Source organism: Zhengella sp. (genome assembly GCF_041397485.1).
In the GTDB taxonomy this organism is placed as follows: domain Bacteria; phylum Pseudomonadota; class Alphaproteobacteria; order Rhizobiales; family Rhizobiaceae; genus Zhengella.
Genome location: NZ_JAWKWO010000001.1, coordinates 844,517 through 900,598, shown reverse-complemented (window position 1 = coordinate 900,598; position 56,082 = coordinate 844,517). Strand labels below are relative to the sequence as shown.

General features: G+C 65.4%; 52 protein-coding genes and 2 pseudogenes (2 of these 54 only partly in view). 19 read left to right on the top strand and 35 right to left on the bottom strand.

What is annotated here, in order from left to right; translation table 11 throughout:
- On the top strand, positions 1-746 hold the 3' portion of the coding sequence (locus R3D65_RS04265) for a dienelactone hydrolase family protein (RefSeq protein WP_371273995.1). It extends 7 nt beyond the left edge of the window; 746 of the gene's 753 nt are visible here — the last part of the coding sequence; its start codon lies off the left edge, out of view; its stop codon occupies positions 744-746.
- Between the two features lie 93 nt (positions 747-839).
- Positions 840-1,235 (top strand): DUF3775 domain-containing protein, encoded by a 396-nt coding sequence (locus tag R3D65_RS04260; RefSeq protein ID WP_371273994.1) that lies wholly within the window; start codon positions 840-842, stop codon positions 1,233-1,235.
- 30 nt (positions 1,236-1,265) lie between these two features.
- Here the strand turns inward: R3D65_RS04260 and R3D65_RS04255 are convergent, their stop codons facing one another.
- The 7 genes and pseudogenes from R3D65_RS04255 to R3D65_RS04225 all read right to left on the bottom strand — a co-directional run bounded on the left by R3D65_RS04255 (position 1,266) and on the right by R3D65_RS04225 (position 7,010).
- Positions 1,266-2,711: a 2-oxo acid dehydrogenase subunit E2 gene (locus R3D65_RS04255; RefSeq protein ID WP_371273993.1), complete on the bottom strand. Its 1,446-nt coding sequence runs from the start codon at positions 2,709-2,711 to the stop codon at positions 1,266-1,268.
- A gap of 3 nt (positions 2,712-2,714) precedes the next feature.
- A complete protein-coding gene (locus R3D65_RS04250) occupies positions 2,715-4,556 on the bottom strand; it encodes a pyruvate dehydrogenase complex E1 component subunit beta (protein ID WP_371273992.1) in 1,842 nt (613 codons plus the stop codon).
- Positions 4,557-4,863: 307 nt separating this feature from the next.
- Positions 4,864-5,007 (bottom strand): annotated as a pseudogene (locus tag R3D65_RS04245) (hypothetical protein); the annotation flags it as partial.
- Positions 5,008-5,421: 414 nt separating this feature from the next.
- On the bottom strand, positions 5,422-5,619 hold the full coding sequence (locus tag R3D65_RS04240) for a hypothetical protein (protein ID WP_371273991.1): 198 nt from the start codon (positions 5,617-5,619) through the stop codon (positions 5,422-5,424).
- Between the two features lie 80 nt (positions 5,620-5,699).
- A complete protein-coding gene (locus R3D65_RS04235; RefSeq protein ID WP_371273990.1) occupies positions 5,700-6,458 on the bottom strand; it encodes an AMP-binding protein in 759 nt (252 codons plus the stop codon).
- Between the two features lie 23 nt (positions 6,459-6,481).
- A complete protein-coding gene (locus R3D65_RS04230; protein WP_371273988.1) occupies positions 6,482-6,790 on the bottom strand; it encodes a hypothetical protein in 309 nt (102 codons plus the stop codon).
- Positions 6,791-6,803: 13 nt separating this feature from the next.
- On the bottom strand, positions 6,804-7,010 hold the full coding sequence (locus R3D65_RS04225; RefSeq protein WP_371273987.1) for a hypothetical protein: 207 nt from the start codon (positions 7,008-7,010) through the stop codon (positions 6,804-6,806).
- A 173-nt stretch (positions 7,011-7,183) separates the two neighbouring features.
- On the opposite strand from R3D65_RS04225, the gene R3D65_RS04220 reads away from it, so the two are divergent.
- From R3D65_RS04220 to R3D65_RS04205, 4 genes and pseudogenes are all read left to right on the top strand, one after another.
- Positions 7,184-8,440, top strand: a complete 1,257-nt coding sequence (locus tag R3D65_RS04220; RefSeq protein ID WP_371273986.1) for an ABC transporter substrate-binding protein — start codon at positions 7,184-7,186, stop codon at positions 8,438-8,440.
- 49 nt (positions 8,441-8,489) lie between these two features.
- Positions 8,490-9,389, top strand: coding sequence for a carbohydrate ABC transporter permease (locus tag R3D65_RS04215; RefSeq protein WP_371273985.1), 900 nt, complete (start codon positions 8,490-8,492; stop codon positions 9,387-9,389).
- Complete coding sequence (locus R3D65_RS04210) at positions 9,386-10,279, top strand: carbohydrate ABC transporter permease (protein WP_371273984.1); 894 nt, start codon at positions 9,386-9,388, stop codon at positions 10,277-10,279. Before R3D65_RS04215 ends, R3D65_RS04210 begins: the two co-directional genes overlap by 4 nt.
- A 3-nt stretch (positions 10,280-10,282) precedes the next feature.
- Positions 10,283-11,383, top strand: a pseudogene (locus R3D65_RS04205) (ABC transporter ATP-binding protein).
- A 33-nt stretch (positions 11,384-11,416) separates the two neighbouring features.
- Here the strand turns inward: R3D65_RS04205 and R3D65_RS04200 are convergent.
- On the bottom strand, positions 11,417-11,815 hold the full coding sequence (locus tag R3D65_RS04200) for a hypothetical protein (protein WP_371273983.1): 399 nt from the start codon (positions 11,813-11,815) through the stop codon (positions 11,417-11,419).
- Between the two features lie 155 nt (positions 11,816-11,970).
- Positions 11,971-13,149: an NnrS family protein gene (locus R3D65_RS04195; protein ID WP_371273982.1), complete on the bottom strand. Its 1,179-nt coding sequence runs from the start codon at positions 13,147-13,149 to the stop codon at positions 11,971-11,973.
- Between the two features lie 116 nt (positions 13,150-13,265).
- On the opposite strand from R3D65_RS04195, the gene R3D65_RS04190 reads away from it, so the two are divergent.
- On the top strand, positions 13,266-13,967 hold the full coding sequence (locus R3D65_RS04190; RefSeq protein ID WP_371273981.1) for a Crp/Fnr family transcriptional regulator: 702 nt from the start codon (positions 13,266-13,268) through the stop codon (positions 13,965-13,967).
- On the opposite strand, the gene R3D65_RS04185 is transcribed toward R3D65_RS04190, so the two are convergent.
- On the bottom strand, positions 13,964-14,188 hold the full coding sequence (locus tag R3D65_RS04185) for a DUF1858 domain-containing protein (protein WP_371273980.1): 225 nt from the start codon (positions 14,186-14,188) through the stop codon (positions 13,964-13,966). The genes R3D65_RS04190 and R3D65_RS04185 overlap by 4 nt on opposite strands.
- A 234-nt stretch (positions 14,189-14,422) precedes the next feature.
- On the opposite strand from R3D65_RS04185, the gene R3D65_RS04180 reads away from it, so the two are divergent.
- Positions 14,423-14,875: a pseudoazurin gene (locus tag R3D65_RS04180; RefSeq protein ID WP_371273979.1), complete on the top strand. Its 453-nt coding sequence runs from the start codon at positions 14,423-14,425 to the stop codon at positions 14,873-14,875.
- 75 nt (positions 14,876-14,950) lie between these two features.
- Here the strand turns inward: R3D65_RS04180 and R3D65_RS04175 are convergent, their stop codons facing one another.
- The 12 genes from R3D65_RS04175 to katG all read right to left on the bottom strand — a co-directional run bounded on the left by R3D65_RS04175 (position 14,951) and on the right by katG (position 29,199).
- The gene (locus R3D65_RS04175; protein WP_371273978.1) at positions 14,951-15,925 is read right to left on the bottom strand and encodes an FAD:protein FMN transferase; all 975 of its coding nucleotides are present in this window, start codon (positions 15,923-15,925) and stop codon (positions 14,951-14,953) included.
- A 10-nt stretch (positions 15,926-15,935) separates the two neighbouring features.
- On the bottom strand, positions 15,936-16,487 hold the full coding sequence (locus R3D65_RS04170; RefSeq protein WP_371273977.1) for a nitrous oxide reductase accessory protein NosL: 552 nt from the start codon (positions 16,485-16,487) through the stop codon (positions 15,936-15,938).
- Positions 16,484-17,317, bottom strand: a complete 834-nt coding sequence (locus R3D65_RS04165) for an ABC transporter permease (protein ID WP_371273976.1) — start codon at positions 17,315-17,317, stop codon at positions 16,484-16,486. Before R3D65_RS04165 ends, R3D65_RS04170 begins: the two co-directional genes overlap by 4 nt.
- Complete coding sequence (locus R3D65_RS04160; RefSeq protein WP_371273975.1) at positions 17,314-18,228, bottom strand: ABC transporter ATP-binding protein; 915 nt, start codon at positions 18,226-18,228, stop codon at positions 17,314-17,316. Before R3D65_RS04160 ends, R3D65_RS04165 begins: the two co-directional genes overlap by 4 nt.
- Positions 18,225-19,505 (bottom strand): nitrous oxide reductase family maturation protein NosD, encoded by a 1,281-nt coding sequence (locus tag R3D65_RS04155; RefSeq protein ID WP_371273974.1) that lies wholly within the window; start codon positions 19,503-19,505, stop codon positions 18,225-18,227. Before R3D65_RS04155 ends, R3D65_RS04160 begins: the two co-directional genes overlap by 4 nt.
- Positions 19,506-19,520: 15 nt before the next feature.
- A complete protein-coding gene (gene nosZ / locus R3D65_RS04150; RefSeq protein WP_371273973.1) occupies positions 19,521-21,425 on the bottom strand; it encodes a TAT-dependent nitrous-oxide reductase in 1,905 nt (634 codons plus the stop codon).
- On the bottom strand, positions 21,425-23,704 hold the full coding sequence (locus R3D65_RS04145; RefSeq protein WP_371273972.1) for a 4Fe-4S binding protein: 2,280 nt from the start codon (positions 23,702-23,704) through the stop codon (positions 21,425-21,427). Before R3D65_RS04145 ends, nosZ begins: the two co-directional genes overlap by 1 nt.
- Before the next feature lie 139 nt (positions 23,705-23,843).
- Positions 23,844-24,941, bottom strand: a complete 1,098-nt coding sequence (modC, locus tag R3D65_RS04140) for a molybdenum ABC transporter ATP-binding protein (protein ID WP_371274357.1) — start codon at positions 24,939-24,941, stop codon at positions 23,844-23,846.
- Complete coding sequence (gene modB / locus R3D65_RS04135; protein WP_371273971.1) at positions 24,938-25,636, bottom strand: molybdate ABC transporter permease subunit; 699 nt, start codon at positions 25,634-25,636, stop codon at positions 24,938-24,940. Before modB ends, modC begins: the two co-directional genes overlap by 4 nt.
- A 4-nt stretch (positions 25,637-25,640) precedes the next feature.
- The gene (gene modA / locus R3D65_RS04130; protein WP_371273970.1) at positions 25,641-26,405 is read right to left on the bottom strand and encodes a molybdate ABC transporter substrate-binding protein; all 765 of its coding nucleotides are present in this window, start codon (positions 26,403-26,405) and stop codon (positions 25,641-25,643) included.
- A gap of 99 nt (positions 26,406-26,504) precedes the next feature.
- A complete protein-coding gene (locus R3D65_RS04125) occupies positions 26,505-26,879 on the bottom strand; it encodes a winged helix-turn-helix domain-containing protein (protein WP_371273969.1) in 375 nt (124 codons plus the stop codon).
- A 142-nt stretch (positions 26,880-27,021) separates the two neighbouring features.
- Positions 27,022-29,199, bottom strand: coding sequence for a catalase/peroxidase HPI (gene katG / locus R3D65_RS04120; RefSeq protein ID WP_371273968.1), 2,178 nt, complete (start codon positions 29,197-29,199; stop codon positions 27,022-27,024).
- Between the two features lie 276 nt (positions 29,200-29,475).
- Here katG and R3D65_RS04115 point away from each other — a divergent pair, with 276 nt between their 5' ends.
- The gene (locus R3D65_RS04115; RefSeq protein WP_371273966.1) at positions 29,476-30,423 is read left to right on the top strand and encodes a LysR substrate-binding domain-containing protein; all 948 of its coding nucleotides are present in this window, start codon (positions 29,476-29,478) and stop codon (positions 30,421-30,423) included.
- Between the two features lie 52 nt (positions 30,424-30,475).
- Here the strand turns inward: R3D65_RS04115 and R3D65_RS04110 are convergent, their stop codons facing one another.
- The 6 genes from R3D65_RS04110 to eutB all read right to left on the bottom strand — a co-directional run bounded on the left by R3D65_RS04110 (position 30,476) and on the right by eutB (position 37,533).
- Positions 30,476-31,900 (bottom strand): thymidine phosphorylase family protein, encoded by a 1,425-nt coding sequence (locus tag R3D65_RS04110; RefSeq protein ID WP_371273965.1) that lies wholly within the window; start codon positions 31,898-31,900, stop codon positions 30,476-30,478.
- Positions 31,901-32,038: 138 nt separating this feature from the next.
- Positions 32,039-33,409: an aspartate aminotransferase family protein gene (locus tag R3D65_RS04105; RefSeq protein WP_371273964.1), complete on the bottom strand. Its 1,371-nt coding sequence runs from the start codon at positions 33,407-33,409 to the stop codon at positions 32,039-32,041.
- A gap of 22 nt (positions 33,410-33,431) precedes the next feature.
- Positions 33,432-34,910, bottom strand: coding sequence for an NAD-dependent succinate-semialdehyde dehydrogenase (locus R3D65_RS04100; protein WP_371273962.1), 1,479 nt, complete (start codon positions 34,908-34,910; stop codon positions 33,432-33,434).
- A gap of 117 nt (positions 34,911-35,027) precedes the next feature.
- Entirely contained in the window at positions 35,028-35,525 is a 498-nt protein-coding gene (locus R3D65_RS04095; protein ID WP_371273961.1) for an Lrp/AsnC family transcriptional regulator, read from the bottom strand.
- Between the two features lie 18 nt (positions 35,526-35,543).
- Entirely contained in the window at positions 35,544-36,536 is a 993-nt protein-coding gene (locus R3D65_RS04090) for a cyclodeaminase (RefSeq protein WP_371273959.1), read from the bottom strand.
- Complete coding sequence (eutB, locus tag R3D65_RS04085; RefSeq protein ID WP_371273958.1) at positions 36,526-37,533, bottom strand: hydroxyectoine utilization dehydratase EutB; 1,008 nt, start codon at positions 37,531-37,533, stop codon at positions 36,526-36,528. Before eutB ends, R3D65_RS04090 begins: the two co-directional genes overlap by 11 nt.
- A gap of 258 nt (positions 37,534-37,791) precedes the next feature.
- Here eutB and doeA point away from each other — a divergent pair, with 258 nt between their 5' ends.
- Positions 37,792-38,976: an ectoine hydrolase DoeA gene (doeA, locus tag R3D65_RS04080; protein WP_371273957.1), complete on the top strand. Its 1,185-nt coding sequence runs from the start codon at positions 37,792-37,794 to the stop codon at positions 38,974-38,976.
- Positions 38,977-38,980: 4 nt separating this feature from the next.
- Complete coding sequence (argE, locus tag R3D65_RS04075; protein WP_371273956.1) at positions 38,981-40,141, top strand: acetylornithine deacetylase; 1,161 nt, start codon at positions 38,981-38,983, stop codon at positions 40,139-40,141.
- Between the two features lie 16 nt (positions 40,142-40,157).
- Here the strand turns inward: argE and R3D65_RS04070 are convergent, their stop codons facing one another.
- Positions 40,158-41,372, bottom strand: coding sequence for a nitrate/nitrite transporter (locus R3D65_RS04070; RefSeq protein ID WP_371273955.1), 1,215 nt, complete (start codon positions 41,370-41,372; stop codon positions 40,158-40,160).
- A gap of 306 nt (positions 41,373-41,678) precedes the next feature.
- Here R3D65_RS04070 and R3D65_RS04065 point away from each other — a divergent pair, with 306 nt between their 5' ends.
- The 3 genes from R3D65_RS04065 to R3D65_RS04055 all read left to right on the top strand — a co-directional run bounded on the left by R3D65_RS04065 (position 41,679) and on the right by R3D65_RS04055 (position 44,852).
- Positions 41,679-42,545 (top strand): MBL fold metallo-hydrolase, encoded by an 867-nt coding sequence (locus R3D65_RS04065; protein WP_371274356.1) that lies wholly within the window; start codon positions 41,679-41,681, stop codon positions 42,543-42,545.
- A gap of 205 nt (positions 42,546-42,750) precedes the next feature.
- Positions 42,751-44,253 carry an IMP dehydrogenase gene (guaB, locus tag R3D65_RS04060; RefSeq protein ID WP_371273954.1) on the top strand — a complete coding sequence of 501 codons (1,503 nt, stop codon included), beginning with the start codon at positions 42,751-42,753 and terminating at the stop codon, positions 44,251-44,253.
- A 206-nt stretch (positions 44,254-44,459) separates the two neighbouring features.
- Complete coding sequence (locus tag R3D65_RS04055) at positions 44,460-44,852, top strand: MAPEG family protein (RefSeq protein WP_371274355.1); 393 nt, start codon at positions 44,460-44,462, stop codon at positions 44,850-44,852.
- Positions 44,853-44,861: 9 nt separating this feature from the next.
- Here R3D65_RS04055 and R3D65_RS04050 read toward each other — a convergent pair whose 3' ends face one another.
- Complete coding sequence (locus tag R3D65_RS04050) at positions 44,862-46,187, bottom strand: adenylate/guanylate cyclase domain-containing protein (protein WP_371273953.1); 1,326 nt, start codon at positions 46,185-46,187, stop codon at positions 44,862-44,864.
- Positions 46,188-46,449: 262 nt separating this feature from the next.
- Here R3D65_RS04050 and R3D65_RS04045 point away from each other — a divergent pair, with 262 nt between their 5' ends.
- The 4 genes from R3D65_RS04045 (at position 46,450) to R3D65_RS04030 (ending at position 49,510) form a co-directional block, all read left to right on the top strand.
- A complete protein-coding gene (locus R3D65_RS04045) occupies positions 46,450-47,739 on the top strand; it encodes an RsmB/NOP family class I SAM-dependent RNA methyltransferase (RefSeq protein WP_371273952.1) in 1,290 nt (429 codons plus the stop codon).
- Between the two features lie 97 nt (positions 47,740-47,836).
- Complete coding sequence (locus tag R3D65_RS04040; RefSeq protein ID WP_371273951.1) at positions 47,837-48,289, top strand: TspO/MBR family protein; 453 nt, start codon at positions 47,837-47,839, stop codon at positions 48,287-48,289.
- A gap of 90 nt (positions 48,290-48,379) precedes the next feature.
- Positions 48,380-48,838, top strand: coding sequence for a PaaI family thioesterase (locus tag R3D65_RS04035; protein ID WP_371274354.1), 459 nt, complete (start codon positions 48,380-48,382; stop codon positions 48,836-48,838).
- Positions 48,839-48,871: 33 nt separating this feature from the next.
- The gene (locus tag R3D65_RS04030) at positions 48,872-49,510 is read left to right on the top strand and encodes a 5'-methylthioadenosine/S-adenosylhomocysteine nucleosidase (protein WP_371273950.1); all 639 of its coding nucleotides are present in this window, start codon (positions 48,872-48,874) and stop codon (positions 49,508-49,510) included.
- A gap of 239 nt (positions 49,511-49,749) precedes the next feature.
- Here R3D65_RS04030 and R3D65_RS04025 read toward each other — a convergent pair whose 3' ends face one another.
- A complete protein-coding gene (locus R3D65_RS04025) occupies positions 49,750-50,481 on the bottom strand; it encodes a cytochrome b/b6 domain-containing protein (RefSeq protein WP_371273949.1) in 732 nt (243 codons plus the stop codon).
- On the bottom strand, positions 50,481-52,121 hold the full coding sequence (locus R3D65_RS04020) for a tetrathionate reductase family octaheme c-type cytochrome (protein WP_371273948.1): 1,641 nt from the start codon (positions 52,119-52,121) through the stop codon (positions 50,481-50,483). The genes R3D65_RS04025 and R3D65_RS04020 overlap by 1 nt, the downstream gene beginning before the upstream one ends.
- 214 nt (positions 52,122-52,335) lie before the next feature.
- On the opposite strand from R3D65_RS04020, the gene guaA reads away from it, so the two are divergent.
- Entirely contained in the window at positions 52,336-53,898 is a 1,563-nt protein-coding gene (gene guaA, locus R3D65_RS04015) for a glutamine-hydrolyzing GMP synthase (protein WP_371273947.1), read from the top strand.
- A 200-nt stretch (positions 53,899-54,098) separates the two neighbouring features.
- Here guaA and R3D65_RS04010 read toward each other — a convergent pair whose 3' ends face one another.
- The 3 genes in view from R3D65_RS04010 to R3D65_RS04000 are tightly spaced (at most 7 nt apart) and all read right to left on the bottom strand, a layout consistent with a single transcriptional unit that may run on beyond the window.
- On the bottom strand, positions 54,099-54,860 hold the full coding sequence (locus R3D65_RS04010) for an SDR family oxidoreductase (protein ID WP_371273946.1): 762 nt from the start codon (positions 54,858-54,860) through the stop codon (positions 54,099-54,101).
- Between the two features lie 7 nt (positions 54,861-54,867).
- Positions 54,868-55,761, bottom strand: a complete 894-nt coding sequence (locus tag R3D65_RS04005; protein WP_371273945.1) for a 2-oxo acid dehydrogenase subunit E2 — start codon at positions 55,759-55,761, stop codon at positions 54,868-54,870.
- 2 nt (positions 55,762-55,763) lie between these two features.
- Positions 55,764-56,082, bottom strand: partial view of an NAD-dependent succinate-semialdehyde dehydrogenase gene (locus R3D65_RS04000; RefSeq protein ID WP_371273944.1) — the 3' end only. It continues 1,112 nt past the right edge of the window; the window shows 319 of its 1,431 coding nt (coding positions 1,113-1,431); its start codon lies off the right edge, out of view; the stop codon is at positions 55,764-55,766.

Here is a 56,082-nt window from a genome sequence, read left to right as displayed (position 1 = left end):
CGTGCGGCGAACGGGCGATCATGGCCGGGCGGCTGAAGAAAGGGCAGGGGCAGGGAGGCCGGGCCGGGGAGGAAGAAGGGAACGCCATGCTGGAAACCGATGTCTTCGTCGATGCGCCGGACACCCCCGAAGGCAGCCTTCCCGGAATGCTGCTGCTGCCCGGGCGGGCCTGTGGCCTGGTCGTGTTTGCCCATGGCAGCGGCAGCAGCCGGATGAGTCCGCGCAATCGCCAGCTTGCCGGCTGGCTTGCGGAGCGGGGCCTTGCAACGCTTCTGTTTGACCTCCTGACCGCATCGGAGGCCGCCGGGCGCGCGAATGTCTTCGACATCCCCTTGCTGGCCCGCCGCCTTGTGCGTGCGGTTGAATGGGCGGCGCGGGTGCCGCCGCTCGACAGCTTGCCGGTCGGCCTGTTTGGCGCCAGCACCGGTGCCGCCGCCGCCTTGCTGGCCGCCGCACAGGCACCGCAACGGGTCGCCGCCGTGGTATCGCGCGGCGGACGGGCCGACATGGTGGTCGACGATCTGGCCCGCGTCACCGCGCCCACCCTGCTGATCGTGGGTTCGCACGACCCGCAGGTGCTGGCGCTGAACCGCCTCGCCCTGTCCCGGCTGACCTGCGATTGCCGCCTCGAAATCGTCCCCGGCGCCACCCATCTGTTCGAGGAACCGGGCGCATTGCGGCAGGTGGCCGGGCTTGCCGGCGGCTGGTTTGCCCGGCATCTTTGCGGGGCTGGTGAAAAGGCTTGAAAATCCGGCCTCCGGTGCCGTTTCATGACCTGTATCAAGGGCGGCCGGCCGGCGTTGCATCATGGTTGGGCGCAAGGATGACAGGAGGCTGACATGGCCGTATTGGCAATCGACAGCAATGAGTTGAGCGGTATCCTGCTGCGCCTGCGGGCGCTCATGGCCCGCGAGGAAAATGATGTCCCTGATCCCGGAGGCAATCCCGGCGATGACGAGGTGCCGGCCGCCTTGCAGGATCTGCCCGATGATCTGAGCCGCGAGGAAGTGATCGAGGAAATCGAGGCGCTCAACGACGATCAGCAGGACGCGCTGGTTGCCCTGTCCTGGCTGGGCCGGGGCGATTACGAGCCGCAGGAATGGGAGAGCGCCCTGGCCATGGCGCGCGAGCGCCATTCTGGCTCAACAGCGGAATATCTTCTTTCCCACCCGCTTGTCGCCGAACAGATCGACGACGGCTGGGAGATGCTGCGCGAGGCCGGTGAACTGGAGTGAGAGCGCCGTCGCCCGGCTTGCAGACGGGGATCACCGCGCCTGCGCGGCCCTGGTCTTTTCTTCCAGATAGGCGGCCAGCGCGTTGACCGAACCCATCCGGTCATAGTCGCTTTCGGGCATCGGCGCTCCGGTCAGTTCCGACAGCGCGGCGACGAGATTGAGGAAGTCCATCGAATCGATGTCGAATTCCTCGCGCAGGTCGCCATCGCGGTCGACATCGGCCATGTCGATATCGGGCGCGATGCGATGCAGTTCGCGGGCAAGAAGCGTCTCCAGCGTTTCATTCGTCATAGGTTTCGGCTCCTGCAACAATTGGCCGATCCGCGCCAGGAAAAGCGCGCCGCGATGGCCGTCGCTCACCCGGTGGTCGGCGGAAAGCGTGATCGAGGTGACAAGGCGGGCGGAGACGTCCGTCTCCTCTGCCCAGGGGCGCAGGCGCGGCGTTCCGAAGCCGACCAGTGCGACCTGCGGCGGATAGATGACGCCGAACAGGCGGTCGACGCCCCGGTCGCCAAGGCTGGAGATCGTGATGGTTGCATCGGCCAGTTCGCCCGACCTGTAGCGCCCGGCGCGCACCCGTGCCACAAGATCGGCAATGGCCGCCATCAGATCGTCGAGAGACCTGGACCCGGCATCGTGAATGGCGGGCGCCACCAGCCCGCCGCCGCGAATGTTGATCGCGACGCCCGCATGCACCGCCGGGGCAGGGGCAAAGCCGTCTGCGCCGCGATGGCCGTTGAATTCCGGGTATTTGGCGCAGGCCCGCGCCACGGCCTTGACGAAAAGGGCGATGAGCAGCATCCGCTCCGCCGCCGGCCTGCCGTCGTTGACATGTGCCAGGAAGCGCGCGGCGGCCGAAAGGTCCGTGTCATGGGCCAGGTAGTAATGCGGGATCTCACGCTTGGAGCGCGCCATGGCCGCGGCGATGGCCGCGCGCATGCCCTGCGCACCCGTTGCGGCTGGCTTGCTGTCACCGCGCGCCTCGACATCTGCAAGCAGCACAGCACCGCCGGGTCCGCTGCCGGTCAGTCCGGCAAGGTCGAGGCCCCGCGTCTGTGAGAGGCGGCGGGCAGCCGGACTGGCGCGCACGAAACCGCTGTCACCCGCCGGGCTCGAAGCGGCAGCAAGCGCCGTGCCGGCTGGTCGTTCCGGCGAGGCATCTTGGCTGGTGGCGGCAGGCGCCGGTGCAAGTGGTTCCGGCGCCACGGGTTCGGGAGCAGATCTGGGTGACGCGGCATCTGCGTGGCCCAGAATGCTCGCCAGCGGCGCGCCCACCGGCACGGTTTCGCCGATCCGCGCGACCAGTTCGCTGATCGTCCCGTCCTCGAAAACCTCGATTTCGATGGCGCCCTTCTGCGTTTCAACCACGGCGACGATGTCGCCGCGCTTCACCGTGTCGCCCGGTTTCACAAGCCATTCGGCCAGCGTGCCCGCTTCCATGTCGGCGCCAAGCGAGGGCATGCGGAATATGCCCATGGTTCAGTCCCGCCCCAGGGTCCGGCGCACGGCCGTGGCGATTGTCCCTGCCTGCGGAATGGCCGCCGCTTCCAGGTGCCGCGCATAGGGCACGGGAACTTCCGCCGAACAGACGCGCGCAAGCGGCGCATCGAGGTCGAAGAAAGCCTCCTCGGCGAGTTGCATGCCGATCTCGGCGGCAAGGCTGCCCGTTCGCCACCCTTCGTCCACGACCAGCGCGCGATGCGTCTTGCGCACCGAGGCGAGCACGGTTTCCATGTCGAGCGGGCGCAGCACCCGCAGGTCGATCACCTCCGCGTCAATGCCGTCCTTTTCCAGCATTTCCGCTGCTTCCAGCGTCTTGTAGAGCGATCCGCCATAGGTGATGAGGGTGATGTCGCGTCCGGCCCGCCGCACCGCCGCGCGCTCGATATCGACCGGCCCGGCATTGGCGGCGAGCGGTCCGGCGCGGTTGTAGAGCATGACATTCTCGAAGATGATGACCGGATCCGGTTCCTGGAGCGCCGTCCAGAGCATGCCGCGCGCATCCTCCAGCGTGGCCGGTGCCAGCACGCGCAGACCGGGGATATGCGCATAAAGCCCCTCGAAACTGTGCGAGTGCTGGGCGGCGAGCTGCTTGCCCGCGCCGGTTGCCATGCGGATGACGACAGGCACGCCGAACGCCCCGTTCGACATGTGCCGGTAGGTCGCGGCCGTATTGACGATCTGGTCGAGCGCCAGCAGCGAGAAATTCACGGTCATCAGTTCGACGATGGGACGCATGCCCGCCATGGCCGCGCCGATGCCGGCGCCGGTGAAGCCCGATTCCGAAAGTGGCGTGTCGCGGATCCGGTCGGGCCCGAACCGGTCGATCAGCCCCTTGCTGACCGCGTAGCAGCCACCATAGCGGCCGACATCCTCGCCCATCAGGAAAACGCGTTCGTCCTTCTCCATGGCCTCCACGATCGCCGCCTTGACCGCTTCGCGGTAAGTGGTCTCGACGCTGCCCTGCGGTTCCGGAATGTCTGGTGGGGCAGGGCGCTCGTCCGCCACCACATGGCGCAGCAGCGTCTCCGCCGGCTCCCATGTGCCAGCCTCGGCGAATTGCACCGATTCCGCGATTTCGGTTTCCGCCTCGGCCTCGATCCGTTCGACATCGGCCTTGTGAACGATGCCGGTCTGCTCCAGCCAGGTCCGGAAACGCAGGATCGGGCCCTTCTTGCGCCAGTCGTCGACCTCCTGGCGCTCGCGGTAAAGCTGTGCATCGAACATGGAATGGGCGCGGAAGCGATAGGTCCGGCATTCCAGCAGGAACGGGCCTCCGCTCGCCGCCATGTGATCCAGCGCGCGCCGCGCCGCCGCTTCCACGGCCACGACGTCCATCCCGTCAACGTTCTCGGCTGCCACCGCATAGCCGGCCGCCTTGGCAGCCACGTCGGTCATGGCCTCCGACCGCTCCAGCGCGGTGCCCATGGCATAGCCGTTGTTCTCGCAGACGAACAGGACCGGCAAGTGCCAGAGCGAGGCGAGGTTCATCGCTTCGTGGAATTCGCCCTCGGCCACGGCGCCCTCGCCGAAGAAGCAGGCCGTGACGCGGTCTTCGGCGCGCATCCGGTCGGCGAGCGCCAGGCCCGCCGCCAATGGCAGGCCGCCGCCGACAATGGCATTGCCGCCATAGAAATTGGCCTCACGCGAAAACAGGTGCATGGATCCGCCGCGTCCGCCCGCGCAGCCCTCCGCCTTGCCGTACATCTCGGCCATCACCGCCTTCATCGGCACGCCGCGCACCAGCGCATGGGCATGTTCGCGATAAGTGGCGACGATCCGGTCCTTTTCCCGAAGCAGCGGAATGACGCCGGTGGCCACAGCCCTCCTGCCCGTCATAGAGATGCAGGAAGCCGCGGATCTTTTCCTGCGTGTAGAGTTCGGCGCATGTCTCCTCGAAAAGGCGGATGCGGATCATCCGCGAAAGCTGCTCCAGTAGCTGCGCCTGGTCCAGCCGATTCTGGTCTGCGCTTCGCGTCTCCGTCACTCTCGAGCGTGGAAATGTCGCCTTCCGCCAGGCTCCAGTTCGCGCCTTGAGCAGGCGGGCGCATGATCTTGCCGCTGCGCGTCTTGGGCAGGTTTGTGCGGAAAAGATGCCCTTGGGGGCGACCGCCGGGCCGAGCCGCTTGCGGGCATGGCCGATGAGGTCCAGACGCAGCGCGTCCGAGGCGGCAAAGCCGGGCTTCAATGCCACATAGGCCTTGACGATCTCGCCCACCGTCTCGTCGGGAATGCCGATGACGCCGGCTTCGGCCACGGCTTCGTGCTCCATCAGCGCGCTTTCCACCTCGAACGGCCCGATCAGGTGTCCAGCGCTCTTGATGACATCGTCGGCGCGCCCGACGAACCAGAAATAGCCGTCATCGTCGCGCATCGCCAGGTCGCCGGTCAGGTACCATCCGTCGGCAAAAGCATTTGCGGTAGCGCTCTTCCTCGCTGTTGAGGTAGCCCCGCATCATCGAGGGCCAGCCGGCGCGCAAGGCCAGCTCGCCAAGGCTGTCCGGCGCATCGAGCACGCGCACATGGCCATCCTCGGTACACGATGCCAGCCTCGATGCCTGGAAGCGGTTTGCCCATCGAGCCCGCGCGCACATCCATGGCGGCATAATTTGCGATCATGATGCCGCCTGTCTCGGTCTGCCACCACCGTCATGGAAGGGCATGCCGAAAACCGCGTTGCCCCAGATCACGCTTCCGGGTTGAGCGGTTCGCCCACGCTCGCCATGAAACGCAGGCGGGAAAGGTCGCGCTCCCCGGCCAAAGTTCCGCCCCCGCCTTCATCACCATCCGGATCGCCGTCGGCGCGGTATACCAGACCGTCACCTTTTCCCGTTCCAGGATGCCGTACCAGCGCGGCGTCGAACTCGGCCTCGTCGACGATCATCGTGACGCCATTGAAAAGCGGGCGATGATGCCGTAGGACGTGCCTGTCACCCATCCGGATCGGCCGTGCACCAGTAGATGTCACCCGGCTTCAGGTCGAGCACCGTGCGGCCGGTATAGGTATGGGCGACGACGGCTTTCGTGAACATGCACCGCGCCCTTGGGCCGCCGGTCGTGCCGGACGTGGAAATGGATGAGCGCGGTGTCCTCCGGCTGCGTCGCTTCCGTCTGGAACCTGTCGCCGGCCTGCGCCATGAGAGCGTCGAGCCCGTGGATCCCCGTATCGCCGTCGATCGCGCCATCCACCAGCAGAATGGCTTCAGGAACGGCAGCCTGTCGCGGATCGGCGCGATCTTGCGCTTGTAGAGCGCCTTGCTGGTCACCAGCACGCTGCCCGCCGCGATTTCCATGCGCGATTGCACTGCCCGGTCCGAAGGCGGAGAAGAGGGGAGAATAGACACAGCCCGCCTTCAGCGTGCCGAGCGCGCAGACATAGAGCGCGGGAACGCGCCCGAGCAGCGAGAACACCCGCTCGCCCCGGCCGATGCCGAGCCGCCGCAGAACGTTTGCGAACCGGTTCGTCGCCGTATCGAGTTCGCCATAGGTGATGTCCTTGCGCTCGCCCGTCTTGCTGAGCCAGCGGATGGCAACCGTATCGCCGTGGCCGTGCAGGACGTGGCGCGTCACCGCTTCGTGGGCGATGTTCAACCCGCCACCCGGTAGGCCGTCAAGCAGCGCGCGCGCATCGTCCCAGGTGAAGGAGGCGGCTTCGGCCTGATAGTCGCGCATGTTTGCCTTGTCGCGCTGGCTGGCCGGTTTCGGGATGACGGTCTTGCGCATGAAGCTCTCCCGCTACGCTGGAGTCAGGACTTGCCGGTGCTGCGGATGGCCGAGCGTGGCAGGCCGTGCGCCTTCGACGGTCCGGTATGGTCCAGGTCGAGAGGGCCGGTGAGCTTGCCAAGCGCTACGAGGATGTCGGTCAGCAATTCGCTGTCCTCGCCGGGCATGCCTTCCTCCAGCGCGACGGCTTCCGACGATGCAAGGGACTCCCAGCGTCTGAGAACCTCGACCTTCTGGGCTTCGGATAGCCGTTCGTCGCCAAGGACATCCGACGGTTGCCCGTAAACGGCGGAAGGATCGGAAAGCGCCTTATCGAGATGGTCGCCCGCCATGGCCCTGTCCTCCCTATTCCTGGCTGGTGAATGTCAGATACATCAGCACCAGGTAGACGGCCGGCATGACAAGCGTGACGCCGATCTCGAGCGCCATCGGCGCACCGCAATCGCTGGCCCACATGCGCCAGGCCACGAACAGCGAGGACAGGACAATGATCACCAGCCCGACATACCAGGGCGTCAGCCGGTTGCGCCCGGCAGCTGGTTGTGTCGCCATGAGAACCTCCCTTGTTTAATCCCCATCAGACACCGAGTTTGCCGGGACGGGCATTGATGCCCGTCAATGACCCCGCTAAGCTGTGGCCCCTACCGTTCATGGGTGAGGATGAACGGCGGTCTCCGGGCGACCTGTATCGCGGTCGCGGGCCGAACCAGGTGGAGGAAAAAGCGATGTTCCAGCATATGAAGATACTGGCAACGGCTGTCGCCATCGGCGCCGCTGCGACCGGCTTGGCGCGCGCGGACGGGACCGTCGAGGTCCTGCACTGGTGGACGTCAGGCGGTGAGGCCAAGGCCGTTGGCGAGTTGAAGAAGGCGTTCGAGGAGCAGGGCGGAACCTGGGAGGATTCGCCCATTGCGGGTGGTGGCGGCGATGCTGCGATGACAGCGCTGCGCGCCCGCGTCGTGGCTGGCAATCCGCCCGCTGCCGTGCAGTTGAAGGGTCCGGGCATCCAGGAATGGGCCGAGCAGGGCGCGCTCAACGACGTTGAGGGCGTGGCCGCGAGCGAGAACTGGGACAGCGTGCTGCCGCCGGCCCTTGCCGGTATCATGAAATATGACGGCAAATACGTCGCCGCGCCGGTCAACATCCACCGCGTCGACTGGTTCTGGGCCAATCCGGACGTGCTGGCCAAGGCCGGCATCACCGACATGCCGAAGACCTGGGACGAATTCAACACCATGGCGGACAAGCTGAAGGAAATGGGGATCACCCCGCTTGCCCATGGTGGCCAGCCCTGGCAGGATGCCACGGTCTTCGAGGACGTGGTCCTTGGCATTGGCGGCGCCGATTTCTACCGCAAGGCGCTTGTCGAACTCGACCAGGAAGCGCTGACCAGCGAGACGATGGTGAAGTCCTTCGACCAGTTGCGCCGCATGCGCGGCTATGTCGACGCGAACTTCTCCGGACGGGACTGGAACCTGGCCACCGCCATGGTGATGAAGGGCGAGGCTGCCTTCCAGATCATGGGCGACTGGGCCAAGGGTGAATTCCTGGCGGCGGGCAAGGAGCCGGGCAAGGATTTCCTTTGCGCGCCAACGCCGGGCAACGGCTTCATCCTGAATTCCGACAGCTTCACCTTCTTCAAGGTGTCGGGCGAGGACCGCCTCAAGGGCCAGCAGGTTCTTGCGAGCCTCATCATGTCGCCGGGCTTCCAGGAAACCTTCAACCTCGCCAAGGGCTCGATTCCGGCACGCACAGACGTGGCGCTCGACAAGTTCGACATGTGTGCGAAGAAATCGCATGAGGACCTGCTCAAGGCCATCGAGAACGACACGCTCGTGCCCTCCATGGCCCATGAAATGGCGATCCCGCGCTCGGTGCGTGGCGAGTTCCTTGATGTCGTGACGAATTTCTTCAATTCCGACATGGCGTCGGCTGACGCGGTGCAGATGCTGGCCGACGCCGTCAAGCGCGCCCAGCAATAGAAGGTCGGGCGTGGCCGGGGCGCAATCGTCCCGGCCGCGCGCATGCGCCATGAGCACGCGAACCGGCCATTCCAGTTTCAGCCATGCCGTCGAGCGCTGGCTGCCGAAGATCGTGGTTTCCCCGCTCTTCGCCATCTCGCTGTTCTTCGTCTACGGCTTCATTGCCTGGACGGCCTATATCTCCTTCACCCGCTCCGGCGTCATGCCCGTCTACGACCTGGATGGCCTGTCGCAATACGAGCGGCTGTGGCAGACGCCGCGCTGGTATGTGGCGCTGACCAATCTCTTTGTCTTCTCCGCGCTTTTCATTGCCATATCCACCGCCATCGGCATCCTGCTGGCCATTCTCCTGGACCAGCGCATCCGCGCCGAAGGCGTCATCCGGACCGTCTATCTCTATCCCATGGCGCTGTCCTTCATCGTCACGGGCACGGTGTGGAAATGGATCCTCAATCCCGGTCTCGGCATCGAGCGGCTGATGCATGAAGCCGGTTTTACGGGCTTCACCTTTGACTGGCTCGTCAATTCCGACATGGCGATCTACACCGTCGTCATGGCCGGCGTCTGGCAATCGTCGGGCTATGCCATGGCGCTCTTCCTGGCCGGGCTGCGGTCTGTCGACGATGAGATCCTCAAGGCCGCGGCCATGGACGGTGCAGGCCCCTGGCGCACCTATACCGGCATCGTGCTGCCGATGATGCGGCCGGTCTTCCTGTCCACCATCATCATCCTGGCCCACCTCGCCATCAAGAGCTTCGATCTCGTCATCGCCCTGACCGGCGGCGGGCCGGGCTATGCTACCGACATGCCGGCCACCTTCATGTATTCCTTCGCCTTCCAGCGCTCCGAACTGGGCGTGGCGGCGGCCAGCGCCATCATGATGCTGATGACGGTGGTGGCCATCATCGTACCCTATCTCTATTCCGAACTGAGAAGGGGCGGGCCATGAGCGCACCGGCATCCGGAGGGATTGTCCGCAAGAAGGGCTGGCGGCAGACGCTGGCGCGAATTTCGCTTTATGCGGCGCTGGCGCTTTTCTGCCTCTATTACCTCGCACCGCTCCTGGTGATGATTTCCACGTCGCTGAAGTCGCTGGAGGAAATCCGCACCGGCACGCTCATCAGTCCGCCCGGCAGCATCAGCTTCGATGCCTGGGCGAAAGCCTGGAGCCAGGCCTGCGTCGGCGTGCGCTGCGACGGGCTGAAACCCTACATGATGAACTCTGTCGCCATGGTCGTGCCGGCGGTCTTCGTTTCCACGCTGCTGGGCGCGCTCAACGGCTATGCGCTGACCAAATGGCGCTTTCGCGGGGCAGACATCATCTTCGCGCTCATGCTGTTCGGCGCCTTCATCCCGTTTCAGGTCATCCTGTTGCCGATGGCGCGCACACTGGGCATGATGGGGCTGGCCGGCACCATTCCCGGCCTCATTCTCGTCCACACCATTTATGGCCTTGCCTTCACCACCCTTTTCTTCCGCAATTTCTTCATCGGCGTGTCCGATGGCATCATCCATGCCGCCAAGATCGACGGCGCCGGCTTCTTCTCCATCTTTTTCCGCATCGTCCTGCCCATGTCGATACCGGCCATCGTGGTCACTGTGATCTGGCAGTTCACCCAGATCTGGAACGACTTCCTTGTCGGTGTCGCCTTCACCGTGGGCGACAGCAACCCGGTCACCGTCGCGCTCAACAACGTCGTCAACACATCGACCGGCGTGAAGGAATACAATGTCGACATGGCCGCAGCCATCATCGCGGCGCTGCCGACGCTGGCGGTCTACGTGATCGCGGGAACCTATTTCGTGCGCGGCCTGGCCGCCGGTGCGGTGAAAGGATAGGCCATGTCAGGCATCACGCTGGAAAAGGTGTCCAAGCGCTTTGGCACCACCGAGGTCATCAAGGGCATCGACCTGGAAATAGGCGAGGGCGAGTTCATCGTGCTTGTCGGGCCGTCCGGCTGCGGCAAGTCCACCCTGCTCAACCTCGTCGCCGGGCTCGAAACCCTCTCCGGCGGCGATATCCGCATTGGCGGCCGCATCGTCAATGACGTGCCGCCGCGTGACCGCGACATCGCCATGGTCTTCCAGTCCTATGCGCTCTATCCGACGAAGTCGGTGCGCGACAACATCACCTTCGGCATGGTCACGCGCCGCGTGCCGCGCGCAGAGCAGGAAACGGCGGTGGCCGAAGTCTCGTCACTGCTGCATATCGACCGGCTGCTGGACCGCAAGCCCGGGCAATTGTCCGGCGGCCAGCGCCAGCGTGTCGCCATGGGCCGCGCACTGGTTCGCAATCCGGACGTCTTCCTGTTCGACGAACCGCTGTCGAATCTCGACGCCAAGCTGCGTATCGAGATGCGCACCGAGATCAAGAAGCTGCACCAGCGGCTCGGCCGCACCATCGTCTATGTCACCCACGACCAGATCGAGGCGATGACGCTGGCCACCCGCATCGCCGTCATGGACAATGGCCAATATCCGCCAATATGCCGATCCGGAAACCATCTACGAACACCCCGTGGACCTTTCGTGGCCGGGTTCATGGGGTCGCCGCCCATGAACATGCTGCCGGGCCGGCTCGTGACGGGTGAGGCCGGGATCTCCGTGGATACCGGCGACGGACTCGTCTTTCCGCTGCCGGGCCGTCTGGCGGAACGCGTGGCAGGCCAGGAAGGCCGCGACGTGGTGCTGGGCCTGCGCCCGGAGACCATTTTCGCCGCCGGTACGGAACTGCCCGGACCCGACCGTTATGTCTTCGAACGTCCGGTCGACGTGGTTGAACCGACCGGGCCTGACACGATGATCATCTTCTCGATTGCCGGCACCGATACCATCGCACGCGTGCGTCCGCAGGATGCCAGGCCGCCGGGAACGCCGTTCCGCTTCGAGGTGGAAATGGGCAAGGCGAAGCTGTTCGACCGCAAGAGCGAAATGCATCTGTAGGCTCTCGGCGAAGGCGCCGGCGCGGCTCGTCCCTCATGTTGAGGACATGGCGTGGCCCGTCCCGGCATGTGCCGGCGGTGGATCGGCCACCAGCGCGAGAATCCGGCCCGCTGCTTCCGACTGTATGTGGGACACACCTGCCTCCGGGGCCAATATCTTGACGAAGAAGGAAATAAGCGCGCGTGTATCCGAAAAGGAACGCGGCTTGAATTCCATGATGTCGTTCCACGCTGCCTGCAATTCCCGATCGAGAAACCCGACCAGTTCCCTGTTGTCCTCGGCAATGGCTTTTTCCAGTCCCGCCGAAGTGGATCGGAATCGATCAATCAGATGTTCTGCCATGGCCCCCGAAACCATCATACAATAATCAAAATGCAAAGTGACAGAAATCACCCCACAACCCGGAAAATTCCGGCAATCAACTTTATCCAAGATTTCGATATTTTAAATATAAGAATTTCACCGTTTGGAAAAATTTTCAAAACGGTTCGCACGATGTGCCGGGCGAACCTGCATGGAGCGCCCGGCGGCCGGTTCGTTTCCCCGGGTCAGGCGCCTTGCAGCGCTTTCGACCGAAACGGACAGTTCTAGGCGCGCGGTGAGACCAGGGCCTTGCCGAAAAGGAGACCGAAACCGAGGAAGGCGGCGGCCCAGAAGAGGCCCGATGCGGTGAGCGGCCATGCCTGTCCGGCACTTTCCAGCGCGGCATAGATGCGCAGCAACGCGCTGGCGACAAGGCATGCGAAAACCAGTCTTGCGCCACGACCCATGGTCAGCGCCTGTCCGGTATGCCCGAGCGTTGCCCGCATCATGACGGCCAGCACCATGGCACCCACGGCGCCGACACCGAAGGCATGCATGCCGGCGGCGGCTGACACCGCATCGGGCATGAGCGCCGCGGCACCGGCCAGGGCAAAGCCGAGCGGCAGGAAGAGGAAGGCGAGGTGCAGGATGAGCACCAGCGGTTCGCGTCCCGTGCGTTCCCCGGTCCAGCGCGCCTGCCGGATGAGGTTGGCCAGGCCGGCGGCCATCATCGCCAGGCCGGTGGCCGGATGCATGGGCAGGATGATCCATGCGATGAGGGCAGCGGCGCTGAGCACGAGCGCGCCCTTGTCCACCGGGCCGAAGGGCACTGGCAAGCGGCCGGGATTTTCCCGCACCAGCCAGTTGCGGGTGAAGCTGGGAATGATCCGCCCGCCGATGATCATGATCAGCATGATCGCCGCTGCCATGCCCATCCGCCGCGCGAAATCGCTGGTTCCCTCGAGATGCAGTTCGAGATGGAACACGGCATTGCCGGCAAACAGCACCGTCAGTGGCACAAGCACTTTCAGGTTTCGCCAGTTGCGCCCCGCGATGATTTCATTGGCGATCACCCCCATGACGCAAGCCAGGAAGGCAAGGTCGATGACAGCCACAGCCAGCGGCCCGAGCCAGCCCGGATCGGCCATCGCGATGCGCCCGGCCAGCCAGACGCCGGTAAGCATGGCCAGACCCTTGCCCTGCACCGGAAGGCGGCCTGTCCAGTTCGGAACGGCGGTCAGCAGAAAGCCGGTCACGATGGCCGGAAGGAAGCCGAAGATCATCTCGTGCACGTGCCAGTCCAGCACGCCGGCGGCCGGCTCGAAACGGATGAGGCCATCCAGCACGAGAACCCATGTCAGGATCGCCAGTCCGCCGAAAAGGGCTCCAAAGAGGAAAAACGGACGGAAACCATATGACATGATGGCCGGTCCGTTGTATTGCCTGAGCCTTGGAATGGGCATGGATCGCCTCCGTATGCTTGTCTTTGGGCCGGCCCGGTTCACAGCGAGCCTGAACGATCGACTTATGGCTGCCCGGCCCGCGCACATCGTTGCGCAAACGCAATTTCGGGAACGACATGGCCAGACTGAACCGGACTCTGATTGCCGATATCGATGTTTTCCAGGGGCTTGATGACGAGGATCTCGACGCAGTGCTGGAACATGCCAGCGCCTTGCGCGTGGAAAGGGACAGCCCCGTTTTCGAGCAGGGTGGCGAGGCAAACCGCTTCTTCCTGCTGCTCGATGGCGCCCTGCGCGTTGTCCAGACCACGAAGGACGGCCAGCAGGTGATCGCCCGCTACATCGCCGCTGGTTCGCTGGTCGGCATTGCACCGGCCATCGGGCGGGACACCTATCCCGCGACGGCCGTGGCCGCCGTCGATTGTGTCCTGGTATGGTGGCCGATGAGCGTCTGGCCGGACCTGACCGCCCGCTTCCCGCTCTTCGCCGCCAATGCCTACAAGACGGTGGGCATGCGATTGCAGGAAACCCAGGACCGGGTCGTGGAACTGTCGCTGGCCCAGGTCGAACAGCGTGTGGCCAATGCGGTTCTGCGGCTGGTGCGCCAGACCGGGCGCAAGACGGAAGACGGTATCGAGATCGACTTTCCGGTCTCGCGCCAGGACATTGCCGACATGACAGGCACGACCCTGCACACGGTCAGCCGCCTGATGAGCGCCTGGGAAGGGCAGGGCATGATCCGCAGCGGGCGCAAGCGCATCAGCGTCACCGATCCCCACCGCCTCATGCTGGTCAGTCAGGGCAAGAAGGAGTCCTAGGACTTCCCGCCCGGGCCCTCGATCGCGCCTTGGAGATCGGTCGTGAAGCGCTCCAGGTCGACAGCGTGTTCATGGGCTGCATCCACGACCGTATGGAACCCCGCGATCGGACAGCCGACGCAGAACATCCCGTGATGCAGGACGACCGAAACGGTGTCCGGCCAGGCGTCCATCACCTCCTCGATGGTCATGTCGGTCGAAAATCGGCGCGGCTCGGCCATGAACTGTTCCACAAAGGGCCGGCCCGACCGGCCGGCGGCGTTTCAACATTTCATGCTGTCATAGCCTTCCCATGCGGTGCCTTCATTGTTCCGGCGCAAACAACGCGGCCTGTTTTCCGCCAATCCCGGCGATGTCTTTCTGTTTGCCGAAACGCAAAGTCCGCCTCCGCGATGCGGCCTAGGAGACATGCGCGGCCAGAGCCGCAAGGCAAAACGTAAAAAAGGAATGACACGATGAAGATGAAACTCCGCCTTGCCGCGGCATTCGGTGCTGCCGCACTTGCCGGGCTTGTTGCCTCCGCTGCCCATGCTGCCGAGCATGAGGTGAAGATGCTGAACAAGGGCGAGGCCGGCGCCATGGTTTTCGAGCCGGCGCTTGTGCGTGCGGCGCCGGGCGACACCATTCGTTTTCTGCCCACCGACAAGGGGCACAATGCCGAAACCGTCAAGGGCATGGTTCCCGAAGGCGCCGAACCCTTCGCCGGCAAGCTTGGCAAGGAAATCGCCGTCACGCTGGACAAGGAAGGCGTCTATGGCGTGCGCTGCAAGCCGCATTACGGCCTCGGCATGGTCATGCTGATCGCTGTCGGAGAACCGGTCAATGCGGAAGAAGCCAAGGCGGCGAAAACGCCGAAGAAGGCCAAGGCGAAGTTCGATGCGTTGTTCGCCGAACTCGGCAACAACTGATTTCGCAAGACGCTGAAAAGCAGAAAGGCCGGGCATCGCGCCCGGCCTTTTCGTTTGCGCGGATTGTTCCGCATGTCATGCAGTGCCCGCTTGCATCGGATAAGCCATAACCACCGCACCGCCTTCGCGAAGGCGATCGACCTGCGCGTCGTCCATCAGCGTTGCCGCTGTCGACAGGGCATCGGCGCGCGCCGCGCTGCTGTCCAGAACAGTCACCTGCTTGCGCCATGCGGCGGCAACCCCATGAACGGGATGCAGGATATGGCCTGCCGAACCGGCCTGGTCGAACGTGGTGCCGAGCATGGCGGAGGTGGCCACCGCGCGGTCGCGAACGTCGATGAAATGCGGCATGGCGCCGTTTGCCCCTGGACGGGCGAGCCCGACCCGCCAGCCGCCGCCATGCCGCCCGGGGCCAAGCCCCCGGATCTCGCCGAGATCAACCAGCACATTGTCGAAACCTTGCGCGCGCAGAAGTGCGGTCACGCGGTCTGTCAGATAGCCCTGGGCGATCCCGTTGAATGTCATTGCCATGCCCGGCCGGGCGAAACGGACCGAACCGGCGTCGAACTGCACCTTGCCGAAGCCGACAAGCGCCAGCGCGCCGTCGAGCGTGGGCCGGTCCGTCCGCCCGGCCGTGTAGTGCCCCGCCATGGCGCTGAAGAGCGGCTGCACGGTCGGATCGAACAGCCCGTCCGTCGCATGCCAGGCCGTCCGCGCCGTGCCCAGAAGTTCAATCAGTTCAGGCGGCGGGGCATCGAGCATGCCTTCGGCATTCAGGCGCGAAAGCGCGCTGTCGCGCCGGTAGAGGCTGAAGATGTCTTCCAGCCGGGTAATTTCCCGCTCGATGGCGGCGAACACCGGTGCGGCGTCGTCTTGCGAGACACCGGCGAGCTGCAACGTGGCGTCGGCGCCCAGTGCGACACCGCGCCAATGCGCCACCGGTTGCTCAGGTGCAGCCAGGGCGGACGGCGCGAGCGCGGCGCCTGCCAGTGCCGCGCCAATGAAAAGCACGCGGCGGCGATTGAGTTTCTTTCGTGCGGAGGCGGTCATGGTTTGATCCTCATTGCGGTGCTGCGGGCGTGTCCGCGCCGATGCTGGCGGTCATGTCCTGCGGCGGGCGCACATAGGCGTCCGGTATGGCGTCGAGGCTGACGGCCATGCCGCCCTTTGCCCGGATGAAGGCCTCGGCCTTTTCCTGCGAGGCAAACGGGATGGCCTCGGGAAGTCCCATGCCGCCCGGTTGTGCGCTGTTGATGACGAACACGGCATTGGTCGCGTCGATCCAGTTGTCGGCACCCGGCTCACCCCACGACCTGGCCGCCGCCATGTCGCTGACATAGATGGCGGTGATGTCGCCGTCACGCTCGATGCCTTTCAGATAGGCAACCCCATCGGTGACCTGGGAGAAGAACAGCGGCTTGTCGAAACCGGCCAGGTGGATTTGTGCCTTCGGCCCGGCATGGTCGAGCACGTACATCTGGCAGAAATGGCCGACGGCTTCCTCGGTCATGGTAACCGGATCGGGGCGCACGGAGGCCGTCTCGTCCTTGCAGGCGGACAGGGCGGATGCCATGGCAAGGCTCGCCACGGCGGCAAGAAGCAGGCGTCTCATGGGGTCAGTCTCCTCAGGAAGCGGCGCCCGGCGGCGAGCATGGCGGCCAGCCAGAGGCCAAGCACGCCAAGCGCCAGGGCCGGGTCGAAGGGCAGGGTGCGCGCCAGACTGTCTATGCCGGAGGCTTCCGCGCCATTGCCCAGCGCAGCAAGGTTGTAGATGCGGAAGGCGTCGCCCGGATTGGCGACAACCAGCCAGGGAAAGACCGAGCGGGCGAAGAAACCGTCGGCATCGGCGACCACGCCGGCCAGCAGCGCCAGGTCGTAGAGAACCACCGCCGCGAGCCACAGGCCGAACACCACGGCGGCCGCGGTGCCGGTGCGCCGTGCCTTGATGGACACGGCAATTCCGAGCGCCAGGAAGACGGCGCCGAGCAGCAGGGCCGTGCCGGCAAGCCGCGTGATCGCGCATGCCCCGTCCGTGGTGAAACCGTAGACGCTGCCTGCGGCAAGCGCGGCAATGGAAAGACCCGTGACCACGGCAAAGGCCAGCACGCCGAACAGGCCGAGGAACTTGCCTGCCAGCACCTCGCCGCGCCGCACGGGGCTCGCCAGGATCAGCGCCAGCGTGCCGCGTTCGATCTCGCCGGCAAAGCTGTCATAGGCCAGCAGCAGCGCGATCAGCGGCACGAGATAGACCGAGAGCGTGGCCAGCGCAGCGCTGGCTAGCGTCAGGACGTCGGCCTTCATGCCGGCCGCACCGACGCCTGGAAAGGCCAGCGCCAGCGCGAAAAGCACGAAAACCAGCGTGGACAGGAAAACCCAGCGGTTGCGTGCGGCCACGCGCAATTCGGTCTGGGCAATGGCATAAGTGCGACGCAGGAAAGTCATGATGCGGCCTCCGCTTTGGCCCTGTGGCTGTAATGCTTGTAGATGTCGTCGAGTGTCGGCATCGCGATCTCGACATCGGCGATGTCATCGCCAAGGCCGCCGATCCGGCCGAACAGCGCGATCTTGCCGGCCGGATCGCAATCGAGAATGACCGAGCGGCCATTGACCCGCCGCCCGCCAAGCTGCGCCTGCACGGCATCCGCACGGCCGTGGCGCGCCTCGATGCGAACCGACATGGAAAGCCGCGCCTGCGCGGCCAGGGCAGCCAGCGTGCCGTCGGCCACCAGCCTGCCTTTCGACAGGATGGCCACGCGGTCGGTGCGCGCCTCCACCTCGGTCAGCGCGTGCGAGGACAGCAGAACGCCGGCACCCTCGTCGGCAATGCGGCCGATGATGTCGTAGAATTCCAGCCGCGAGACCGGGTCCAGCCCGCTGGTCGGCTCGTCGAGCAGCAGCAGGCGCGGCTTGCCGATCAGTGCCTGGGCCAGGCCGAGGCGCTGGCGCATGCCCTTGGAATAGCTTCCGACGGGCCGTGCCGCGGCATCCTTCAGGCCGACGCGTTCGAGCAGGCGCGCGCAGTCGCCACGGTCGGCGCTCTTCAGTCGGCTGAAATAGTCCATCACCTCTGCACCGGTCAGGGCCTTGGGAAAGGCCACCTGTTCAGGCAGGTAGCTGACGGCGCGCCGCGCTGCATCCGAACCCGGCTGCGCCCCGGCAATGGTGACGGCGCCGGCTGCCGGTTGCAGGAACCCCAGCACGGTCTTGAACAGCGTCGACTTGCCCGCGCCGTTATGGCCGAGCAGGGCCACCCGCTCACCAGGCGCCACGGCCAGCGAAACGGCGTCCAGCGCGCGCAGGGTTTCGAAATCGATGGTCAGGGTTCTGACCGAAAGCAGGGGCTCGCGGCTCATGATTGACCGCCTTTCTCGTTCTTCGTCGCGGCGGCGCCCGCACCTTCCGGCGACATGAGGGGATGGCTGTCGATCACGCCGCCCGGCAGCAGGTTCGGGAAGCGTGACTGCGACCAGCGGATGAGCTGCACCGCCGGCGAGCCGAGCAGAAGCCGGGCCATCGGCTGGCTCCAGGTGATGTGGTCGATGAGATCGTTCGGCCTGTAGACGCTGTCGGCCCGGCCGTCGCCATTGACGTCGAAGCCGGCATGATCGGACCAGTAGTTGCCGCGCCCGTCCTGGCTCCATTCCAGCCAGCGCGTGCCGACATACTTGACCTGCGTGCGATTGTTCAGGAAGGCGTTGCCGGTCATGACATTGCCCTCCGAACCGGCGGTGAAGTGAACGCCGATGCCGCAGCCCTCGAACCGGTTGCCGGAAAAGCGGTTTCCGTTGGAATTGTAGATGAACAGGCACTTCTCGCCGCCATTGGTGACGCTGTTGCCGGCGATCTCCGCCTGGTTGGCGAAATTCATGAAGATGCCGTGCTCGCGGTCGCCGTCGGAGATGTTGCCCGTCACGGTCAGCTTGCGCGAGAACATGAAGGCAAAGCCCATGTCGTTGTTGCGCGAGACATTGCCGGTCACGCTGATGTCGTTGGCATACATCGAGTGGAAGGCGAAGCGCAGCTCCGAGAAGCGGTTGTTGCGATAGGTCGCGTGATGGGACGTGGTGATGAACACGCCGTCGCGCCCCCTGGCGATCGTGTTGTCCTCGACCAGCAGGCCCGGCGCGTTCCAGACATAGATGCCCGGTCCGCGCTCGTTCCTGCGCAGGTCGTTGCGTCCGGTGATCGTGTTGCCGCGCACGATGACCGCGCGTCCGCCGTGCACGTCCACGCCGATCAGGTTGCCGGTCACGGTATTGCCCTCGATCAGCACGTTCTGCGCCGTCTTGGTGATGGCGATGCCGGAATCGAGGTCGTCGAGACGGATGCCCGAGCCCTGCACGGCAAGCCCGGAAACCGTGACGTCGCTGCCCTCGATGGTAATGACGGTGCCCTTGCCCGGTCCCTTGACCAGGCTCTGCCCGTTGCCCCGGAGTGTCAGCGGTCTGGAGATGGTGACGGGCCCCTCATAGGGTCCGGCGCCGAGCCGGAGGACATCCCCCGGCCCGGCATTGTCGATGGCCTGCTGCAGCGCGCCCGGTCCGGCGGGCACGGCGATCTCGGCTGCCCCCGCCCATGAGGCGGAGGCGGCAAGACCCGCGGCCAGAAGGAGACGGAGCGCGCTGAGCATGGCGTGTCTCCCGCCTCAGGCCGACTTGGGATGGACGAGCATGCGGCCGCGCATTTCCATGTGCAGCGCATGGCAGAACCACTGGCAATAGTACCAGTGGACGCCCGGACGGTCGGCGGTGAAGGTGACGGACGCCGTCGCCTGCGGGGCCACTTCCATGGCGATGCCGTGATTGCCGAGCGTGAAGCCGTGCGTCAGGTCGTCCACCTCGTCCATGTTGGTAACATAGACCGTGACCTCGTCGCCCTCGTTGACCTCGAACTTGTCCAGCGAGAAGGCCGGTGCCACGGAGTGCATGTAGACACGCACCTTGTTGCCGTCGCGGATGACGTCGGCGCCGTAGTCGAGATCGACCCCGTCCTTCTCGGCCTGGATGCGGGCGTCTTCCCACATCGCATCCCCGCGATCCCAGATCGAGACCGGGTTGACCACGTCGGCGCGCACGATGATGCAGTCATGCGGCTCGGCGAAGGTCGGGCCGTCATGGACGAGTTTCATCTCGTCGCCGGAAATGTCGATCAGCTGGTCGTTTTCCGGCTTCAGCGGGCCGACATTGAGGAACCGGTCCTTGGAGAACTTGTTGAGCGAGATGAGGAACTGGCCGTCCGCCTCCAGCGTCTCGCCCATCGAGGTATGGTTGTGGCCGGGCTGATAGTGGACGTCGATCTTCTGGATGATCGGGTCCACGTCTTCCCCGGCAAAGGCGCGGATCGCCTTGTCGATGTTCCACTTGGCCATCTGGCTGTCGAGGAACAGTGTCGTGTAGGCATTGCCCTTGCCGTCGAAGGCCGTATGCAACGGTCCGAGGCCGAGCTGCGGTTCGGCGACGACGGCCGAGCGCGGTTCCGCACCTTTCTCGAATACGTCATCCAGCAGGTCCACGTCGATCACCGAAACGGTCGGCGACAGCTTGCCGTTGATGCACAGGTGCTTCTTGTCGGGTGCCATGTTGCAGCCATGCGGGCTGTTGGACACCGGCACATAGGCCGTGTAGCGCGAGCCGTGGCGGCCGTCGACGACGGGGACGCCGTTGTATTCCTTGAAGTCGCCCGAGGCGACGGCCTCCTCGATACGCTTGATGTTGAAGACGACGACCCAATCCTGCTCGTTGGCGGTCATTTCCGCCAGCGTCACGCCGTTCTCGGAATTGTAGCAGGTCGAGAACGCATACTTGCCCTTGTAGTCGGCATCGCAATTGTCGAGATTGCCGTCGACGATCACCTGCCACTTGATCTCCATCGTGTCGCCGTCGATGGCGGTGAACAGCGAGACATATTTTGTCGGGTCGTCGAGAATCACACCATCGTTGGGCAGCGGGATGCGATGCTCGCCATTGGCGAAGACATAGCCCGTGCGCGGATATTTCTGCGGCCGCAGGCCGTGAATGTCGGACGTGTTCGGGATCTCGATGATCTTGTCGGTCTTCATCACGTCGAGACGGATGCGGGCGACACGCGTATTGGCCTTGTCGTTGGCGAAGAGATAGCGCCCGTCATAGGTGCCTTCGGTGAAGGACATGTGCGGGTGGTGCAGGTCGCCATTGTGGTAGGTCTGCATGCCGCGCTTGGCCAGGAAGTCCTTCGATTCCGGGCGCAGGCCTTCGGTCAGGATCTTCAGGCTTTCGTTGGTCGTGCCCCAGCCGGTGGCGCTGCACCGGTTGAAGACCGGAATGCGAACGAGTTCGCGCATGGACGGCATGCCGATGATGCGCACCTCGCCCGACTGGCCGGAGGACCAGAAGCCGTAATAGCTGTCCAGTTCGCCCGGATGCACTTCCCGGTAGGCGCCTTCCGCTGCCGCGGCCTGGCGCGAAGCGGCGAAGAGCGCGCCGCTGCCCGTGGCCATCATGGTGCCGGCGACGGCGGCGCCGCTGGCGGTTGTACCGAGCAGGGCGCGGCGGCTGATCTTGTTGTCACTCATCACAGAGTCTCCTTCTGCTTTTGGGATTGGGAAGCCTCGGCCTCGGCCTTCGGCTTGTAGTTGACACCTGGCTGGCCCTTGCCGGAGGCAGGGGCGAGGCCGATGGACCGTTCGAGGCGCTCGCGCTTCTTCACGCGGGTCACGACGACCGGGCATTTCGTCTTGTGCTGGTAGAGGACCTGGCAGTTGAGGCAGGAAATGCACTCGTTCGGATTGATCTCGCCGGTCGGGTGGATCGCCTGGACGGGGCATTCCTTGGCGCAGAGCTGGCAGGGATTGCCGCATTCCTTGTAGCGCTTGAGCCAGCGGAACATGTGCAGCCGGGCAGGGATGGCCAGGCCGCCGCCCAGCGGGCAGACATAGCGGCAGTAGAAGCGTTCGATGAACAGGCCCGGCGCCAGCATGGCGAGGGCGAAAAGGACATAGGGCCAGGGCCGGTCGAACTTCAGGATGATGGCCGTCTTGAAGGGCTCGACCTCGGCATAGTGCTCGGCCATGTCCAGCGAGTAGAGCGACAGGCCGAACAGTCCCAGGAAGAGCATGTATTTCACCGGCCAGAGCCGTTCATGCAGGCCCCAGGGCAGGGTGATCTGGGGGAAGCGCAGCAGGCGGGCGATCTTGTTGGACAATTCCTGCAGCGCACCGAAGGGGCACAGCCAGCCGCAATAGGCGCCACGCGCCCAGAACAGCAGGGCTGCCGCCACGGCGAACCACAACACGAAGATCAGCGGGTCCATAAGGAAGGTTTCCCAGCGGAAATCGCTCACCAGCGCGGAGAAGAACGCCAGCACATTGACCACCGAGAGCTGGGCATTGGCATACCAGCCGACGAAGACCAGCGTGAAGACGAGGAAGGAATTGCGCACGATGGCGAAGACACGATCGTTGCGGGTGGCCAGGGACTGGAAGAAGAAGATGCCGCTCAGGAAGGCAAGCGCCACGCCGAGCACGACGATTTGCGGTTGCTTGGCCTCCCAGATGCGGGCCCAGAGCGCATCGCGGATGGCCGAGGCCTCATGCGCCGCATCGCCTGTTTCCATCGAAGTGACGGATGCCGCGGGTGCGGGCATGGTCTCGATGAACCGCGCTGGCAGCGAATAGCCCAGATCATGGGTCAGGAACAGTTTTTCGATGGCGCCCACCGGGCGGTGCAGCAGCAATTGCAGCCGCCACGGCTCCGCCGGATCGAAACCGCCATCGGAAGGAATGATGAAAAGGTCGGTCTCGGTCATCTCCGGTGCGCCATCGGCTGCGATGCGGCCCAGCCGCTTGTGCTGGCGGTCCCGGAACCGGAACGAATTCTCGCCCTGGATGACCTGGATGCGGTCGAAGATGCCGCCGCGCACATAGCCCGATCCCTTGAAGGACCAGCGCCCGTTGCCGGCGATAAGGATGGCTTCCTCGCCCTCCTTCAGCATCGCCTTGAGATTCCTGTATTCCTCGTCGCCCAGAAGGCTGCGGCCGATGGAAGGCTGGCTGACAAGCGCGGTCCAGACATTGACATAGGCATCGCCGTCCGGCCCGGGTTCTGCATGGCGTTCGGTGCGCTTGTCGCCGAGCGCGGCGAAATCCGCGTTGACCGAGGCTACATCGAGCGTGAAGTGGCGCACCGAGCCATCGCCGGCCAGCGTCTGCCAGTCTTCCACCGCATCGATGGAGCGATCGACCGAGCGGGTGACAGTGGCCGCCCCTTCATCGGCCTTCAGTCCGCCGAGCGACAGGCCCTTGGCCACTTTCAGCCCGGCGCGCAGGATGGAGTCGTCGATGATCATGATGGTGACGGTCGCGCCCGAGACGATGTCGAGGTCGTGGTCGGATTGCCCGGCCGCGGCCTTCTTCAGGTCCAGCCCCGCATAGGCTTCCGTCACCGCCTTGATGCGCTTTTCGGGGATGCCGACGAGCACGATCGGCTCTGAATGCTTGACCAGGCGCACGCCGGTGATCACCGCGTCGGTGGAAACGCCGCCGAGGATGTGGATCGGCTTTCCCGAATAGCCCGCTGTCGGCACGAAGTCGGAGGTCAGGAATACCCAGCCGATGGTCTCGCCGTTCTTGAGCGCCGGCGCGACCGCGATGTCCTCGCGCACCGGGCCGTAGGCATCGGCGCCGGGAACCAGGTCCGAGGGCTGCGCCTTGGCGAGGAAATTGCCCAGCAGAGGCGCCGCCGCAACGCTCTGCTGGGCAAGGAACACCGCCAGGAAGGCGGTGACAAGGAGGGAAACAAGCCGGAGGAACCCGGTCTTCGAGGCTGTCAGTGCTGTCTGTGCTGGACGGGGCATTCCCGGCTCCGGATCGCTTTGTGTCGTTCGATCCGGACCCTAGGGATTTCAGCGAAACCGAATTTGCAGTTTCGCAAACAAAACGGTGAAGTCATTGATCATGCGGCAGGACGTCGCGGCTTTGGCGGCGGGCCGGCGTTCAGACCGACGGCGGCTGTCCGCCAATGTCGGCGGGCGCCACGGAAACGGTCTTGATGACGGCATGAACCGGTGCCCCAGGCGCAAGGCCGAGCGCGGCGACGGAGCGGCGTGTGACACGCGCCAGAACGCGGCCCGCCGGCGTGTCGATGGCCACCATGGCGCCGGGCCCCCCGCCTTCGCGGATCTCCGACACCGTACCCGACAGGATGTTGAGTGCCGAAAGGCCTTCCGGCTGTTGCCGGGCGAGAATCACGTCATGGGCGGCGATGCGCACGCGCACGCTCCGGCCTGGCGCCTGGGCAAGATGCGGCAGGAAAAGCACCATGCCGCCGGCTTCCAGTTCGCTCAGCCCGTCCTCGTGATGACGCACCACCCGCGCTTCGATGAGCGCGCCGGCCTCGCGTGAGCCGAGTGGCGTGACGGACGGGTCGCCCAGCACGTCGCCCGGCGGACCCTGGCGCACCACCCGGCCGTTTTCCAGCGCCACGACGGTCGTCGCCAGCCGTGCCACTTCCGATGCCGAATGGCTGACATAGAGGATCGGCACGGCCACCTCGTCGCGCAGCCGCTCGAAATAGGGCAGGATCTCCGCCTTGCGTGCCTCGTCCAGTGCCGCCAGCGGCTCGTCCGCCAGGATGAGGCGCGGCGAGCACAGAAGGGCCCGCCCGATGGCCACGCGCTGTTTCTCGCCGCCCGACAGCAGGCCCGGCCGGCGGTCCAGAAGATGGCCGATGCCGAGCATGTCGATGACATGGTCCGCATTCTCTTGCCGCGCGCCGCGTGGGGCGAACCAGCGGCCATAGGCAAGGTTCTGGCGCACTGTCAGATGCGGAAACAGCCGCCCTTCCTGGAAGACCGTGCCGATGCGGCGGCGATGCGGCGGCAAGGCGATGCCGCGCGCGGTGTCGAGAAGAACGTCGCCGCCAAGGGTGATCCGTCCGCTATCGGGTCGCAAGAGCCCTGCAACGGCCTTGACGATGGTCGACTTGCCGGATCCGGACCGCCCGAACAGGACCGTGACGCCATTGGGCGCAGCGAAGGCGGCGTCCAGCCCGAAACCCTGGAAATCATGCTTCAGCGCAACCTCCAGCATCAGCCGCTCCCGACGCGGGCCGCCACCCGCCGCGCCACGAATTCCGAGAGCAGCAGCGCGGTCATTGCGACGGCAATGGCCACGGCGACGAGGCGCGCGGCCGAGGCCTCTCCGCCCGGCACCTGAAGGAAGGCATAGACCGCCGAGGGCAGCGTCTGCGTCTGGCCCGGAATGTTGGAGACGAAGGTGATGGTGGCGCCAAATTCGCCCATGGCCTTGGCGAAGGCGAGGATCGCCCCGGCAATCACGCCCGGCAGGATCATCGGCAGGGTCACGGTGAGAAACACCCAGGCCGGCGACGCGCCCAGCGTCGCACCCGCTTCCTCCAGCTTCGGGTCGACCGCCTCGATGGACAGTCGCATGGCCCGCACCATCAGCGGAAAGGCCATGATGCCCGCCGCCAGCACGGCGCCGGTCCAGCGGAAGGCAAGGACGATGCCGAACCATTCATCGAGATACTGGCCGATCAGGCCTCGGCGCCCCATGGTCAGCAGAAGCAGGTAGCCGGTGACGACCGGCGGCAGGATCAGCGGCAGGTGAACGATCCCGTTGACGATCTGCTTGCCGGGAAAATGCCAGCGCGCCAGCGCATAGGCCAGGAACAGCCCGAACGGCAGGCTGGCCAGCGTCGCCACGCCGGCCACCCGCAGCGACAGCGCCACCGCCTGCCATTCCTCCGGTGAAAGCCAGTCCGTCACGCGATCACTTCAACACGCTGAATCCCTGTCTGGTGAAGGCGGCTTCCGCTTCCTGCCCCGAAAGGGCCTCGAAAAAGGCCCTGTCCGCGGGGTCGGCAGCATCCTTCAGGAGAAGAGCCGGATAGACGATCGGCGGATGGCTGTCAGCAGGAAAGGCGCCGGCGATGGTGACATTGTCCGAGGCGGCGGCATCGGTTGCATAGACAATGCCGTAAGGCGCTTCGCCGGCGGCGACCAGCGCCAGCGCCGCGCGCACATTGTCCGTCTGCGCGACCGCGGGCGCGACCGCGTCCCAAAGGCCAAGCGTCTTCAGCGCCGCCTTGCCATAGATGCCGGCAGGCACGGAATCGACCATCGCCATGGCCAGCTTGCCATCGCCAAGCAGTGCGGGCAGATCCAGTTCCGCCCCGATGGCAACCTGTCCGCCCCCCTTGCCATGGGCGATCAGCACCAGCGCATTGGACAGGATGTCGCGCCGTCCACCCTCTGCCACGAGACCGGCCTTGTCCACTGCGTCGGCCCAGCCCGTATTGGCGGAGATGAAGATGTCCGCAGGCGCACCCGCCATAACCTGCCTCGCCAGTGCGCCCGACCCCGCATAGGAAACGGTTACCGTATGGCCTGTCTTGGCCTGCCATTGCGAGGCAAGGTCGTCCAGCCCGTTCCTGAGCGAGGCAGCGGCGAACACGAGAACATCATCGGCCCGGACCGGCGCCTGCATCGCAGGCCAGGCGAGGGCGGCCAGCGCCGCAACGGCTAAGCGGCGCATCGGGTGTCCGTTCGTGGACCGCATGGTGGTCGTTCCTTCATCTGCCAAGGCAATATGTCTGGCGGGAAATATCGCAACGGACACACTGGCAGGCAAGCGTTATTTATCGCCGGACATATCGGCCAGCATGGACTGTAACGCGACGATCCGGCCGGCATTGGCGGCCGCCGTTTCATCCTCGATGGCGCGATAGAGTGACAGCACCTGCTCTCCGGCCTGCGTGAGGCTGGCGCCACCTCCTGAAGCCCCGCCGCGCGCGCTCGAAACCAGCGGATCGCGGAAGAATCGGTTCATCTCTTCCACCAGGCTCCAGGCGCGCTTGTAGCTCATTCCCATCGTGCGGCCGGCCGCCGCGATGGAGCCGGTCTGGCGGATGCGCTCCAGCAGGTCTGCCTTGCCGGGGCCCAGCATGGCATCGTCCCCGAAGAGAATGCGCAGGCGCAGGCGTGGCGCGTCGGTCTTGCTCTCGCTCATGCAGCAGGTATGGCAGCAAGGCACGCGCGCTTGCAAGCCCGCGCGCCTTGGCGGCACTTGCGCCAAAAGGAAAAGGGCGGCGCCTTGCGGCGCCGCCCCGGATTGCCCCATCCGCCCCCGGCATGGGGCAGATCCGCCGCCGTCAGGCGGTAAGGTCGAAGCGATCCGCGTTCATCACCTTCACCCAGGCGGCGATGAAATCCTTGACGAACTTCTCTTCATTGTCGTCCTGGGCATAGACCTCCGCATAGGAACGCAGGATGGAGCTGGAGCCGAACACCAGGTCCACGCGCGAGGCGGTCCACTTCACCGCGCCGGTCTTGCGGTCGCGGATTTCGTAGATGTCGCCGTCGCCCTTGTGCCAGCTGTTTGCCATGTCGGTCAGATTGACGAAGAAGTCGTTGGTCAACTGGCCTTCGCGGTCGGTGAAGACGCCATGCTTGGTGCCGGCATAATTGGTGCCGAGCACGCGCATGCCGCCGACCAGCGCCGTCATTTCCGGCGCGGTGAGGCCCATGAGCTGGGTGCGGTCCAGCATCATCTCTTCCGGGCTGACCACATAGGTCTTCTTCAGCCAGTTGCGATAGCCATCGGCCAGCGGCTCCAGCACGTCGAAGGACGCAGCGTCCGTCATTTCGTCGGTCGCGTCGCCGCGTCCCGGCGCGAACGGCACGGTGACATCATGGCCGGCAGCCTTGGCCGCCTGCTCGATGCCCACATTGCCGGCCAGGACGATGACGTCGGCCACCGAAGCGCCCGTTTCCGCAGCGATCGGCTCCAGGACGGAAAGCACCTTCGCCAGGCGCTCCGGCTCGTTGCCTTCCCAGTCCTTCTGCGGGGCAAGACGGATACGCGCGCCATTGGCGCCGCCGCGCATGTCCGAGCCGCGATAGGTGCGGGCGCTGTCCCAGGCCGTGGCCACCATCTCGGCGATGGACAGGCCCGACGCGGCGATCTTCGCCTTCACCGCGTCCACATCGTAGCCGGTGTTGCCGGCGGGAACCGGATCCTGCCAGATCAGGTCTTCAGCCGGAATCTCCGGGCCGATATAGCGTGCCTTCGGACCCATGTCGCGATGGGTCAGCTTGAACCAGGCCCGCGCGAAGGTGTCGGAGAAATAGTCGAAATCCGCCATGAACTTCTCGCAGATGGCCCGGTAGGCCGGATCCATCTTCATCGCCATGTCGGCATCGGTCATCATCGGCATGCGGCGCACCGAGGGGTCGGAGGCGTCGACCGGCATGTCCTCTTCCTTGATGCCGATGGGCTGCCACTGGTTCGCGCCGGCCGGGCTCTTGGTCAGCTCCCACTCGTAGCCGAACAGCAGCTTGAGATAGCCGTTGTCCCACTTGGTCGGCTCGGTCGTCCACGCACCCTCGATGCCGGACGTCACCGCGTTGGCGGCCTTGCCGTGCATGTTCGGGTTGGTCCAGCCGAAGCCCTGCTCGGTCACGTCGGCGGCCTCCGGGTCGGCACCCAGCAGGCCGGCGTCGCCATTGCCATGCGCCTTGCCCACCGTGTGGCCGCCGACGGTCAGGGCTGCCGTTTCCTCGTCGTTCATCGCCATGCGCGCGAAGGTCTCACGCACCTGCGCAGCCGTCTTGAGCGGGTCCGGCTGGCCGTTCACGCCTTCCGGATTCACGTAGATGAGACCCATCTGCACGGCGGCCAGCGGGTTCTCCATGGTCGCCGGGTCTTCCACGCTGTCGTAGCGGCTGTCGCTCGGCGCCAGCCATTCCTTCTCCGCGCCCCAGTAGATGTCCTTTTCCGGATGCCAGATGTCCTCGCGGCCATAGGCAAAGCCGAAGGTCTTCAGGCCCATGCTCTCATAGGCGACATTGCCTGCGAGGATCATCAGGTCGGCCCAGGAGATCTTGTTGCCGTATTTCTTCTTGATCGGCCAGAGCAGGCGGCGCGCCTTGTCAAGGCTCACATTGTCCGGCCAGGCGTTCAGCGGTGCGAAACGCTGATTGCCCGTGCCGCCGCCGCCGCGCCCGTCCGCCAGCCGGTAGGTGCCGGCCGAATGCCAGGCCATGCGGATGAACAGGCCGCCATAATGGCCCCAGTCGGCCGGCCACCAGTCCTGGCTCTCGGTCATCAGGGCATGCAGGTCCTGCTTGATCGCGTCATGGTCGAGCGACTTGACGGCTTCGCGATAGTTGAAATCCTTGCCCAGCGGGTTGGTCTTCGTGTCGTGCTGGTGAAGGATGTCGAAGTTCAGCGCGTTCGGCCACCAATGCATGTTCGACGTTGCCAGGGCGGTCATGCCGCCATGCATTACCGGGCAGCCGCCGGTTTTCTCTGTGTTCTTCACGTCCATGTTTGTCTCCGGTCGTGGCTCGGTTTCTAAAGGAAAGTCACTGGTCAACAGCGATGAGAAAGCACGAAGGCAGCCCGCGAACTGTTCCTTTCGTTCCGGCCCGGATCGCCATGGCAGGAGGCCTGGCGCGTGATCCGGAAAATGCCCCCCTCACAGCCTTGAGCCGCGAGAGACGAAATGGAAGCGCTGGCTTCGGTTCCTCCTCGGGAAGAACAATAGCAAAGCCCGACGATTAAATTAAGTTGGATTTCCTGATTGTCGTGATAAGAATTGCTTATGAGAAACGTCACGCTCAAGCAGTTCCGCTATTTCGAGGCGCTGGCCCGCCATGGTCATTTCGGTCGGGCGGCAGAGGCCTGCTCCATTTCCCAGCCCGCCCTTTCCATGCAGATCCGCGAATTGGAGGAATCCCTCGGTACGGAGCTTTTCGAGCGCGCCGCCCGGCAGATCCGCCTGACCGGGTTCGGCGAGGAATTCGCCGTGCGTGTGCGTGAAATCCTCCGCTCCGTCGATGAACTGGGCGATCTGGCCCGCGCCTCGCATGATCATCTGGTCGGCCGCTTGCGCATCGGCGTCATTCCCACGATTGCCCCCTACCTGCTGCCGCGCATCATTTCGGATCTGTCGCGTCTGCACGAAGGGCTGGAAATCCATGTGCGCGAAACGCTGACATCGCGCCTCGTGGAGGAACTGGCCGCCGGGCGAATTGACACGGCCATTGTCGCGCTGCCCGTTTCCGAACCGGCGCTGACGGAAGTGGCGCTGTTCACCGAGACATTCGTGCTCGTGCGCCCCGACGAAGATGCCGCCAAGCCGGTCCCCGACCGGGAGGGCCTGCGCGAGATGCGCCTTCTCTTGCTGGAGGAAGGGCATTGCTTTCGCGACCAGGCGCTTTCCTTCTGCAACCTGCACCCTGCGCGCCCGCGGGAGCTGCTGGATGGCAGTTCGCTTTCGACGCTGGTCCAGATGGTGGGCGCGGGCATTGGCGTGACGCTCATACCGGAAATGGCCGTCCCGGTGGAGACGGCGTCCGCGCCGGTATCGGTCGCCCGTTTCAGCGACCCGCAGCCCTCGCGGACCATCGGCATGATCTGGCGCAAGTCCAGCCCGCTGATCCGGCAACTGCACCAGATCGCGGATGTGGTGCGCCGATGCGGCAAGGCACCGCGCGTCGCCGTGGCAGGCGGAGACGCCGGTCCGGCGTTCAATGCCGCAGCGTTATGACCGGTTCGTGGCCTTGCAGGAACCCGAGTGCATGGGCCAGGTCGCCCTTGTTCTAGGCGTGAAGCGTGAAGAGGGGCTGGCCCTCCTCGACCGGATCGCCGATGCGCACATGCAGATCCAGCCCTGCCGCCTTTTCCTCCGGCGCGCCTGCGCATTGCGCCGCACGGGCGAGCAGCCGGTTATCCATCGCCTCGACCCGGCCTGGCAGGGGCGCGGCGACGGCATGCCGGAAGCGCGCGGCGGGCGGTGTCCGCATGCCGCCCTGTGCCGCGCAGATGGCCTGGAATTTCGACCATGCCTTGCCGCTGGCAAGCGTCCGTTCCGCAAGCGCTTCTCCGGCACCTTCGGCGGCCTTTCCGGTCAGTTCCAGCAAGGCCCCGGCCAGCATGAGTGCGCGCAGGCGCAGGTCCGATGGCGCATCGCGCGCGTTGCGCAGGACCGCAAGCACATCGCGCGCTTCCAGCGCCGGTCCGATGCCGCGCCCGACCGGCTGCGCGCCGTTGGTCGTGACAATGCGCAGGTGCAGTCCGAATCGCCGCGCAACCGCGATGAATGTTCGCGAAAGGACAGCCGCTTCCTGCGCGCTGCGCACCTTTGCCGAGGGGCCGACCGGCATGTCGATGACGACATGGGTCGCACCGGCGGCGATCTTCTTGGAAAGGACCGAGGCGATCAACTGCCCGTGGCTGTCGAGATCGAGCGCCCGCTCGATCCGGATGAGGATGTCGTCGGCGGGGCTGAGATCCACGGCACCGCCCCAGGCGATGCAGCCTCCCTCATCCTCCACCACCCGGCGCAGGCGGTCCAGCGACAGGTCCACCGGTGCCAGCACTTCTATCATGTCTGCGGTGCCGGCCGGCGAGGTGATGGCGCGCGACGAGGTCTTGGGAATGGTTACGCCGCAAGCCGCGGCGATGGCGACAATGATCGGCGTGGTGCGATTTCCCGGCAGTCCGCCCACGCAGTGCTTGTCCCCGACAATGACCTGCGGCCAGTTCATCCGCACGCCCGTATCGACCATCGCGGTCGTCAATGCCGCGATCTCGTCCGTATCGAGCGGCCGGGCCGCGCAGGCGGTGACGAAGGCGGCAAGCTGGATGTCCGAATAACGTCCTGAAATGATGTCGCCGAGAATGCCGCGCATCGGGTCGTCACCGAGCCTGTGCCCGAAGATCTTCGCGCGCACCTGCGACATGGAATCGATGGCCTCGTCCTTGCGGATCGACGCCATGTCGCCATCCTGCGCGCCGAGGCTTTTCCATGCGGCTTCCGAAAGGGCCGCCTCATCCGGGTCGAGAAGGCTGCCCGAAACAAGGTTGAGTCGCGCGGTCACGGCCCTGCCATGGCACGAAACCCTGAGGCGATCGGGCGGGATCAGGCCCATGTCGCGGCAGGCTGCGCTGTCGCGGTCAAGATAGACGATCGCTTCATCGGCAGCATCGATGCCCGGCCGCCTGAGCGTCAGCTTCACTTCCATGCCGGTCTCTGCCCGCCGCCTTTCGTGTTCCGATGCGCCAGAGTGGGGCGCTTGCACCCCCGCGGTCAAGCATGGCGGGGCATGGTCAATCCGGCCGGAACCACTGCCCCGGCCGGCTGCGTCTTGCCCGTCAGCCCGTCAGCCGAGCACGGCCTTCACCGCGTCGGCGGTTTTCGAAACCACCTCCTCGCCTTCGGCCCGTGTCAGGCAGAGCGGCGGTGCGAAGCCCAGGATGTCGCCCTGCGGCATGGCCCGCCCGATCACGCCGCGTTCGAGCAGGGCCGCCGAGACGGCGGGACCGATCTTGCGCGAGGCATCGAAGAAGCGCCGGTCGTCCTTGTCCTCGACGAATTCCACCGCGCACAACATGCCTTCGCCGCGCACGTCACCGACATGGGGATGGGCCGCCAGCGCGTCCTTCATGGCCGCGTTGAACCAGGCGCCGGTCTCGCCGGCATTGGCGACGAGGTTCAGGCTGTCGATCAGCTTGAGATTGGCCACACCCGCCGCCGCGCCGATGGGGTGCGCCGAATAGGTCCAGCCATGGCCGATGGGGCCGTTCTCGTCCGTGCCCTTTTCCAGCACCGCCCAGACCTTGTCGGAGACGATGGAGCCCGACAGCGGTGCATAGGCCGACGTCAGCCCCTTGGCGATGGTGATGATGTCCGGCCGGATGCCGTAATGGGTGGAGCCGAACATGGTGCCCAGACGCCCGAATCCGGTCACCACCTCGTCGGCGATCAGCAGGATGTCGTGCTTGTCGAGCACAGTCTGGATGGCCTCCCAGTAGCCCGCCGGCGGCGGCACGATTCCGCCCGTGCCCAGCATCGGCTCGCCGATGAAGGCGGCGATGGTGTCCGCGCCCTCGCGCTCGATCAGCGCTTCCAGTTCGGCGGCGCAATGGGCGGAAAAGGCCTTCTCGTCCATAGAGCGGTCGGCGCAGCGGTAGAAATAGGGCGCTTCCGTGTGCAGCACCTGCGCCAGCGGCAAGTCGAACTTCTTGTGGAACAGGTCCAGCCCGGTCAGTGAACCGGTCATCAGGCCCGAACCGTGATAGCCGCGCCAGCGCGAGATGATCTTCTTCTTTTCCGGCCGGCCGAGGATGTTGTTGTAGTACCAGACCAGCTTGATGTTGGTCTCGTTGGCGTCCGAGCCGCCCAGCCCGAAATAGACCTTGGACATGTGGTCCGGCGCCCGGTCGAGCACCATTTTCGCCAGCGTGATCGAGGCCTCCGTGCCATGACCGACATAGGCATGGTAATAGGCCAGCTCCTTCGCCTGCGCGGCAATGGCATCCGCGATCTCGGAGCGCCCGTAGCCGACATTGACGCAATAGAGGCCGGCAAAGGCATCCAGCAGCCGGTTGCCGTCGCGGTCCTCGATATGCACGCCCGATCCGCCGGTGACGATGCGGTTGGGGCTTTCCCCGCGCGCATGCTGGGCAAGATGCGTGGACGGGTGGAAGAAATTGTCCCGGTCCCACTGGTCAAGCTGGTCGTTTTTCAACATCGTCTTTTCCTTCAAGTTGAGGTCATGCCCAGTCGCGGCAGACATATTTGACATCCATGAAGGCGGCCATGCCCAGCCGCGCGCCTTCGCGGCCCACGCCCGACTGTTTCATGCCGCCGAATGGAATGGGGGCGCCGGTCACCTTTGTCCGGTTTACCGCCACCATGCCATATTGCAAGGCGCGGCTGGCGCGGTAGATGCGGCGCGGATCGCTGGTATGGAGATAGGCGATCAGGCCGTATTCGCTGTCATTGGCGCGCCCGAAGGCCTCTTCCTCCGTGTCGAAGGGGGCAATGGCGGCGACCGGACCGAAGGTTTCCTCGCGCATGATCAGCGCATCCGCCGGCACGTCGGCCAGCACAGTGGGCTGGAAGAACAGCGGCCCGGCTGCGTGACGCTTGCCGCCGCAAATGAGCCTTGCGCCACGCGCGAGCGCATCCGCCACATGCTCTTCCTGCTTGACCACGGCCTTTTCGTTCATGAGCGGGCCGATATCCGGGTCGCCGAGACCGGGGCCGACGGTCAGCGCCAGGGCGTGTTCGCCAAAACGGGTGCAGAAATCATCATAGGCGCCACGTTCCACCAGGAAGCGGTTCGCGCCGAGGCAATCCTGGCCGGACGTGGCGAATTTCGCCTTGATGGCCTCGTCAACGGCATGGTCCATGTCGGCGTCATCGAACAGGATGAAGGGCGCATGCCCGCCCAGTTCCATCACGATGCGCTTCACTGTCTCCGCCGACTGCCGGTAGAGCAGCTTGCCGACCTCGGTCGAGCCGGTGAACGACAGCGCGCGCACGCGCCGGTCCGCCGTCCAGGCCGGCACGATCTCCCCGGCATGGCCGGTCACCACATTGAACACGCCCGGCGGAAACCCCGCCCGCTCGGCCAGTTCTGCGAGCGCCGTGGCGCTGAGCGGCGTCTCGTGCGACGGGTGGATGAGCACCGGGCAGCCTGCCGCCAGCGCGGCCGCCGCCTTGCGCACGATCATCGCGTTGGGAAAGTTCCAGGGCGTGATCAGCGCCGCCACGCCGACGGGCTCCAGCCACACCTCGACTTCGGCATCCGGCAGGTGCGATGTCACGCTCTCGATATTCGGGCGCTTGGCTTCCTCGGCATAGAATTCGGCGAACGAGGCGCCATAGTCGATCTCGCCGCGCGCTTCCGAAAGCGGTTTTCCCTGTTCCAGCACCATCAGGGCGGCCAGATCCTCGCGCCGTTCGCGCATCAGCTCGAACCATCGCTTGAGGCAGGCCGAACGCGCTTGCGGCAGCAGCCCCGACCAGCCTGGAAAAGCCGCATGCGCGGCATCGGCGGCTTCGCGAGCGTCCTCTGCGCCCAGCGCGGCGACTTGCGCAATGGTCGCGCCATCGGCGGGGTTTCGCACCTCGATGGTTGCGCCGCTTTTCGCCGAGACCCATGCCCCACCCAGATAGGCGAATGTGCGCAGGAGCTTCGGATCGTCCAGCCGGATGGACCGCAGGCCCTTGTCGCCGTCCTTCATGATGCGCCTCGCTTTGCCGTGAATGCGTTGATGGCGTCACGATAGGGGCGAACGCGGCAGCATTTTCACTGCAATCGGGCAGCGGGTCAGTGGAATTTGCCGAATTTCATGCCGGCTTCAGTGATTTTCACTGGTCCCGCCGGAGGGAAGGGCGAAGGGCAGGGGCGGCGCAGTGTTTTTCACCGTCTTGGTGACGATATAGCCGAAATAGCGCTCGATTCCGACACTGGCATCCAGCAGCCGGTCCATCAGACGCTGATAGGCGTCCACATCCGCCACCACCGCCTTCATCACGTAGTCGATGCCGCCGCCCGTCGCTGCGCATTCCACGATCTCCGGAAAGTCCAGCACGGCGGCCTCGAAGCGGCGGAAATCCGCGGCCTGGTGATTGGCCAGCGTTACTTCCACATGCACTTCCGTCACGGGGCCAAGTTTGCGCAGGTCCACCATGGCCCGGTAGCCGGTGATGTAGCCGGCCTTTTCCAGCCGCTTCAGCCGCTCCACGCACGGGCTGGGCGACAGGTTGACCGCCTCGGCCAGCGCCACCTTGGTCATCCGCCCGTTTGCCTGAAGCGCCTTCAGGATGGCGAGGTCGAACCGGTCCAGCTTGCTCATGCGCGTGCGCGTCCGCCCTCAGGTGCTGATCGTTGTGCCGCTGCCGGCCGCCCGCGTGACGGCAAGCGCATGGGTGGCAATCGCCGTGTCCTGCGCCCCGGTGCCGGTCAGATCGCAGACCGTGACCTGGTCCTGCGATGTGCGACCCGGCGCCTTGCCCGAAATCACATCGCCCAGTTCGACCGGCGCGGCGGACCCGCCAAGGCCGGCAGCCAGCACGCTGCGCCATTCGCCCAGCGTCTCGCATTGGGACAGCCGGTCGCAGACATAGATGTCCGAAGCCGCGATGGCCTGCGGGTCGATCTCGTTCTTGCCCGCCTGGTCCGATCCCATGGCGGTGATGTGCAGGCCCGGATGCAGCCATTCGGCCTTCAGCACCGGTTCACGCGCCGGTGTCGTCGTCACGACGAGCTGCGACTGCGCGACGAGGGCCGCCGGATCGGTCACCGTTTCCGCCGCGATGCCAAGCCGCCCGGACAGATCCCTTGCGCAGTCACCCGCCTTGCCGGCATCGCGTCCCCAGACAAGCACGCGGCGGAAGGGCCGCACCAGATGGGCCGCCTCCATTTGCAGGCGCGCCTGCACACCCGTGCCGATCACGCCGGCCGTCTCCACCGTCTCCGGCGCCAGGTGGCGTGCGGCCACGGCACCGGCCGCCGCCGTGCGCACGTCCGTCAGGTAGCCGTTGTCGAGGAAAACGGCCCTGACCAGCCCCGTCGTGGCATCGAGCAGCACCATCAGCCCGTTCAGGCTCGCCAGCCCCTTGGCCGGATTGTCGAAAAAGCCGGGGCTGACCTTGATGGCGAAGCCCTCGAAGCCCGGAATCCACGCGGTCTTGACATCCACTTCGCCATGCACCGCCGGCAGGTCCATCGACAGGACCGGCGGCATGACGACGCCACCGCCGGCCAGCGCCGCGAAGGCTTGCGAGACCACATCCACGGCGGTCAGGTCCAGTTGCACCGCGGCGCGCAGTTCGGTTTCGGTCACGATCCGGATTTCATGCGCCATACGCGCCTCCTTCTGTCCTTGTGCCGCCCAGATCAACCGGCTCGCCGGCCATGACGGCCATGAACTGGCCCATATCCACGTTGCGGCCCGTGATGAGAGTCGCCACCGGTCCCGCGAGCTTTCCTGCCCTGCCGCTCATGACGGCGGCATGGCCGACGACACTGGCGCCTTCGGCAACCAGCCTGTCCTCGAAGAACAGGGCCTGCATGGCGCGGTAGATGTGGTCTTCGGAAACCAGGATGACATCGTCCAGCAGGTCGCGGCACAGCGCGAAGGTGAAGCGGTTGGAAAGCCCGATGCCGCCGCCCAGCGAATCGGCCAGGCTCGCCACTTCCTCCACCTCCACCGGCTTGCCCGCCGCGATCGAGGCGTGCATCGCGGCACCGCGCTCCATCGTCACGCCGATCACCCGGATCGAAGGCTTGATCGCCCTGGCCGCCAGCGCCACGCCAGCGGCCAGACCGCCGCCCGAAAGCGGCACCAGCAGCGTGGCGATGTCCGGCCGCTCTGCCAGCATTTCGAGCGCTGCCGTGCCCTGGCCGGCAATCACCGCCGCGTGGTCGAAGGGCGGGATTTCCACCAGGCCTTCTTCCTGTGCCAAACGCCGGCTTTCAATGCCGGCTTCGTCCTGGCTGCGCCCGGCAATGTGCGTTTCCGCGCCCAGCGCGCGAATGCCCTCCACCTTGTTGGTCGGCACCAGCGACGACATGCAGATCACGGCGCGAAGCCCCCGCAGGCGGGCGGCGTAGGCAACGGCACGGCCGTGATTGCCAGTCGAGCAGCAGGTCACGCCGGCAGCGCCATCGGGCAATTGGGCAATGGCATTGGCCGCGCCGCGCAGCTTGAAGGCGCCCGTCGGCTGGCAGGTTTCAAGCTTCATCAGGAATTCGGCCCCCGCGAGGCGGGACATGAAGGGCGAGGGGATCATCGGCGTGCGCACTGCCATGCCCGCAATGCGGTTGGCCGCCGCCATCACATCGGCCAGCGCAAGGGTCATCGTGTCACTCCCGTGAGGCCGTGAAGCCGCAAACGCGTCGCAAAGACACGGAAATGTCGCATCCGGAACTCCTCTGGCGCATCCTGTCGGTGTTTCTTGGCAGGGTCCGGAACCTGCGGCTGCAAGGCATCACGCGCGGCCGCCCATGTCAACTTTCCCGGTCTTGTTTTTCGCTTGTCCGCGGCGCTACGGTCAGGCGGCGCTGCAACGCGGACAATGCGGGAAGACCAACACGAAAAACCCCGGGGGGAGCAAACGATGCCGGCAAGCCATTTGCCATTCGAGAAGTCCGAATACGAACGGCGGCTCGCCCGCGTGCGCGAGGCCATGGCGGCCCAGCAGCTCGACCTGCTCTTCATCGAGGATCCGTCCAACATGGCCTGGCTCACCGGCTATGACGGCTGGTCCTTCTATGTCCACCAGGGCGTGCTCGTCTTCCTCGACGAGGATCCGGTCTGGTGGGGCCGTTCGCAGGATGCCAACGGCGCGCTGCGCACGGTCTGGATGGAGGATTCCCATGTCGCCTGGTATCCCGATCACTATGTGCAATCCACGCTCTGCCATCCCATGGAACTGCTGGCCGCGATGATCCGCGATCGCGGCTACGGGTCGAGCCGGATCGGCGTGGAACTGGAGAACTACTATTTCTCCGCCAAGGCTTTCCTGGTGCTCCAGCATGAATTGCCCGATGCCATCCTGGCCGATGCCACCGCGCTCGTGAACTGGCAGCGCGCGGTCAAGAGCGAGCCGGAAATCGCCTTCATGCGCAAGGCGGCGCGCATTTCCGAGAAAATCATCGACTACGTGATCGAGCGCGTCGAGCCTGGCGTGCGCAAGTCGGAAGTCGTCGCCGAGATCTACGGCAAGGCCATTCGCGGCACGGATGAGGACTGGGGCGATTATCCGGCCATCGTGCCGCTTCTGCCGTCCGGCTCGGATGCCGCAGCCCCGCACCTGACATGGGACGGGCGCATCTTCGAAAAGGAAATGGCGACCTTCTTCGAGATCGCCGGCTGTTATCGCCGCTACCACGCGCCCTTCTGCCGGACCATCTTCCTCGGCACGCCGCCAGACCATTTTCGCCGCGCCGAGGCCGCGCTTGTCGAAGGTCTGGAAGCCGGCCTTGATGCGGCCCGGCCCGGCAATACCGCCGCCGACATTGCCCGCGCACTGGCCCTGCCGCTGGAGCGCGCCGGCATCGAACGCTCGGCCCGCGCCGGCTATCCCATCGGCCTGTCCTATCCGCCGGACTGGGGCGAGCGTACCATTTCCATCCGCGAAGGCGACGATACGGTTCTCGAACCCGGCATGACCTTCCATTTCATGCCGGGCCTGTGGATGAACGACTGGGGCCTGGAAATCACCGAGAGCATCCTGATCCGCGACAAGGGCCCGGCGGAATGCCTGTGCGATCGCCCGCGCCAGCTCTTCGTCAAGGAATGAACCGGTGAGCCCGCTCGACAGGACCGTCGCCATCCTGGGCGACCTGATCGCCTATCCCACGGTCTCCGCCGATTCCAACCTGGCGCTCATCACCCATGCCGCCGAACGCCTCGGCGACGCCGGAGCGGCCATCCACATCCACCGCGACCACAGCGGCGAAAAGGCAAACCTCTTTGCCACCATCGGGCCCGACCGGCCGGGCGGCGTCGTGCTGTCGGGTCATAGCGACGTGGTGCCGGCGCTGGAACCGGAATGGGAAAGCGATCCCTTCGCCATGCGAATGCAGGACGGGCGCCTGCACGGGCGCGGCGCCTGCGACATGAAGGGCTTCATCGCCTGCATGCTGGCCATGGCGGAGACCTTCGCTGCGCGCGATCTCGTCCGTCCGGTCCATTTCGCGCTGACCTATGACGAGGAGGTCGGCTGCCTCGGCGCCCGGCAACTGGTTCAGGACCTGGCCGCTGCCGGCATCCGGCCCGCCGCCGCCATCATAGGCGAGCCGACGAACATGCGCATGATCGAGGGGCACAAGGGCTGCTGTGAATACACCACCCGGTTCAAGGGGCTGGAAGGCCATGGCTCGAACCCGGATGCGGGCGTGAACGCCATCGAATATGCCGTCCGCTATGCCGCGCGCATGGCCGAAATCGGCCGTGGCCTGCGGAACGAGCCGGTGCCCGGTTCCCGCTTCGAGCCGCCCTTCACGACCGTGCAGATCGGCCGTATCGAGGGCGGCGCGGCACGAAACGTGATTGCCGGCGACTGCCTGATCGAATGGGAAATGCGCCCCGTGCGCCCCGGAGATGCCGAGCGCGTCAAGCGGGATCTGGCGCTCTTCTGCGATGAGGTGCTGCTGCCCGAAATGCGCCGTGTGTCGCCGGGCTGTTTCATCGAGACCGATGTCATCGGCGAGGTGGCCGGGCTGGAACCCGTGGCCGACAATGAGGCGCGCGACATCGTCGCCCGGCTGACCGGCGCCAATGACTGCGATGTCGTGGCCTTCGGCACCGAGGCCGGGCTTTTCCAGGAGTTCGGCATGTCGGCCATCGTCTGCGGCCCCGGCTCCATCGAGCAGGCCCACAAGCCGAACGAATATGTGGCCCTGTCGGAACTGGACGCCTGCCTGGCCATGCTGCACGGACTGGCCGATACGCTGTCGCGCTGAGGGGCGAAAAGGCGCTTCAGCGCAAGCCGCCCGCCATGCGCGTGGCTTCCGGCAATTGCCGAAGCTTGAGCATGGCCACAGCGCCGAACACCGGCCCGGGCACCAGCACGAGAAACACCCAGCGCCAGCCGCCCGCCCATTGCGCGACAAGGGGAATGAGCCAGATGGCGCCGATGGTGATGGCGAAGCCCACCCCCATTTGCAGCGCCAGCGCCGAGCCCACCCAGCCCGGCTCCGACAATTCGGTGACGGCGGCGGAAAACTGCGCGCTGTCGGCGATCACGCTCACGCCCCAGACCAGCGCAACGGCCGTGAACAGCCAGGCGGGCCCGTCGAAGGTGAAGCCGATGGCAATGGCACATGAGCCGGACAGTGCCAGCGCCAGCGCCGTGGTATGGCAGCGCCCGATCCGGTCGGCCAGCCAGCCGCCGGCCGCCGCACCGGCAAAGCCGATGGCGATGACGAGAAAGGTCAGCGCGGAGGCATTGCCGCCGGCAAGCCGGTTGCCGGCCGCCTGTGCAGCCTGCGTATAGGCCAGGAACCAGCCCCAGACCGCGTAGAGCTCCCACATATGGCCGAAATAGCCGCAATTGGCGAGCATGACCGGCCGGTTGCGCAGGATTTCGCCGATCTGGCCCAGGCGTGCCGGCGCGCGCGGGAACGGGTAGGGGCCTTCCTTCAGCGCGAAGGCGAAGATCAGCGCGGCGGCAAGCGCAAACCCGGAACTCGCCAGCACCACGATCCGCCAGTCGAAGCCGCCGCCAAGCGCGCGCACCAGGTGCGGCAGGGCGGAGCCGACCGTCAGCGCGCCGATCATAACGCCCATGGCGAGGCCGCGCCCGGTGCGAAACCAGGTGGCGATCAGCTTGACGGCTGGCGGATAGACGCCGGCCAGCGCCACGCCGGTGAGAATGCGCGCGCCGATCGCCATCGCAATGCCCGGTTCCAGAAGCAGGAGCAGGTTGGCAATGCAGGCCAGCCCCGCCGCGCCAGCCATCATCAGCCCGTGCGGCCAGCGGTCGCCAAGGCCCAGAAAGGCCGAGAGAAGCGCGCCTGAGACGAAGCCTGCCTGCACACCATTGGTCAGCCACGCCGCCGCGCTCGTGCCAAGCGCCCAGCGCTCCACAAGCACCGGCAAGACAGCGGTGGCCGAGAACCATGTCGTCAGGGACATCAGCGTTGCCGCGCAGATCAGCGCCAGGAAGCGCCAGCGCCCCTTGTCCTCGGTCATCCGGAAAACCCTCCTCCAGTCCGCCTGTACCCTTGGTGTCACGCCAGCGGCAACGGAGCAAGCCTGTCCATGATTCCGCAACGCTGCGTTCATTCACGTTCACGATCACAAAACGCGTGATCGCCTTGCCGCAGGAAAAACCATTGCCATTCTATTTCGCGCGGGAATGCACCAGCCAAAGGGAGAACGCTGATGACCGTACAGACCGACCGCCGCACTCTTTTCAAGTTGGCCGGCCTGACTGCCGCTGCCACGCTCGCCATGCCGCAGATCATGGTCCGAAAGGCCCATGCCGAAACCGCGTCCATGCCTGCTGCCACGGCCTACAACCAGTTCAGGCTGGGCGATTTCACGGTGACCACCGTCAATGACGGCACGACCGTCATGGAAAATCCGCAAGGCACGTTCGGCACCGATCAGTCCGTTGAAACGGTTTCCGAATTGCTTGAGGCCCATTATCTGCCCACCGAAAAGCTGGTCAACGGCTTCGCGCCCACCGTCGTCAATACCGGTTCCGACATCGTGCTCTTCGACACCGGCCTTGGCGAAGGCGCGCGCGGCAACGGCCTTGGCCAGTTGTCTGCCCGCATGGCCGCCGCAGGCATTGCGCCCGAAGACGTGACCATCGTCGTCATCACGCACATGCACCCCGACCATATCGGCGGCCTCATGGAGGGCGACAAGCCGGCATTCCCCAATGCCCGCTACGTGACCGGACAGGCAGAATACGATTTCTGGGCCGACGATGCCCGTGCCGGCACGCCCGGCGAGCGGGTACACAATCTCGTCAAGGCCAAGGTCATGCCGCTGGCAGAGAAGATGACCTTCATCGGCGACGGCGGCGAAGTGGTGCCGGGCATTACCGGCATGGCAGCCGTTGGCCATACGCCGGGCCACATGATCTACCGGCTGGAATCCGGCGGCCGGCAGCTCGTTGTCACCGCCGACACGGCCAATCATTTCGTCCTGTCCCTGCAGCGCCCGGAATGGGAAGTGCGCTTCGACATGGACAAGGCCATGGCCGCGAAGAGCCGGAAAACGGTGTTCGACATGATCGCCGCCGACCGGCTGCCCTTCATCGGCTACCACATGCCGTTCCCCTCCGTCGGTTTCGTGGAGAAGATGGACACGGGCTACCGGTTCATCCCGGAAACCTACCAGTTCGATCTCTGATCGCGGGCAACCTGTCCCGATGAGCCCCGGCCGCCGCGCCGGGGCTTTTCCTTGTGCAATGCAAAATCGGTCGCGCTGATGTCTTTCCATCGTCGCAAAGACGTGGTACCAGCCAGCGCCAATCCTGAAAGGGACTTCTTGAATCGAGTCGGCCTTGAACCGTTGTCGGGCAAGTGCCGCCTTTTGCTATTTGCAGGGACTGGCCATGGTGAAGATCATCGAAACCGCGACAGGCGCAATGGCGCTGACCTTTGACGACGTGCTGCTGCAGCCGGGTCATTCGGAGGTCATGCCCGGCCAGGTCGACATCCGCACGACGATTGCCCGCGACATCGACCTCAACCTGCCGATCCTCTCGGCCGCCATGGACACGGTGACCGACAGCCGGCTGGCCATAGCCATGGCACAGGCCGGCGGAATCGGCGTCATCCACCGCAATTTCACGCCCGAAGAGCAGGCCGAGGAAGTCCGCCAGGTCAAGAAATTCGAAAGCGGCATGGTGGTCAATCCGGTGACCATCGGCCCGGACGCCACTTTGGCCGATGCCCAGGCCGTGATGCGCGCCCACGGCATTTCCGGTATTCCCGTAGTCGAGAATGGCGGCACCGGCGGCCATCGCACCGGCCGTCTCGTCGGTATTCTGACCAATCGCGACGTCCGCTTCGCCTCCGATCCCGGCCAGAAGGTCTATGAACTGATGACGCGGGAAAACCTCGTCACGGTGAAGGAGAACGTGGAGCAGGACGAGGCCAAGCGCCTTCTGCACCAGCATCGCATCGAAAAGCTTCTGGTGGTCGATGGCGAGGGCCATTGCGTCGGTCTCGTCACTGTCAAGGATATCGAGAAGTCGCAGCTCAATCCCAATGCCACGAAGGACGTGCAGGGCCGCCTGCGCGCAGCCGCCGCCACCTCGGTGGGCGATGACGGCTTCGAGCGCGCCGAGCGCCTCATCGATGCCGGCGTCGACCTTCTGGTCATTGATACGGCCCATGGCCATTCGCAGCGCGTGCTCGATGCCGTGGCGCGGGCCAAGAAGCTGTCCAATTCGGTGCGCATCCTGGCCGGCAATGTCGCCACCGCCGATGGCACCAGGGCGCTCATCGATGCGGGCGCGGATGCCGTCAAGGTCGGCATCGGTCCGGGCTCCATCTGCACCACGCGCATCGTCGCCGGCGTCGGCGTGCCGCAGCTTTCCGCCATCATGTCGGCCGTGGAGGTCGCCCGCGCGCAGGGCATCACGGTCATTGCCGATGGCGGCATCAAGTTTTCCGGCGATCTCGCCAAGGCGCTGGCCGCCGGCGCCCATGCGGCCATGGTCGGCTCGCTTCTCGCCGGCACGGATGAAAGCCCCGGCGAGGTCTATCTGCACCAGGGCCGCTCGTTCAAGGCCTATCGCGGAATGGGCTCGGTGGGCGCCATGGCGCGCGGATCGGCCGACCGTTATTTCCAGGCAGAGGTCCGCGATACGCTGAAGCTGGTGCCTGAAGGCATCGAGGGCCAGGTGCCCTACAAGGGCCCGGTTTCCGGCGTGCTCCACCAGCTTGCCGGCGGCCTCAAGGCGGCTATGGGCTATGTCGGCGCCGCAACGCTGCCCGAGTTCAACGAGCGCGCCACCTTCGTGCGCATTTCGAACGCGGGCCTGCGCGAAAGCCACGCCCACGACGTGACAATCACGCGCGAAAGCCCGAACTACCCCGGCGGTATCTGATCCGGCATGGTCCGGCGGTCCGGCGCCTTCGGGCCTGGCCGCCGTCATTCCGCCGCCGTCACCCCCGTGCGCGGCTGAAATGGTCGGTCGATCCCATCTGCACCCGGGGCTTGTTCTCTTTTGCACAGCCGGGCTAGCCTGTCGCAGCCATGTGGCGTGAAACCGGCAAGGACGAGAACGTGAACCAGACCCTTATTTTCTGGCCCATGCTGGCGCAGGTGGCGCTGGTTTACGGCGTCTACATGCTCATTTCCCGCCGCCGCATCGCGGCCGTCAGGGCAGGCAATGCCGAGCCTTCGCAATTCCGCGAGAACCGGGACGAGCCCGCCGAAAGCCTGTTCGTGCGCAACAACCTGGCAAACCAGTATGAACTGCCGGTTCTGTTCTATGCCTGTTGCCTGTCGCTTTATGCGACCGGGGGCGTGGAGCCCGTGCCGCTGGTCCTCGCCTGGCTTTTCGCTGCCTCGCGCTATGTCCACGCCTGGATCCATGTCACGACAAACCGTATCCGCCACCGCCGCCCGGTCTTCATCCTGGGCTTCTTCACGCTCGGCGCGATGTGGCTGTGGTTTGCAGCCCACTTGCTCGGACTTGTCTGAACGGCCCTGTCAACCAGCCGTCCCGGTGGCGGGCGCGCACAGGAACCAGCAATCCGTTTCGCCGACCCCCTTCATGTCCACCGTGCCGCGATGCTCGAAAAGGAAGCGGTTCCGGAGCATGTCCGCCACGGTGCCGCTGGTCTGGATGCGGCCGGGCAGGGAATATTCCTCCAGCCGCGCCGCGATGTTCACCGTGTCGCCCCAGACGTCATAGGCATATTTGCGCGTGCCAATGACACCGGCCACCACGGGTCCGCAATGCAGGCCGATCCGCAACTGGATCGTTTCGCCGGTTTGCGCGCCGATCAGGCGCACCGCCTCCATCATGTCGAGGGCCATTTGCGCACAGGCCGCCACATGGTCGGCCTGCGGGTCGGGCAGGCCGCCCGCCACCATGTATGCATCGCCCACGGTCTTGATCTTCTCCAGTTCGTGCCGGGCCGCCAGGTCGTCGAAGGCGGAAAAGATCCGGTTGAGGAAATTCACGGTTTCGGCGGCTGGAAGCCGTCCCGCACGCGGCGTGAAATCCACCACATCGGCAAACAGGATGGTCACCGTGGCCAGGCCGTCCGCGATCATCCGGTCCGGCTTGGCTTTCAGCCGTTGGGCAATGGTACCGGGCAGGATGTTGTCCAGCAGACGTTCAGACCGCCGGTGCTCCAATTCCAGCGCGTCCTCCGCGCGCGCTGCTTCCGAAAAGGCGAAGAGCACCGTGGCATAGACGAGGAAGAAGGAGAACGGAACGGTGATGAAGAACATGATGTCGGCGAACACCGGATCGTCGGGGATGAAGGGCGCGGGCTTCGTGAAGAGCTGTTCCGTCAGGACGAATCCGGCAAAGGCGATCAGGGTGATCGTCGCCGAAAGGCGCAGGCGATCGGCGCCGAAAATCAGCATGGAGGCGGCAACGCCCGGCAGGAAATAGAAGTGCAGGCCGGAATCGCGGCCGAAATACCACGTGTAGAGCACAGCGAAGACCAGCCAGACGAGGCAGAGATGAAATCCCGCTGCCCAGTCGTTGACGCGATGCCATAGCGGCGTCACCGCGAAGAGGATGATCTGAGGCGACAGCGTGAGCGCAGGCAGCCAGAGCGCGTCGAAATCCCACGCAAGGTAGAGCGCGATATAGGGCACCGTCATCAGCGAGACCATCGCCGAAAGGACATTGATGACGGCCAGCCTTCGGCCGACGCGCGGCGGGTAGGCATGTGTTCCATAGGTAGCCCAGGCCCTGGCCATGCGCCAGAAACCGTTTACCGGCCCTTGCCCCATCGCCACGCGGGTTGCGACCGGTTGGGCCGTCTTGTCGTCATGCCCGGGTGTCTGATGTTTCAAGCCGTCATGCCCCCTTGGCTGCAAGGCCCATCCTATTGCGCCAAAGCCGCTGCGTCATCCTTGAAAAGCAAGCATTTTCGGATTGAAGCGAAAGGGCTACGGCAAGGACTGCCGCAAGGGCAGGGCAGGCTGTGCCGGCACGCCGCCCGATGATCGGGTGTCGCGGCACACGGCCTGCGCCTTGCCGCCTCGCGTGCCGCCGCTTGCAATTGCAGCACGCCACCTGTAGCCAAGCCCTTGAGACAGGAAGGCGAACATCCAAATGCGACTGGGCGGACGGCTGGCAGCGGCCATCGAAATTCTTGAGGACATGAATGCCCGGCGCCGGCCGGCGGCGGATGCCCTGCGCGACTGGGGCGTGTCCCATCGCTTCGCCGGCTCCGGCGACCGCTCCGCCATTGGCAATATCGTCTATGATGCGCTGCGTTGGCGGGCATCGTCGCGCTGGCGCTTTGGCGCGGAAACGGCCCGTGCCGAGGCATTCGGTGCCTTGGCGAGCGGTTTCGGCATGGCGCTTGCCACCATCAATGCCGAGCTGGAGGGCGACAGGTTTGCGCCCGACCCGCTGTCGGGCGATGAACAATCGGCATGGGAGGCGCGTCCGCTGGTGTCGGCGCCCGAGCATGTCCAGGCCGAATGCCCGGACTGGTGCGCACCGCTTCTCGCGGAAGCCTTCGGCGCCGACTGGATTGCGCAGACGCGGGCCTTGGCCGGCCGGCCGCCGCTGGACCTGCGGGTCAATACGCTCAAGGCGTCGCCGGAAAAGGTGGCGCGCGCGCTTGCCAAGGCGGATGCCGCGCCCTTTGGCGGCCTTGAAGGCGCACTGCGCATACCGCCCGTTGAAGGCCATGGCCGCCATCCCAACATCACCGCAGAACCGGCCTTCCAGAAGGGCTGGTTCGAGGTGCAGGATTGCGGCAGCCAGATCGTGGCTGCGCTGGCCGCGCCTGACACGCCGGGCCAGGTGTTCGACCTGTGCGCCGGCGGCGGCGGAAAGACGCTGGCGCTGGCTGCCAGCCAGGGCAACAGGGGCCAGGTCCATGCCTGGGATTCCGACAAGGCCCGGCTTGCCCCGATCTTCGACCGTTTGCGCCGCGCCGGCACGCGCAATGTCCAGGTTCATGCCGCCGATGCCGACCTGTCGCCGCTGGAAGGACAGATGGATCTGGTCCTTGTCGATGCCCCGTGCACCGGCTCGGGCACATGGCGCCGCCGGCCGGATACCAAATGGCGGCTGACTGAAACCTCGCTGGAAAGCCGGACCGGCGAACAGGCCGGCGTGCTTGACCATGCCACCCGTTTCGTGCGCCCCGGCGGGCGCATTGCCTATGTCACATGCTCGCTGTTCCCGCAGGAAAACACACATCAGGTCCGCGCGTTTCTGGAGCGGCATCCGCAATACGCGGCCAGGGATGCCATGGCTGTTGCCGACCGGCGCTTGCCGGCGCTGGCTCCGGCCATGCGGCCGGACGGCCATGGCGGCCTGCTGCTCGCACCCGCGCTCACCGGGACCGACGGCTTCTTCCTGGCGCTGTTCGAGCGCCGCGGCTGATCCGCCCCGGCGGCGATGGAAAGGACCTGCCTCTCGGAACCGCTGCACGCTGGCCCGCGTATCAGCAATGGTTGCAACGAACAACGCCGGTGAAGCCATGGCCCGTTACCTGACACTTGCACTCTTTCTCTTCTTCGTGATCGGCGGCGGCACGCTGATCGGCGTTTCCTCGCCTCCGGGCGAATGGTACGCCGCCCTGCAAAAGCCGCCGTTCCAGCCGCCGAACTGGCTGTTCGCCCCGGTCTGGACCTTTCTCTACATCCTCATCGCCTTTGCTGGCTGGCGTACATGGCAACGCCGGGCGGAAGGCCCGGCCATGCAGATCTGGTTCGGTCAGATGGCGCTGAACTTCATCTGGTCGCCTGTCTTCTTCGTGATGCATCTGACCGGGCTCGCGCTCGCCATCGTGCTCCTCCTGGCCATCCTGGTTGCGGCCTTCATCGCCTTCTCGTGGAACCGCGACCGGATCGCCGCCATCCTGTTCATTCCCTATCTCGCCTGGGTCTGCTTTGCATCGCTGCTCAATGCTTCCGTGTGGTGGCTCAACTGAAGTCTGTTGCGCCGCACAAATTCCTTTGCCATGATCCGTCCCTGAAGCCGGCCACACGGACCGGCGGCAAGGGGAAGGTGCAGCATGCGGATGCCGGGAGGCGACCAGGTCAACCCTGATTTCGAGACGCGGGTGCGCGAGAGCTTTGCCCGCCAACAGGCCATGGCAACCATCGGCGCGGACCTGACGCGCGTCTCGCCCGGCGTCATCGAGATCGAGATGCCCTTCTCCGAACATCTCACCCAGCAGCATGGCTTTCTCCATGCCGGTGTGATTTCGACCGCACTGGATTCGGCCTGCGGCTATGCGGCCTATTCCATGATGCCGGCGGACGCGGCCATTCTCACCATCGAGTTCAAGCTCAATCTTCTCTCGCCGGGCAGGGGCGAACGCTTCCTGTTTCGTGGCGAGGTGACCAAGCCCGGCCGCACGATCATGGTCACCGATGGGCGCGCCTATGCCTTCGATGCGGAAGGCGAGGTGCGCCTCGTCGCCACCATGACCGGCACCATGATGAGGGTGCGCGGTCGCGAGGGCCTGACCGGCTGATACCGTGGACGCGAGAGCGCAAGGGGGGAAGACGTGCCGCATCGCTTGCTCAAGCCCGTCGCGGGCAGACACGTGCTTTATGTGATGGCAGCGGAGCCGGAATACGGGCCGCATCTCCAGGCCCGGTTCACGCCGCTCGTCACCGGTGTCGGCCCGGTCGAGGCGGGCACGCGCATCGGCGTGGCGCTGGCGCGTCTGGAGGCCCGCAATGCCCTGCCGGATCTGGTCGTGTGCCTGGGATCGGCCGGCTCGGCCACGCTGGAACAGACCGAGGTCTATCAGGCGTCTTCGGTGTCCTATCGCGACATGGACGCCTCGCCGCTGGGTTTCGCCAAAGGCTATACGCCTTTCCTCGACCTGCCGCCGGAATTGCCGCTTCCCCATCATGTTGCGGGCCTGGCCGATGCCCGCCTGTCCACCGGCGCCGACATCGTGTCCGGCGCGGCCTATGGCGGGATCGACGCGGACATGGTGGACATGGAAACCTTTGCCGTCCTGCGCGCCTGCATGGCATTCGACATCCCGTTGATTGGCCTGCGCGGGATCTCCGATGGAGCGGCGGAACTGAAGCATGTCGATGACTGGACGCAATACCTCCATGTCATCGACGCGAAACTGGCCGATGCGGTCGACCGTGTGGAACAGGCGCTGGAAGCCCGACTTCTGGAATGATAGCAATGCAGCCCGCACACGGCGCAGGCTTTTGAGGCGCCTGAATCATGGTTTCATGCAGTTGCCACGGCGCGTGAGGCCCTTTCGGTCTTCATCGAGGATCTGACGCCATCGCTTTGAAATATCGGCGTTTCCATCCCTTGCCTTCAGGCCGGCCCGGGTCACCGGCCCGGTTGGCAAAGGCGGCGTTGGCCAAGCCGGCCCGCGGCCAGGGCCGGCTTGTCCGCTTCGCCCGCCGGTCAATGACCGTGCGGAGAAGGCTTCAGCGGCTCGCCTTGCCGTTCCTCCAGGTAGGCCACTTCCGCCTCTGTCAGCTCCACGTCGTCACGCCCGGTGATCATCGACTTGATGTAATGGGTCCAGGGCTTGCCCGTGGTCGCCATGTAGACATGGATGACCACGAACAGTGCCATGCCCCAGGCGGCGGCCGTGTGCAGGAAGACGACCACGGTCAGCGCATCGGCGGCCCACGTCTGATGTTCCCAGAGATTGTAGAGCAGGTAGGCGATGCCGGACGCCCACAGGGTGGAGCCGATGAACAGCGTCAGCGCCACATAGGTCAGCGCCTGCAGCGGGTTCTGCTTGGAGTACAGCCGCTTGTGATAGGGCTTGGACGCCCCCTGCAGGATGCCCCAGGCATAATAGGTCATGATCGTCCAAAGGTTCTCGTTCTTCGGGAAGAACTGCTTCCACTCGCCGGTGGTGAACCACCAGAAGATCGTGAAGACCCAAAGCGCGATCAGCAGCACGGCGGCACCCGTGTGCAGCGTGACCGCCAGCCCGAACGGCAGCAGCCCGTGCAAACCGTGCAGGCCGAAGCCGGTGAAGAGCAGCGACAGGATCAGGAAAGCCTGGCTCCAGTGCCAGAACCGCTCATAACCCTTGTAGATGGCAATGCGATAGCTTCTGACGGCTTCGCCGTCCCTGCGTTGGGGAGCCCCCTTGAGACCATTGGTGAACATGTCGGTCATCAGGCCTTCCTCCGCGCGCTCATGACAATTCTCAGCAATCCGTGGCCGATGACGCCAAGCGCGGCTGCGCCGACGGCGAGAAGCCCGATCAGGTCCATCCATGCAAAGCCGTCACGGCCGGGCATGTAGAAGCCTGCGACATTGGCAAGCCGTCCCTGCCTGGCGTGGCAGGAATCGCATTTCAGCGCTTCGTCGGCTGGTGCCACCATGTGCGTGATCGGCCAGTACATGTGGGTGTCGACGAAATCGAACGAGCCGGAATAGTCCTTGCCGGCCGCCTTCATGCCTGCGTCGATGGCCTTGGCCCAGTCGAAATTCGTCCAGAAGGCGGTGTCGCTCTCCGGTCCGAACACATTGGTCATGACCAGCCGGTTCAGGCCGGTATCATAGGCCTGCCGGCCCTCCATGCGCTTGAATGGCCAGATGCGCGAATCCGGATCTTCGGGCGAGCCGGGAATGCGGTTGACCTCCACCACGCCGGAAGGGTCGATGGTGTCTTCCTGCTTCGTGTATTCCACCTGTCCGTTGAACCAGGCGTAAAACGGCTCGACGTCCTCGCCCCATGTGAAATCGCCCTTGGTCGACAGATAGGTGTGCATGTGCCGGCCGTCGCCCTGCACGTAATTCTCCTCGCCATAGGGCTTGCCGTCCTTCATCTTTCCCGCTGTCGACCAGTCCCAGCTGGTCTTGGTGGCAATGCCGCCCTTGGCGAATTCTGGAATGTGGCAGGTCTGGCAGGCGACACGGTCGGTATGGTCGTTCAGCTTGATCGCCAGCAGCGGGTTGGGGCCTTCATGCGGCGCCTTGCCGTGACAGGATTCGCAGGTCGCCACGTCGCGCCGCTCGCCGGGCTTCGGCATGGCGCCATGGCCTTTCGATGTGATGTCGCCGGCCGCATTTACATGATAGCGGCTCCCGGACCATTTGTGCGCCTCGGAGACATGGCAGGTTGAGCACTGCATGTCCGCGCCATCCTTGGCCATGTGCACGTCGACATGCTTTGTCGGCTTGAACAGCGCCGAGGACAGATCGCCATGCTTCACGTTGTCGCCGCCGCCGCCATAGAAGTGGCACTGGCCGCAGTTCTCGGCCTTTGGCAGGCCAACGCTCATGGCCGCCTTGGACAGGTCGACGGGCCAGGCCTTCGCCCCGGTGATGGTCGATCCCTTGACCGGCGCGGGTCCGGTGGCGACATGGCCGGCGGCCGTCGCGATCTTCGTGTATTGGCCGCTCTGGTCGTGGCAGATGAGGCAATCGACCGCCGTCTCCTCCTGTGGCGGCCCGGCCTTCATGTCCGTCCAGCCATAGCCGGCATGGCAACTGGTGCAGCGCGGCTCGTTGGAGGCCACGTTGCCGCAGAACGAGTTGATGACCTCGGACTTGCCCAGCACCTGCCCGGTCACGGGATGCTCGTATTTCCACGTCCAGTGGATGGACCCCATCACCTGTTTCGATGCCTCGGTATGGCATGCCAGGCACGCCTTCGTGACCTCCGGCCCGGACGTGAAGGCCTGTTTCAGCGCTTCGAATTTCGTATGGTCCGCCGTGGCGGATGTGTTCTTTTCCGCAGCCGGCGACGAAACGGCCGCCGCCGCGACTGCAAGGAACGCCAGCACCACCTTTCGGATTGCAGAATGCATGTACCCCTCCTCCTGTGCCCGCATGGATTGCAAGCATGAATATATTGAGAGATAGACATGCGGCTTCCGACTTGATCTGGATCAATATATGAGCCACGCCCGGCGCGGCGAATTGATGCATCCCTGATGGTTCTTTGCCATCGGCGAATGTTCATCGCGCCGATCCGGGCGCAATTCCGTTGCGCCGGAAGGGGAATCCCATTAAGGCCTTGCCATGACACAGACAGCCCATCCCGACACCGTCCTCATCATCGACTTCGGTTCCCAGGTCACGCAGCTGATTGCCCGGCGCGTGCGCGAGGCCGGCGTCTATTGCGAGATCGTCCCCTTCCAGTCTGCCGGGGAGGGCTTCCACCGGCTGAAGCCGAAGGCGGTGATCCTGTCAGGTGGCCCCGCCTCGACGACCGAGATGGGCAGCCCGCGCGCGCCGCAGGTGGTGTTTGACAGCGGCCTGCCGGTGCTCGGCATCTGCTACGGCCAGCAGACCATGTGCGACCAGCTTGGCGGCCGCGTGGAAGGCGGCCATCACCGCGAATTCGGCCGCGCCTACCTGGAAGTGCACAAACCCTGCGCCCTTTACGAAGGTGTCTGGGATGTCGGTTCGCGCCATCAGGTCTGGATGAGCCACGGTGACCGTGTGACAGCGCTGCCGGACGGGTTCGAAGTGGTGGCCACGTCGCCCAACGCCCCCTTCGCCGCCATCGCGGACGAGACGCGCCGCTACTACGCGGTGCAGTTCCATCCGGAAGTGGTGCATACCCCCGATGGTGCCAAACTGCTTTCCAACTTCGTCCACAAGGTCGCGGGGCTGAAGGGCGACTGGTCCATGGCCGCCTACAAGGACCAGGCCATTGCCGCGATCCGCGCGCAGGTGGGTGACGGCCGGGTGATCTGCGGCCTGTCGGGCGGCGTCGATTCCTCCGTCGCGGCCCTGCTCATCCATGAGGCGATCGGCGACCAGCTGACCTGCATTCTCGTCGACCACGGGCTGATGCGCAAGAACGAGGCCGCCGAGGTCGTCGCCATGTTCCGGGAGCACTACAACATTCCGCTGGTGCATGTGGATGCGGCCGACACCTTCATTTCCGCGCTGGAAGGCGAGGCGGATCCGGAGGTCAAGCGCAAGACCATCGGCCGCCTGTTCATCGATGTCTTCGAGGCCGAGGCGAAGAAACTGGGCGGCGCGGATTTCCTGGCCCAGGGCACGCTTTATCCGGATGTGATCGAAAGCGTCTCCTTCACCGGCGGCCCCTCGGTGACGATCAAGAGCCACCACAATGTCGGCGGCTTGCCGGAACGCATGAACATGAAGCTGGTGGAGCCGCTGCGCGAACTGTTCAAGGACGAGGTGCGCAAGCTTGGCAAGGAATTGGGCCTGCCGGACCATTTCATCGGCCGTCACCCGTTCCCCGGACCGGGCCTTGCCATCCGCTGCCCCGGCGGCGTGACGCGCGAGAAGCTGCGCATCCTCCAGGAGGCCGACGCCATCTATCTCGACGAGATCCGCAAGGCCGGCCTCTATGACGCCATATGGCAGGCCTTCGCGGTGCTGCTGCCTGTCCAGACGGTCGGCGTGATGGGCGACGGGCGCACCTATGAATTCGTCTGCGCATTGCGCGCCGTGACATCGGTCGACGGCATGACCGCGGATTTCTACCACTACGACATGGAATTCCTTGGCCGTGCCGCCACGCGGATCATCAACGAGGTGCGCGGCATCAACCGTGTCGTCTATGACGTGACCTCCAAGCCCCCCGGCACGATTGAATGGGAGTGAGGAGCGGTCGGCGCGATGCGGCGATCAATCGTGAACGATTTCACGATTGAAGCGACGAACGCGCGGAGCCATAGCGGAGCGCAGGAAAGCGGTCGGCGCGATGCGGCGATCAATCGTGAACGATTTCACGATTGAAGCGACGAACGCGCGGAGCCATCGCGCAGCGCAGGGACCCGGACGGCACGTCCGTGCGGGCCCTCCTACCGCGCCAGCCATCCGCCGTCGGCCGGGATGATCGCGCCGTGGATGAAGCGTGCCAGATCGCTGCACAGAAAGGCGACCGGCGCCGCGATTTCCTCCGGTTTTCCCCAGCGGCCGGCCGGAACGCGCGCCATCAGCGCCGCTTCGCGCGCGGCGTCCTCCTGCAGGGCCTGCGTGTTGTCGGTGGCGATGTAGCCGGGCGCGATGCCGTTCACGTTGACACCGTGCGCGGCCCATTCGTTGGCGAAGGCGCGCACAAGCTGGGCCACGGCACCCTTGCTGGCCGCATAGCCCGGCACCAGAATGCCGCCCTGGAAGCTGAGAACGGAGGCGACGAAGACGACATGGCCGTGTCCGCGCTCCAGCATGGCCTTGCCCAGCGCCTGCGTCAGGATGAAGGGCGCATCGCAATTGACCGCCATCACATCATCCCAGTCGGCTAGCGGATGATCGGCCGCCGGCGCGCGCCGGATCGTGCCGGCATTGTTGACAAGGATGGAAATGTCCTGACGTGCGGCAAGCTGTTCGGCAAGCGCCGTCACCGCCTCCCGGCTTGAAAAATCGCAGGCCTCGCCGGTGAACGAACGGCCGGTTTCGGCCACAAGCCGCGCGGTTTCGCTTTCCGGTGGCAGACCGGCTGAACTGACGCCGATGATGTCGGCGCCCGCCTCGGCCAGCGTCCGGCAGATCGCCCGGCCGATGCCGCGCGAGGCGCCGGTCACGACGGCGGTGCGGCCCGAAAGATCGATGGCAAGGCTCATGGCATCCTCACAGCATCCGGCGCGGATCGGCAAGAAGATTGGCGAAACGGGCCAGGAAACGCGCTGCGTCGGCACCGTTGATCACGCGATGATCATAGGAAAGGTCGAGCGGCGCCATGGGCACCGGCTGCCAGCTTTCGCTTTCCCATACCGGCACGGTTTCGGTGCGGGTGATGCCGAGAATGGCCACTTCCGGCGGATTGACGATGGGTGTGAAAGCGGTGCCGCCAATGCCGCCGAGATTGGAGATCGACATGGACGCCCCGCCCATCTCGTCGGGGCGCAGCTTGCGCGTCTGCGCCTTGCCTGCGAGGCCGGCAATTTCCGCCGCGATGGTCCACAGGCCCTTGCCGCTCGCGTCACGGATCACCGGAACCATCAGCCCGTGCGGCGTGTCGACGGCAATGCCGACATGGACATAGTGCTTTTGCACCAGCCGCTCGCCGTCAGGGCTGAGCGAGGTGTTGAAGAGCGGGAATTCCTCAAGGCAGATGGCCAGCGCCTTGACGTGGAAGGCCAGCGCCGTGAGCCGCACACCGCGCGCGTCGCCCTCTTGGCGCAACCGCTTGCGCAGCGCCTCCACCGCGCGCATGTCGGCGCGGTCGTGGTGGGTCACCTGCGGGATCATCCGGTTGGCAGCCGAAAGGTTGTCTGCGGCAACGCGCGCGATGCGCGACACGGGCGCCTCGCTCACCGGCCCGGCAGCGGCATGGTCGACTGCCCAGTAGCGGCTGTCGTCGCGCAGGACCGGGGCACCGGCCGGCCCGTCAACGTACTTGTCCACGTCCTCGCGCGCCAGCGTGGTACGGCCGGTCTGCGCTGCCAGATCGGCAAGGTCGACGCCCTTGCGCCCGGCATGGGCAACGACGGACGGGCTGGCGATGAAGTCGCTCCTGCCCATGGTCACCACTCCGCCGAGATATATTGCGTTTCCATGAATTCCAGCATGCCCTCATGGCCGCCTTCGCGGCCGAGACCGGATTGCTTGACGCCGCCGAATGGCGCGGCGGGGTCCGATACCAGCCCGCGATTGAGCCCGACCATGCCGTATTCGAGCCGTTCGCACACGCGCATCGCCCGCTTCATGTCCTGCGAGAAGACATAGGCGACAAGGCCATATTCGGTGTCGTTGGCGCGGCGGATGACGTCGTGCTCGTCGGTGAAGGTCTGCAATGCGGCGACCGGGCCGAAGATTTCGTCATGCACGCAATCGGCTGTTTCC

Excerpts from the sequence above, each read along its gene's own strand:
- R3D65_RS04260 (WP_371273994.1), top strand. The coding sequence starts at position 840 with ATGGCCGTATTGGCAATCGACAGCAATGAGTTGAGCGGTATCCTGCTG.
- R3D65_RS04255 (WP_371273993.1), bottom strand. The coding sequence starts at position 2,711 with ATGGGCATATTCCGCATGCCCTCGCTTGGCGCCGACATGGAAGCGGGC.
- R3D65_RS04240 (WP_371273991.1), bottom strand. The coding sequence starts at position 5,619 with ATGATCGTCGACGAGGCCGAGTTCGACGCCGCGCTGGTACGGCATCCT.
- R3D65_RS04235 (WP_371273990.1), bottom strand. The coding sequence starts at position 6,458 with ATGCGCAAGACCGTCATCCCGAAACCGGCCAGCCAGCGCGACAAGGCA.
- R3D65_RS04230 (WP_371273988.1), bottom strand. The coding sequence starts at position 6,790 with ATGGCGGGCGACCATCTCGATAAGGCGCTTTCCGATCCTTCCGCCGTT.
- R3D65_RS04225 (WP_371273987.1), bottom strand. The coding sequence starts at position 7,010 with ATGGCGACACAACCAGCTGCCGGGCGCAACCGGCTGACGCCCTGGTAT.
- R3D65_RS04220 (WP_371273986.1), top strand. The coding sequence starts at position 7,184 with ATGTTCCAGCATATGAAGATACTGGCAACGGCTGTCGCCATCGGCGCC.
- R3D65_RS04215 (WP_371273985.1), top strand. The coding sequence starts at position 8,490 with ATGAGCACGCGAACCGGCCATTCCAGTTTCAGCCATGCCGTCGAGCGC.
- R3D65_RS04210 (WP_371273984.1), top strand. The coding sequence starts at position 9,386 with ATGAGCGCACCGGCATCCGGAGGGATTGTCCGCAAGAAGGGCTGGCGG.
- R3D65_RS04195 (WP_371273982.1), bottom strand. The coding sequence starts at position 13,149 with ATGCCCATTCCAAGGCTCAGGCAATACAACGGACCGGCCATCATGTCA.
- R3D65_RS04190 (WP_371273981.1), top strand. The coding sequence starts at position 13,266 with ATGGCCAGACTGAACCGGACTCTGATTGCCGATATCGATGTTTTCCAG.
- R3D65_RS04185 (WP_371273980.1), bottom strand. The coding sequence starts at position 14,188 with ATGGCCGAGCCGCGCCGATTTTCGACCGACATGACCATCGAGGAGGTG.
- R3D65_RS04180 (WP_371273979.1), top strand. The coding sequence starts at position 14,423 with ATGAAGATGAAACTCCGCCTTGCCGCGGCATTCGGTGCTGCCGCACTT.
- R3D65_RS04175 (WP_371273978.1), bottom strand. The coding sequence starts at position 15,925 with ATGACCGCCTCCGCACGAAAGAAACTCAATCGCCGCCGCGTGCTTTTC.
- R3D65_RS04170 (WP_371273977.1), bottom strand. The coding sequence starts at position 16,487 with ATGAGACGCCTGCTTCTTGCCGCCGTGGCGAGCCTTGCCATGGCATCC.
- R3D65_RS04165 (WP_371273976.1), bottom strand. The coding sequence starts at position 17,317 with ATGACTTTCCTGCGTCGCACTTATGCCATTGCCCAGACCGAATTGCGC.
- R3D65_RS04160 (WP_371273975.1), bottom strand. The coding sequence starts at position 18,228 with ATGAGCCGCGAGCCCCTGCTTTCGGTCAGAACCCTGACCATCGATTTC.
- R3D65_RS04155 (WP_371273974.1), bottom strand. The coding sequence starts at position 19,505 with ATGCTCAGCGCGCTCCGTCTCCTTCTGGCCGCGGGTCTTGCCGCCTCC.
- nosZ (WP_371273973.1), bottom strand. The coding sequence starts at position 21,425 with ATGAGTGACAACAAGATCAGCCGCCGCGCCCTGCTCGGTACAACCGCC.
- R3D65_RS04145 (WP_371273972.1), bottom strand. The coding sequence starts at position 23,704 with ATGCCCCGTCCAGCACAGACAGCACTGACAGCCTCGAAGACCGGGTTC.
- modA (WP_371273970.1), bottom strand. The coding sequence starts at position 26,405 with ATGCGCCGCTTAGCCGTTGCGGCGCTGGCCGCCCTCGCCTGGCCTGCG.
- R3D65_RS04125 (WP_371273969.1), bottom strand. The coding sequence starts at position 26,879 with ATGAGCGAGAGCAAGACCGACGCGCCACGCCTGCGCCTGCGCATTCTC.
- katG (WP_371273968.1), bottom strand. The coding sequence starts at position 29,199 with ATGGACGTGAAGAACACAGAGAAAACCGGCGGCTGCCCGGTAATGCAT.
- R3D65_RS04115 (WP_371273966.1), top strand. The coding sequence starts at position 29,476 with ATGAGAAACGTCACGCTCAAGCAGTTCCGCTATTTCGAGGCGCTGGCC.
- R3D65_RS04110 (WP_371273965.1), bottom strand. The coding sequence starts at position 31,900 with ATGGAAGTGAAGCTGACGCTCAGGCGGCCGGGCATCGATGCTGCCGAT.
- R3D65_RS04105 (WP_371273964.1), bottom strand. The coding sequence starts at position 33,409 with ATGTTGAAAAACGACCAGCTTGACCAGTGGGACCGGGACAATTTCTTC.
- R3D65_RS04100 (WP_371273962.1), bottom strand. The coding sequence starts at position 34,910 with ATGAAGGACGGCGACAAGGGCCTGCGGTCCATCCGGCTGGACGATCCG.
- R3D65_RS04095 (WP_371273961.1), bottom strand. The coding sequence starts at position 35,525 with ATGAGCAAGCTGGACCGGTTCGACCTCGCCATCCTGAAGGCGCTTCAG.
- R3D65_RS04090 (WP_371273959.1), bottom strand. The coding sequence starts at position 36,536 with ATGGCGCATGAAATCCGGATCGTGACCGAAACCGAACTGCGCGCCGCG.
- eutB (WP_371273958.1), bottom strand. The coding sequence starts at position 37,533 with ATGACCCTTGCGCTGGCCGATGTGATGGCGGCGGCCAACCGCATTGCG.
- doeA (WP_371273957.1), top strand. The coding sequence starts at position 37,792 with ATGCCGGCAAGCCATTTGCCATTCGAGAAGTCCGAATACGAACGGCGG.
- R3D65_RS04070 (WP_371273955.1), bottom strand. The coding sequence starts at position 41,372 with ATGACCGAGGACAAGGGGCGCTGGCGCTTCCTGGCGCTGATCTGCGCG.
- R3D65_RS04065 (WP_371274356.1), top strand. The coding sequence starts at position 41,679 with ATGCCTGCTGCCACGGCCTACAACCAGTTCAGGCTGGGCGATTTCACG.
- guaB (WP_371273954.1), top strand. The coding sequence starts at position 42,751 with ATGGTGAAGATCATCGAAACCGCGACAGGCGCAATGGCGCTGACCTTT.
- R3D65_RS04055 (WP_371274355.1), top strand. The coding sequence starts at position 44,460 with ATGCTGGCGCAGGTGGCGCTGGTTTACGGCGTCTACATGCTCATTTCC.
- R3D65_RS04045 (WP_371273952.1), top strand. The coding sequence starts at position 46,450 with ATGCGACTGGGCGGACGGCTGGCAGCGGCCATCGAAATTCTTGAGGAC.
- R3D65_RS04040 (WP_371273951.1), top strand. The coding sequence starts at position 47,837 with ATGGCCCGTTACCTGACACTTGCACTCTTTCTCTTCTTCGTGATCGGC.
- R3D65_RS04035 (WP_371274354.1), top strand. The coding sequence starts at position 48,380 with ATGCCGGGAGGCGACCAGGTCAACCCTGATTTCGAGACGCGGGTGCGC.
- R3D65_RS04025 (WP_371273949.1), bottom strand. The coding sequence starts at position 50,481 with ATGACCGACATGTTCACCAATGGTCTCAAGGGGGCTCCCCAACGCAGG.
- R3D65_RS04020 (WP_371273948.1), bottom strand. The coding sequence starts at position 52,121 with ATGCATTCTGCAATCCGAAAGGTGGTGCTGGCGTTCCTTGCAGTCGCG.
- guaA (WP_371273947.1), top strand. The coding sequence starts at position 52,336 with ATGACACAGACAGCCCATCCCGACACCGTCCTCATCATCGACTTCGGT.
- R3D65_RS04010 (WP_371273946.1), bottom strand. The coding sequence starts at position 54,860 with ATGAGCCTTGCCATCGATCTTTCGGGCCGCACCGCCGTCGTGACCGGC.
- R3D65_RS04005 (WP_371273945.1), bottom strand. The coding sequence starts at position 55,761 with ATGGGCAGGAGCGACTTCATCGCCAGCCCGTCCGTCGTTGCCCATGCC.